This window comes from Hoskinsella mucinilytica (assembly GCF_045223415.1).
GTDB lineage: Bacteria > Bacillota_I > Bacilli_A > Erysipelotrichales > Erysipelotrichaceae > Hoskinsella > Hoskinsella mucinilytica.
In genome coordinates this window covers 1-57,671 of record NZ_JBEQZJ010000017.1, presented here as the reverse complement: position 1 = coordinate 57,671, position 57,671 = coordinate 1, and the positions used below count along the sequence as shown (strand labels likewise).

Genomic DNA, 57,671 nt, shown 5'->3' with positions numbered 1-57,671 from the left:
ACCGAACTTAGCGCACCATCAGGTTATGAAAAAGCGGAAAGCATCACCTTTACTGCAAAAGATGGAGTTAAGATCACCATGAAAGACAAGCATAAGCCTGTTATTGTAAAAACTGGAGACGAAACAAAGATTGAATTATATGCAATGATGTTTGCTGCTTCTATTGGTGCAATCATCATATTTATGTGTATCAAACGTAAAAAAGGACACAAGCATGATGAGTCATAATCGTTTGGCTATAGTTATCATGCTTTTTGCCTTGTTTTCAGCAGTCAAGGTATTGCAGAGAATGAGAAAAGTTCAGAATTGTTCTATTACGATTTCAGAGGAAAGCACACCGCTTTCCTCTTTTCAAGCAAAGGAGGAAAAAAATCATGGATGAGCATATGTCAGATATATTAGATCGAATGGAAAAACATTGGAATGATATACGATTCAAAACCGAAAATCATCTTAGCGATGTATATGAGTACTTGATGGCGAATGATGAAGAAAGCATGTATGTTGATTATATCCTTGATAAACAACAGGAGGATGGAATCGTCCAAGTAAAAGCATTGGCACACAATGAACTGGATTCATCCCATATCTGTGAGATCTATTTAGATAATCGAGGAAATGGTGAATACGGTATTGTGCCAGATTGGGATTATAATGTGGATTCTTATCTCCTTGCAGATCTTGAAGATGGCTTTGAAATAAAATATATGCCACTTGAGGATCATGCCGGGCACTGGTTTTGTATCAATGAATTACGTGGTGAAATCAATGCAGAAAAAGGCTTACAGTTGTATTTGGCATACTGTCAAAAAAATGGCATTTCACATGAATTGCTTTCAACTGTCAGAGATCATGTACCCAATATTCATAATCTATATAAAGAAGAGAATCAAAATTATGAAATTATTGCTGAGGCAACCTGTGGCCACAGTGCGGTTGTGCTGGCATTTAACAAAAGAGCGCCACAGCGTTATGTGACATGGGAAACCACACGTAATCGTAAACGAGGATATGACCAAGGACATTACTATGATGATTATAAACGAGCTTTTAAAGATTTTAAGATGAGAAGTCACGATATGATGGAGAAACAAATTGATCGTCAAAAAATACGGAACAAATCAAGGGAGCGTCATCATGGAGAGCGATAAAAAAATAGTTGTGTTTGATGAGATAGCTTACGAAGTTTTGAAAGAAGATGCCATAGGAGGAAAGAATTATTATATGGCAGGTCCGGGACATGATGGAAATTATATAACTGGTACTGTTGATATGACTTTTGCTGCTATAGGTAGAGCGATTTATACTCTAGATGGAAAGAGTTCAGAATATTTACAAGTTGCAGAATATTATTATGGTACTTTAATGAGAGAATTACAGCAGATAAGAGAACGAGAACCGAAAGAATCACTAATATCTGAAAAAGATTGCAATTCGATATTTGATTATCCTACTTTAATTGGAAAACTTGTCGTATTGAAACCAGATGTTCTTTATCCTGAATTTCAAAATTCAACACATCAGCTATATCTTGCCGAAGGTGGTTTTGGTTGTAACCCTAAAAGCAGAGGAAATGCAATCTTTGCAGAAAATATTTATACCGGAAAGCGTAGCCGCATTGAACGCTATGAGTTGATAGGTGTTATAAAGAAAGAAAGCTTACCGCAGTGGGCAAAGGTTAAACTTCAGGAAAAGGAGAAAGATTCAGTGAAAGGAGAAGAACGATAATGCTAAAAGCTGATATACATTATCAGGATAAACATGTCCAGATAGATTTTACAGATTCGTGGGAAACCATTGGAAAAGCCTGCGTAGAAATGGTCGATGCCCCATTTGATAGATTAACAGCCAAGAATGTAGAGTTTCTTGCATACTCTGGGAGAAACTATGGCAAATTGCAGAAAGTGGTAAGCGAGGATGATACACTAAGAGACATCTTCCTTGCCTATAAAAAACTGCAATATGGCAGTAAGGAGTTTTCTCAACAGTTCGCAAATAACTATCGTAACTTTCATAGTGCATATGAGGTAAACGATGCTTATATCAAGTACCGACAGGAGGAATACGAAGCATTGACATCCGATGCCCTTGATAAGTACCATGCTGATCCGAATAACAGTTATTATGAGCTGATGAAAATTTTTGATATTCCTGTTATATTCACTCCGGCTAGAATACCGATGAGTCATGTTCCTAAAGGATTGTATCGCTATGAGGTAAGACATGATGATGATTGTCAAGGCATCATGTGTCAGCTTGCAAAAGGTATCATGATCAATCACTGGGGAACTATCTTATCCAATAAACCTATCCAACTGGATGTGGATGGGTTCCGTGACATTGATGAAGAAAAAGACATCGTTTATATAGATGCACCAGATATGACGATCAAAGAATATCAAAATGAATATAAATCAAAGCATAAGGAAAAAGAACGATAGGAGGATAGCAAATGGCAAGAACCTATAAGGAAGTCCATGAAATCTGGAAGGAGCAGTCATTTAAGATTACCTCTTCTCCGGCAAATTGGATTTCCTTTTTAAATACTGCCTCATGGCATTATAAATATAGCTTTGAGGATCAAATACTGATCTATGCTCAAAGACCAGATGCAACCGCCTGTGCAGCGTTTGATGATTGGAATGATAAGATGTATCGGTATATTCGTAGAGGCTCTAAAGGCATTGCATTGCTGGCTGATAACGGTTATTCTCTACGCTATGTATTTGATATTGCAGATACTGGTAGCCCACTCCATCGTCCTTTAAAACTTTGGAACATCCAAGAGCAGGATCATGCTGAAATCATTGAAATGCTCAATGATAAGTTTGAAACCAATGAAAGCGATGATTTAGGTGATGTATTAAAAGAACTTGCTACGATGATAGCTGAGGATAATTATCAAGATTACGCAAAACCACTTATAAAATATTCTCAGGGAAGCGCTCTATCAGAACTGGATGCCTTTGAAATCAATCATGAATTCAAGACATTGGTTGAATATTCTTTAGCTTACATGTTGATGAATCGCTGTGGTATTGATCCAATGAAATACCTTGCCTCAGATGACTTTTCATCGATTGCTTTGTTTGATACTTTAGATGTGATCGGTCAACTTGGTGTCACAAATTGTGATCTAAGCCGTGAAGCATTTAAGGACATATCCAACAAAGCACGGGAAATCATGATTCGCACATTTGCAGAAAATAAGAATATAGAGCAGAATAGAGAAAAAGAAGGGAGCGATTTAAATGCAAGAGATCACATACAGTCAGATAGACGATTACCAGATGCCGAATATCAAAGAAGCGAAACCAGTCCTGAACAGCCGATACGCAAGGTTGAGGCTGGAATACCTGAAAGCCAATCAGCCGGGACACCTGTTCTCACTGAGAGCAAACAACGAACTGCAGAACCACTTGAAGGAGATTTCAGATCAGGCATATCAGAGAATGGAAGTCCTGATGAGTCAGCTGTTGGAGGAAACACCCGCTCCGGACAAAGAACAGGATATGATAGCTTGGGTGGGCTTCATGAACAATCTGAAAGCGAGCGCAGAGGAAATCGTTCTCAAGGAGATCGTTTACAGCTAGATTTGGATTTAGGCGATGTTGAGGTTGAAAAGGAACCAACTACACCGCCTTTTTCTATGGAAGATCTGTCTATCGTTTTACGTGGCGCAGATAAGCTGAAGCATTCTAAAGAAGATATTATTGCTTATTTCAAAAGTCATACGGATGATGTGGATAGAACAAATTATATAAAAGAGGCATACGATGATACATTGATCATGATGTATCGTAAACCTGAAGACTATGATTATTCCTATGTAGGTTACAAAAAAATCAATGGTAGATTAGATGTCTGGTCAGGGAACTGGCAAAAGCCAGAGACGAAGTCCTCATTATCTTTTGATGATGTCCAACAGGAAATTGCGAAACTGATTGAAAAAGAAGAATATCTGCAATCTCCATGGGAAAAAATGACAAATATTCAAAGAGCATATGCAGAAAAAAAGATCAATCAGATTATCGAAAAGCAGATACTCTCCTACAAAACCGAATTAGATGCTACGGCCGGAGAAATCATCAGTTTTTTTAAGCAGGAAGAAAACAAAGACAAACGAATCGAATATGTGAAATCTATATATCCTGATAAATACTACGAATTTGAAGAAGATGGAGTACGCATGGGCTTTGAAAAACATGATGATCATCTTCTTTTATATTTAGGAGCATATGAAAATAAAGTAGTATCTTCTGAATTTGCATGGTGGCGAGTAGCGCAGGAAATAGATGCAATGATCTTGTCCAGATACTATGCAACGGATATTCAAATTCCAACAGCAGAAGAACAATTGACTGCGGTTTATGAGAATGAGATGTCGCTTAAAAATGGCATCTATTTTTCACAGGAAGAAGTTGATCGTATCCTCACCAGAGGAAGTGGTATGGAAGAAGGTAAATATCGTATCTATCAGCAATTCTCAAAGCACGAGGATTCAAAGAAGAATATTGCATTTCTGAAAGAAGAATATGGTATCGGTGGTGCTTATCCAGCCGTAGGTTGGATAGATGAGTGGCACGACGCCAAGGGCATAAAAATTTCTCGAGGAATCATCGGCAGCGAAGAAATCAGCGTTTTACTGAAATGGAATCAAGTCAGCAAAAGAATTGGTGAACTGATAGCCGCAGAACGCTATCTCAGCCCTGCGGAAAAAGAACAATACCCGGTCTTTCTACAAAGACGGATGGAACGTCAATTAGAATATGAGCGTAAACAAAAGGAAAAAGAATTAGGTATTGTGGAAACATCTGATGAGGAACAACCAATAAATACGATCAAGGTTTATCAATGGTATGTTGGAGATACTGTACATGTTGGCGCAACCGATTATGTAATCATTGAGGATGGTGATCCTGTTGTATTGCAGGATAAGGAATTCCCTCTTTTTATCGAAAATTTCTCTAAGGAACAACTGCTACAGGTATTAAAGGAGAATCCGTTAAATGATAACCTACTTGTAGAAGTACCTTCTGAGAAAAACGATGATGTTCATGAAACGACGACTTTAGATACTGAAAAAGTATACCAAAAATATATGCCCGTTTTGGTAGACAAGATCAAAGATAGTGCGCTATATCCGGTTTTGCGTGATAGAGATACGTCTATCGAAGAAGCCGCACAAATGATCAGAGAGAGCCTATTTCCTATCATATCATCGATGAATAAGGATGATCCGGATCTCTACTCCCTTTATATGAGAGATGAAACATTCAAAAAGCTCATGATCGATGATATTCTTGACCGTACCTATCAGGATATTTCAAAAGGCTATGATAATTCATCACAGCTTAAGAAAGAAAAAACCGGTATAGTACGATCAAAGGAACTCCAAATAGAAGATGAAATCAGCACATTGAATAACATCACAAATCGATTAAAAATGGATGATATGTATGTTGTATGGGATGATGAAAAAGATATGATCCTCGTCCATGACGATGATGACAATGTATGGGCAGGTAAAGAACTTTATGATTTTATGCTGAATGAAGCAATCGTCTATGAACATGATGGAACGTCGACTGTTATATCTGATGATGTTTTAGACCATTTTAAAGAAATAGCCAAACGATATGGTGTTGAAATAACAAATAGTGAACCTCCAGTAGTAACACAAACTAAAATTGATTATCGAATTCACAATGATCAATTAGGTGCCGGAACACCTAAAGAGCGTTATAGAAATAATGTAGCAGCCATTCGACTGCTTTTTTCTTTGGAAAAAGAAAACCGATCAGCTACTGCAGAAGATCAAGAAATCCTTGCACGATATGTAGGATGGGGTGGCTTGTCAGAGGTATTTGATGAAAGCAAAAGCAACTGGTCTGATGAATATAAAGAATTAAAGTCTTTATTAAATGAGGATGAATATCGAAGTGCGAGAGAATCTACACTATCCGCTTTTTACACTTCTCCTATTGTGATCGAAAGTATGTATCAGGTACTGGATAACTTAGGATTTCGTAGAGGGAATATCTTGGAACCATCCTGTGGTATTGGAAACTTCTTGGGGATGTTGCCGGAAAGTATGAGCGAGTCAAAACTATATGGTGTTGAACTAGACTCAATTACTGGAAGGATCGCTAAACAGCTCTATCAGAAAGAAACTATCACAGTAGAAGGATATGAAAAAACAAAACTTCCTGATAGCTTTTTTGATGTTGCTATTGGAAATATTCCTTTTGGACAATTCAAAGTATCAGATAAACGCTACGATAAGCTGAACTATAACATTCACGATTATTTCTTTGCTAAGACATTAGATAAGGTTCGGCCGGGAGGAATCATTGCCTTTGTAACTTCCCGTTATACGATGGATAAACAAAATGGCAGCGTTCGTGAATATATCAATCAGCGTGCTGAATTGTTAGGTGCGATTCGATTACCCAATACTGCTTTTAAGGATAGCGCCAATACAAAGACGGTCAGCGATATTCTGTTCTTACAGAAGCGAGATACGCCTATCGTAAAAGACAGTGAATGGATATATACGGTTAAAGATGAGAATGGATTTATCATGAACAATTATTTTGTTCAACATCCGGAAATGGTCTTAGGTCATGTAGAGATGACCAAAGCCATGTATGGACGTGAGGATATGACGGTTGTGCCTTATGAAGATGTTCCATTAAAGGAATCGTTGCAGAATGCAATTCGCCATATACATGGACAGATTGATGAAAGAGCAATCGTACCTGAGGAACTAGACAGTGAACCAGAAGACATCGTGACGATACCGGCAGATCCCACTGTCCGTAATTTTAGTTATACGATGAAGGATGGTGATGTCTATTATCGAGAAAACAGTATCATGACGAAATTAGAGTTATCTAAAACCGCTATGAACCGTATTACTGGATTGATAGATATTAGAAATTGTATACGACAACTGATTGAATATGAAAAAGAAGATTACCCTGATGAAGTCATTCATAAGCAGCAGGATGAACTTAATAAGCTGTATGATGATTTCACAAAATCGTATGGTCTGATCAATAGCCGTGGAAATAGCATGGCTTTTCGTGATGATGATTCCTATTACCTTCTTTGTTCCTTAGAAAACTTGAATGAAGATGGAACGTTAAAAAGCAAGGCAGACATCTTTTATGAGCGGACGATTGGGAAAAAGGTTGTTATAGAAAAGACAGAAACATCCAATGAGGCGCTATTATTGTCTTTATCGGAAAAAGCCAAAGTTGACCTTGATTATATGGCATCGCTTACCGGCTTTGATAAAGAAAAGATACTGAGTGATCTACATGGAGTCATTTATAAAATACCGAATGCTACAGAGCCGGATCGTGAGGATGTTTATGTAACAACAGATGAATATTTGAGTGGAAATATCAGGAATAAGCTGCGTGTTGCAGAGTTGTCAGCAAAACTTGATCCGCAATATGAATACCATGTAGAAGCGTTAAAACAGGCTATGCCGACAGAATTAAGCGCATCAGAGATTGATGTACGTATTGGTGCAACATGGATACCCAGCACAGATTATGATGCATTCATGCATGAAACCTTGTCTATGTCATTTTATGCTAAGAATAACATTCATGTTTCCTACAATAAGATCGATAGCTCTTGGAGCATCTCAAATAAAACAAGAGATAGAAACAATATCAAGGCTGAAAAGACTTATGGAACACATCGAGCAAATGCTTATCGTCTGATTGAGGATTGTTTAAACTTGAAAAGCACAAAGATCTTTGATTATGAATATGACGAAGAAGGAAGAAAAAAGGCTGTACTGAATAAAAAAGAAACAATGATCGCCCAGCAGAAACAGGACAGTATCAAAGAGACATTTCAGAGCTGGATTTGGAAGGACTTTGATAGACGAGAACGTTTAACCAAGTTATATAATGAGAAGTTTAATTCTATAAGACCAAGATACTATAATGGAGATCATTTGGCCTTTCCCGGAATGAATACAGAAATAACATTGAGAAGTAATCAAAGAGATGCGGTAGCTCGAGGACTTTATGGTGGTAATTCTTTACTTGCCCACGTCGTAGGAGCCGGTAAAACGTTTGAAATGATTGCTATCTGTATGGAATTGAAACGTCTTGGTTTGGCACAAAAATCGCTCTTTGTGGTGCCGAATCATCTCGTGGAGCAATGGGGTTCTGATTTTTTAAGGCTTTATCCGGCGGCGAATATTCTTGTCGCAAGAAAGCAAGATTTTGAAAAGAATAAACGTAAAAAATTTTGTTCAAGGATCGCAACCGGCGATTATGATGCCATCATCATGGGGCATAGTACATTTGGGAAGATACCATTGTCTGCACAGCGTCAAAAGAAATCCTTGGAGAAACAGTTAGATACGATCATAGATGGTATACAACAGCTAAAAGATGAGGATGCACCAAGATTTACCGTAAAACAGTTGGAAAAAACGAAGAAGAATCTAGCAAAACGTTTGGAAAAATTGAATGATGATGAACGAAAAGACGATGTGATCACATTTGAAGAACTTGGAGTCGACCATCTGTTTGTTGATGAAAGTCATAACTTTAAGAATCTATTTTTGTATACAAAGATGCGCAATGTTGCTGGATTGTCACAGACCGATGCGCAAAAATCATCTGATCTATTTATGAAATGTCAGTATCTGGATGAGATCACAGGAGGAAAAGGTATTACCTTTGCGACTGGTACACCGATCAGCAATTCAATGACGGAAATGTATACGATACAGCGTTATCTGCAATATTCTTTATTAGAAGAACAAGGACTTGAGAATTTTGACGCATGGGCATCAACATTTGGAGAAACAGTATCCGCAATTGAACTGGCACCGGAGGGAACAGGATACCGTATGAAAACTAGATTTTCTCGTTTTTATAACTTGCCGGAACTTATCTCTGTATTCAAGGAAGTAGCGGACATTAAAACAGCGGATATGCTGAATTTGCCTACGCCTACAGCGCATTATGAAACGATAGCGGTAAAACCTAGTGAGATGCAGAAAAGCATCGTAGAATCACTTGCAAAGCGTGCTGAGAAAGTAAGAGGTGGAGAAGATCCACGCATTGACAACATGTTAAAAATTACGAACGACGGAAGAAAGTTGGCATTAGATCAACGTCTGATTGATGATAGACTGGAGGATTTTGAAACTAGTAAGGTCAATGTTTGTATTCAGAAAGTGTTGTCCATTTATAAAGAAACAGCGGATAAAAAATCTACACAATTGATCTTTTGTGACATGTCAACTCCACACAAGAAATCGTCCTATGTAAAAGAACAAATAGAAGCAGGTAATGAACTGTTATTTACGAATGTGTATGATGATATTGTTGAAAAACTGATACGAAGTGGTGTGCCAGCAGATGAGATTGCTTATATCCATGACGCAGAAACTGATGCAGCTAAAAAAGAATTATTTGCGAAGGTACGTACTGGAAGTATTCGTATCCTGCTGGGATCTACTCAAAAAATGGGAGCCGGAACAAATGTGCAGGATCTGTTGATTGCATCGCATGATCTTGATTGTCCGTGGCGTCCTTCGGATCTGGAACAACGAGGCGGTAGAATCGTTCGGCAAGGCAATACCAACAGTGATGTCTACATCTATCGCTATGTCACGGAGCAAACATTTGATGCTTATTTGTATGTGCGACCTGAAGTCGCTTAATTAATTGTTTAGCGAGCTATCTCGACTAAACCAGTCATTCCGTTGGCTGAGCCTAATATCAACTGCATAACTGGTAACGGTTTTGTGGTAAGCTGATATGAAAATGTAGCCCTTAAGGACAAACCGTGAGGAATGTCCGTTACTGCTAGCAACAAAGCGGTTAGGGAGCAGGTTAGATAGTATGGTTAATGAAAATGAATCACTGATAAACGTCGTTAAGGCGAACAGGCTAAAGTTGCTGATAAGCCTGAACCAAAAGGTGTGTAGTCGGATAACCCTTTGTATAGTGGGGTTACACGGACATGATGACTACCGGCGGAGAGGTGGAACCTAACCTATCATATTGTTAATTAAGTGGAACAGGGTAAGCCCATAATATCGCCCATTAGGGCAAGTAAACCGTAAGGAATACCGATGATATTGTGGGTAAAGGAAAATGGAAAAAGCGAATGCCATCATATAATGTGATGGATAAGAATTGAAACATCATTCTACACGAAAGTGGGCAGACTTCCATTAAGTTTTTATTCACAAGAAAATTTTTAGATTTACTGAAAGGAGAAATGCAAATGAACAGTAAAATGTGTGCGACTCCTGACGCAGATTTGCGTTGGAGCCAAATTGATTGGCAAAAAGCCAAATCTTACGTTAAGAAACTACAAATGCGTATTGTGAAGGCTCAAAATGAAGGTAGATATAACAAAGTAAAATCTTTGCAATATCTACTAACAAATTCTTTTTATGCTAAAGCATTAGCAGTTAAAAAAGTAACAGAAAACCAAGGTAAAAAGACACCTGGTGTAGACGGAGAACTCTGGCTTACACCAAAGTCCAAATTTGAAGCAATTTCAAAACTTCAAAAAAGAGGATACAATCCTCAGCCATTAAGACGTGTCTATATTCCAAAGAAAAATGGAAAGAAAAGACCATTGAGTATGCCAACCATGACGGATAGAGCAATGCAAACACTCTATAAGTTTGCACTTGAACCAATTGCTGAATGTACTGCAGACCCTAATTCATATGGATTTAGAGCAAAAAGATGCACACAAGATGCGATTGAGCAATGCTTTACAAGTTTAAATAAGAGAAAATCACCAAAATGGATATTGGAGGGAGATATTAAAGGTTGTTTTGATAATATCAGCCATAAATGGATATTGGAAAATATTCCAATGGACAAAACACTATTAAACAAATGGCTAAAATGTGGATTTATCGAAACAAATCAGCTATTTCCAACTAACAGCGGATGTCCTCAAGGCTCTGCAATTTCTCCAACAATTTGTAATATGGTGCTAGATGGTTTAGAAACAGCAATCAGAGAAAAATACCATAAAAAATATGTAAATGGTAAAGCCTACTTTCCAAAAGTTAACTTTATTCGCTATTGCGATGACTTCATAGTTACTGGTGAAAGCAAAGAAATTTTGGAAAACGGAGTTAAACCGATTATAGAGAAGTTTTTAGAAGAAAGAGGTTTAGAACTTTCTAAAGAAAAGACTTTGATTACACATATTGATGATGGATTTGATTTCTTAGGTTGTAATATACGAATGTATAAAAACAAACTATTGATAAAACCATCAAAAAGTAATTATAAAGCAATTATTAATAAAATTAGAGATATTATCAAACATAATCCGTCAATGAAACAAGAATATTTAATTAATAAACTTAATCCAGTTATTAGAGGTTGGGTAAATTATCATAAATATAATGTTTCTACTGAAATGTTTGAAAAGTTGGACTATGAAATTTGGAAAGCACTATGGAAATGGTGCAGAAGAAGACACCCAAATAAAGGGGCTAAATGGACAAAAGAAAGATATTTTAATGATGTAGGAAACCGAAAATGGACATTTAGTGTACCTATTAAAGGTTCAAAGGATGAATACATCCGATTAGTGTATGCAACTGATACTGATATTAGAAGGCATACAAAAGTAATATCAGAAGCCAACCCTTTTGATGAAAAATGGCAAGATTATTTTGTAGAACGTGAAGAACGTAGAATGAGAAATAATCTAAAAGGAAGAAAGAAATTGATAAAAATGTGGAATGAACAAAAAGGATGTTGTGCAGTTTGTCAAAATAGAATTACTATAAAAACTGATTTTAGAATTAGAAAAGTTGATAAAAATAGTTATTTAGTACACCCTTATTGTTTGAGAACACCTTGGAAGAATTGAGCCGGGTCTTTAAAAAAGATAAGACCTTATAAAAGCTTGAGCCGTATGAGGGGAAACTCTCACGTACGGTTCTTTGGGGAGGGAGCAACAGTAATGTTGCTTTCTTACCCGACCAGCTTGTTGAGGGCAAACAAAAGTTTATTTCACAGATTATGACATCAAAAAGTCCAGTACGATCTGCCGAGGATATTGATGATGCGACTCTTTCCTATGCAGAAATCAAAGCATTGGCCAGTGGCAATCCTAAGATAAAAGAGAAGATGGATCTGGATATACAGGTCAGTAAGCTGAAAATGGCGAAGGCTAATTACCTCTCAGAACGCTATGATTTAGAAGATAGAATCATGGAGTACTATCCTCAAAAAATATCTGTATTGGAAGAAAATATAAGCGCTCTTAAAAATGATATAGTCACACTTAAACCAGTTGAAGAATTTTCTGGGATGACAATTAACAGTATTCATTATGATGAAAAGGAGCAGGCAGGTAATGCTCTGTTATTGATGTGCAAAAAAATGGAGTCAACGGAACAGAGAATGATAGGAGAATATCGAGGATTCCAAATGCTTCTTTCCTATGATGCTTTCAATACGATTTTTATATTAACACTGAGGAAGCAAGCATCCTATGCCGTTGAATTAGGTAATGATGTTTATGGAAATCTGAAACGTATTGATAATCTTTTGAATTCCTATCCTGATAAGCTAAAAACAGAAGAAGCACTACTTGAAGATGTGAAAAAACAGTTAGGAAATGCAAAAGAGGAAATCGATCGTCCTTTTGAAAAAGAGGAGGAATTAAAAGAAAAAACGAAAAGACTATCAGAATTAAACAAGGAATTGGATATAGGGAATAAGAATGATCCTAGCACTGTCTTTGTTGATGATGAGCCGGATGACAGTATAGAAAAACGTAATGAAAGGATACGTTAATCAAAGTAAAATATTGAGGGCTTCATAGTATTGGAGTCCTTTTTGTTATGAAAAGAGGTGCTAATATGAGCAAGAAGATACCCGAAAGTGATATGAAAAGGATAAGAGAATTAGATTTACTGACTTACTTTAAAAACTATGAACCACAGGATCTAGTAAAAAATGGACATGTGGATTACACAACAAAGTCGCATACATCACTGCATATGTCGCATGGATTATGGATGCATTGGTCATCAGGGATTGGAGGGAAGACTGCACTTGATTTTTTGATTAAGATTGAAAATATGAGTTTTCGTGATGCGGCTATGCATATCAAAAGTCTAATAGATTTAAAAGAGCCTTTACAACATAATCAAAGAGAAAGACAAACCAAAAAATTTCGTTTGCCTTATCCTGCAGAGAATGATAATGATGCAATTGCTTATTTAACAAATGAACGTTGCATTGATAGAACCATCGTGGAATACTGCCATGGACAGCGATTGTTTTATCAGGAATCAAAAGAGCATTGCATTGTCTTTGTAGGATATGACGAGCATCATTATCCTCGCTTTGCTTGCAAAAGATCATTAACTGGTGATATGAAAAAAGATGTGTGGGGAAGTGATAAAAGCTATGGTTTCTCACTTGTAAATGAAAACAATGATTCCCTACACGTTTTTGAATCAGCAATAGACTTACTATCCTATATGACATTATTGAAGCAGGCACATAGGGATTACAAATCAGAAAACTATCTTGCAATTTCGGGAGCATCTACATTGTTAAAGGATAAAAACCTAGAAGAATCTATGATACCAATCGCATTAAAATCTTTCTTAAAAAGAAATCCTCAAATCAAAGAACTGCATCTTCATTTAGATAACGATAAGGCAGGTCACGATACAACAAAGAAAATTATGTATCACCTAAGTGAAAAATATGAGGTATTGGATGAAAGACCAAATACTGCAAAAGATGTTAATCTTTTGTTACAGAATAAAATAAAAAAAAGAATGAAGTACCAAGAGCGTTAACCAAAAAATAGAATTTAAACTTGAATTTTCTTTCAAAATAATGATATAATCACACGTGCAAAGAAAATTGTGCGTATAATGGATCAGCATGAAATCATATGATTTCATGCTGTTTTTTTGAAGGAGGAACTATTATGGAATTTTATATGAAATTACCACGCAACAAAAAGGAATTTGCCATTTTTATGGGAGTATTATCAATTATATCAGTAAATATTATTGCTCCTATTATTACCTGTTTTGAAGCAGGATTTCATCTCTATGTATGGGCGGATGTAATGAGCGTACTTCCTTTCATTTGGATGAGTGTTATTGTAATTGTCTTATTGACATATTTGCCAGCTGAAAAAATGACAACAATGATTGTATCAAAAGAAGATAGTTTTCGTTCGCAAATCATTATCAATATTTTGTGTACTGTTTTATTGATGTCCATTTTTTTGACAGTAATTGGGACATGGATAGGTACACGTTCAATAACATTAGAACCGATTACAATGTTTTTTTATAAATGGCCTAGGAACTTCGCCATATCCTTTTTTGTTGAACTTTGTATTGCACAGCCAATAGCTAGATTTATTATTTTAAAAATACATTTAGCAAAAGAGAAAACTGAAAAATAGATATATATTTCGGATTTTGAACTATGAGAATGAAGAAAATTTCAGTTGCAGTATACACAAAATAGTATTAGTCAAAGAGGAGTGATTTCTATGTGAATCGCTTCTTTTTTTATACAGATTAAGGAGGAATCATGCATTATGATTAAAAAAATAGAACGAGAAATGCAAAAATTAGAGCAACAAAAAGTTTTGAAAACTGAGAAAAGGAATGAATTGGATCACGAGATTACTCAGCTCAATGTGAAACTAAAAGATTTAAATAATTTAAGAGTTCAGTATGAAAAGCTGGAACAAAGTACAAAGGTTTTCTTTGAAAAGTTAGATAATTAAGGAGCAGGTTTATGAAAAAATATGAAGTTATATTTGAAGAATTGCGAGAACAAACTGTTCTGATAGAAGCAGGATCAAGAGATGAAGCCTATCATAAAGGGTGTCAGTTTTACAATGAAAATAAATTAGAATGGAATGAAAATCATATTGATCATGTTGATATTGAGATTGGAAAAACTGTATTAGAGCAAGGAAGTCCCTATGATGAATTACTGACGATCAAGGATTGTTTTACCTTTAGTATATGCGATATGGATCAAGATAATTTTTATGGAATTACTGATCCAAACAATGATAAATGCTTTCTTGTGTTAAGAAAAGAAAAGGATACCTTATGGGCAACCGAGGCACAAAAAACAAGTTATGATTACTCAAACAATCAGGGATTGAGATTGGATGAGATGGAAAATATCAATAATGATTATATTGTTTTGCGCTTTGACGACTGGATCTTTATGAAATTTAATACCTTTCGGCAGGCTTTACAGGATATAAAAAATGAGCACCAAGCAATTTACAATAAGAAAAGCACACAGAAATATTTCATTGTGGATTGTGATACACCATTTCAGGAAGTCACAGCCAAACAGCTTCATGACATTCATAAAGAAACCCTACACCATGAAAAGAAATCTTCAAAACAACTTGAGCATTGTTAAATCATGAAAGGTATCTTTATGTCTTGTACTGTAGCAAGCACTGAATTTGCCCGGACCCAAATTCGCTTGTTAGGGTGTCCCCTAATACCCCGCTTTTGAAAGGAGTGAGTCATGAGAACTCATAGAACACGAACACATAGAATTGAATTAGCTTTAAACGATGAAGAATATGAAAGGTTCCTCTCCTCTGTCCATTTATGTGGCATGACACAACAGGCATATCTATATAACCTTGTTCAAAATAGATTACCACGACCGAAGCCAACACAGGACTTTATTGAAATGATCAATCAATTACGAAAAATTGGTAACAACCTAAATCAGTTAGTTATGATTGCTAATAAGACCGGCAGTATAGATATTGTTCGTTATAAAAAGGATATTGAGAAATTGAATAAAAGTATACTTCAGATAAGAGAACAAATTTATTTACCAAAGGAGTGCAAAGATGGCAACGACTAGCATATGGGATGTCAACGATAATCTAAAACGAGTGCTTGACTACATTTCCAATCCGGAGAAAACAAATACTGTTAGTGAAAGTGATTATCATTACAATGGCTTGAATCAAGTTATCAGCTACACCACGCAGGATCTAAAAACAGAAAAGCAATTATACGTCAGTGGCATTAACTGCTCCATGGCTACTGCTCTACAGGATATGATGATTACAAAGAAAGCCTATCACAAAACTGATGGTATTCTCGCCTATCATGCCTATCAGTCTTTTGCTCCCGGAGAGGTTGACGCAGAAACTGCACATAAAATAGGCATTGAATTGGCACAGGCAATGTGGGGAGATCGTTTTGAAGTGCTGGTATCAACTCATCTTGATAAAGCACATTATCATAATCACTTTGTAATCAACTCCGTTTCGTTCAAGGATGGCTTGAAGTATTATGACAATAAGGAAAATTACAAGAAGATTCGCAAGCTGTCAGATGATTTGTGCCGCAAGTATCAATTGAGCGTTATAGAAAATCCCAAAAAGAAATCCATGCATTATGCGGAGTGGCAGGCTGAAAAACAACATCGTCCAACATGGAGAAGTGCTATAAGGGAAGATGTCGATTATGCTATCAACAAATCCATGACGATGAAACAGTTCTTCCAGAATCTTGAAGCACAGGGGTATGAAATCAAATACGGGAAGCATATAGCGGTAAGACCACCAACGAAGGAACGTTTTGTTAGATTAAGAAGTCTTAGCAATGATGAATATTATACTGAGGAGAATATCAAGGAACTGATATTAACAAATTCCATTATCAAGTGGGAGTCTGTTCAAAAAACTGAACCAAAAAAATATTATTACAAAGGCGATATTACAAAAGCACGGAAGCTGACAGGTTTCCGTGCTTTGTATTTCCATTATATGTACTGCATGGGGATACTACCCAAGAACGCACTGAATAAAAAAAGGGTGCATTATCTTTTAAAGGAGGATTTGCGTTATATGGATCAGATTACGCAGGAAACTACACTGCTCTGTAAGAACAAAATCGATACACTGGATGAACTGGAGCAGAAAGTAAGCAAAGTGACAACATGTCTTGATGGATTAGTCAAAGAAAGAAGATGTGTCTACAACAAGATCCGGCGCTGTTGTAATCCGGACAGCAAGGAGAAACTGCAACAGGATGTCGCATATCTGTCTGCGCAAATCAAATCGCTACGAAAGGAGGTGGTGCTTTATGAGGGTGTAAAGAATAGAAGTATTGTTATGAAAGACAAACTTCATAAGGTCAAAGAAAGCAATGAAACAAAAGAATCAAAAAAAGTAGAATTAAGTTTAAATGAGAAATGAAATATTGTATAATTTATATCTATGAGGAGGTAGTGAGATGATCTTATATGTTGATGAAACAGAAAATGAAAACTATTTCATTGTAACAGGACTACTTGTTGCCTCTAAACAGAATGTAGATATGTCTTATAAAAGGTTTAAGAAGAAAATTAATTCAATGAATTTAAATGCAAAGCATAAAGAAAAGATATATAACGAATTTAAGTCAGTTATCCTAGATCGTGAATTTCAAAGAATTAAGCGGTTAATGCTAAAAGAAATCATAAAATTAGAGAATCAAATCATATACTCTTGTTATGTAAAAAAAGAAGATGTTTTCAATCAGAACCTAAAAGAGGAACAATATATTAAATTATTAAATAATATTGTTCTATCTATTCCGTATGATATTGAAATAATATTTGATGCCTTTAATAAGAATGATTTTGAAAATAAGATAATTCATTCAATCCAATTAAATGAAAATGTTATTTCTATTCAGCCGAGAAATTCCTTTGACGAGGCCGGGATACAGTTCGTTGATAATTTATGCAGCGTCATAAGACGATCTTTTTCAGATGATAAAAATGAGTTTTATCTTCTTATAAAAAACAATGTTATACAAGTATAAATATTTGCATTTTAAAATTGAATATGGTATATTATGAATAGAAAGAGAGTATACTCTCTATGGATATAGGTTTCTGACCGCTTGAGGTTGGATGTGCAGATTGATGCGGGCCTATATCCTTTCTATATCTGAAATACAATATTTGAGGCACAATAACTAACATTATTGTGTCTTTTTTTCATTTAGATAGATTCAAAACAAAGGAGTGTGAATCAGATGAACGCAGGCGGAGAAACAGCCGATCAGGTGGTAAGGATGTCCTTACAGGGGATTGAAGTTGCAGCTAACATTGCCTTAAAGATTGGTGGTACTGCTACAAAGTCATTAGCCGCAACATTATATGCTATGCTGAATGACAAAAAGAAAGTAAAAGGAGCAACAAGATTAAATTCTATGCTGCAGTCAGGCAAGGAGTTGAAAGTATTTGCAATTCGTCATGAAGATCTAAAGACCTTCTGTCAGGAGGCGAAGCGATATGGTGTTTTATATTCTGTGCTGAAGGAAAAAAACAACACCGATGGAATTTGTGACATCATGGTGCGGGCAGAGGATGCTTCCAAGATTAGTCGAATCGTTGATAAGTTTGAACTTGCGACGATTGATACCAAGGCGATGCGAGAGTCCATCCTATCGGAAAGAGCAAGTCAGCCACTACAGGATGTGCCTGTCATGAGTGATAAAGAACATGATGACTTGATTGATTCTCTTATGACTTCAACGAAACAAGTTGAAAAAGAAAACCCCTCAATAGCTCGGACACAGAAAACGAGCGACGTTCCGTCCGAGCATATCTCAAGGAAAGCAAACGTCGCAGAGGATACTTCTGAACGATCATCCGTCAGAAAGGAATTGAAGGAGATCAAGTCGGAACGTGAACAACGAATCGCTGCCAATAAACAGCGAAGTAAAGCACGTAATCAAAAATTTAATAGTCATAAAAATGGAAAAGGAAAATCTAAGAAAAAGGAGAGAACACGATGAGCGAATTATATGATGTATTGAATGAGGAGCAACCTAAAAAAGAAAAGGCACCTCGCCTATCTAAAGAGGAGTATGCCGAGAAAATGAAGGAATGGAGAACTACTTTGTTCAGTATGGCAAATGAGCAGACCTTGAAAGCCGTGGGAAGCCCAGAAAGCTATAAGACATATCTTGACCTGCAGGCACGACTTGATTATCAGGTGACGAATGTGCTGCTAGTCATGGCGCAGAATCCAGATGTGAAATTGTTAAAAGATGATATTGGTTGGCGAAAAAATAATAAATATATTCGACCAACAGAAAAAGATAAGGGTATTCAAATTCTAGAACCGGGAAGGGATTATATACGTCGTGATGGAACGATCGGTGTCAATTATAATCCTAAGAATGTCTATGATATTTCACAGTTGAATGGAAAATCCATTATCGTTCCAGATCCAAAATACAGTGATAAAGAAATTATCGCTGCTTTGATGCATGGAACACTTATCAAACCTGAAATTGTCACGGTTGAATCCGATATACCAAGTCCAGTGTATTATGCAGATGATGTAAAGAAAATCTATGTAAAAGCTGGTCTTGAACCAAATGAGATGATAACCGGTCTGGTTAGAGAATACTGCACTGCTGAATGCGCAAAAATGGGCATCGATCGAGAAGATAGTGCATTCATGGTGGCTAGTGCATCCTATGTCATTTGTCAAAAGTATGGCATGAAAGGTTGTGATGAATCCTTTATGCAGCATACCGGTGAATACTTTGAAGGACTAGATCAACGTGAAGTCAAAGGAGAGTTAGAAGATATAAAAGGGTTATATAAAAGCGTATCAGATCGTATGGAACGTGGAATCTATACCAAACAGCAGGAACATACGGAAAAGCAGAATGAACATTCTGAATTTTCGAGATAGCAGCTTATGAAAGAACCCTGTTATAATATCACGGTTACTGACATGGAGCGAAGGATCATTCTAAATGCACTCTCTATGCTCAAGACACATCAGATTGAGGCAAAGAAGAATTACGACTGCATTGATGATCTGATCCTCAAAGCCTGTGATGCGCCATTATCAAAAGGAAAAAATAAACGGGATTATGAAACGAGATAATAAAGATGATTATATCTTTCTTGCTTTGTTGATTATTCCTGTTATTTGGGGAGCATTGCTGTTTGCTCCCTATATGTCAAAAGGATTATTTTTTGCATTGTCAAATTTGAATGATGCAATCAATGATCCTTTTCATATTGTCTGGATTTCTGATACGCCCCGGACGATATTGATTTTCCTGATGATGTATTTTATCGGAATTGGTATCTATGTTTCCAGTTTGAAAAACTATCGACGAAAAGAGGAATATGGATCCGCAAGATGGGGCAATAATTCAAAAATCAATAAGAAGTATGCAGATTCCAAAATTCTAGATAACAAACTTCTCACGCAGAATGTTCGTATCGGCTTGGATGGCAAGAAGCACCGACGAAACCTCAATACCATCGTGATTGGTGGTAGTGGTGCCGGCAAGACCAGATTTTATGCAAAGCCGAATATTCTGCAATGTAATACCTCTTTTGTAATCCTAGATCCAAAAGGTGAGATCCTTCGGGATACAGGCTATCTATTAGAAAAAGAAGGTTATGTAATCAAGGTGATAGATCTTATCAATATGAGTAAGAGTCATTGTTATAACCCGTTCGCTTACATCCAAGATGACAAAGATGTGCTAAAACTGATTACGAATCTGATTCGCAATACGACACCCAAAGGATCGCAAACCAACGACCCATTTTGGGAGAAAAGCGAAACAGCTTTACTGGAAGCATTATGTTTATATCTACTTCACGAAGCACCAGCGGAAGAACAAAATTTTACGATGGTCATGGAAATGATCGCTTCTGCAGATGTGAGAGAAGATGATGAGGAATACCAATCACCCTTGGATGAATTATTTGAACGGTTGGAAATGCGAAAACCTGACAGTCTGGCACTCAAGCAGTATAAGATTTACAAACAAGCTGCTGGAAAGACCGCAAAATCTATTCTGATTTCTGTCGGTGTCCGTCTGGCTGCATTCAATCTGGACAGCATTGCAGGAATCACATCCTGTGATGAGCTAGAACTGGATCAGGTAGGAGAAAGGAAAACTGCTATATTCTGCGTTATCCCGGATAATGACAGCACGTTCAACTTTTTGATCGGTATGCTGTACACCCAGTTATTTCAGATGTTGTATTTTCAGGCTGATATTGTCCATGATGGAGAATTGCCTATCCCGGTACATTTTCTAATGGATGAGTTTGCGAATGTTGCGTTGCCAGATGATTTCGACAAGCTATTATCTACAATGCGTTCACGACAAATCTTTGTATCCATCATTATCCAAAATCTGGCACAGATTAAGACTTTGTTTGAGAAACAGTGGGAATCTATTATTGGAAATTGCGACACACTTCTTTATCTCGGGGGAAATGAACAATCGACGCATAAATTTATGTCAGAGTATCTTGGAAAAGAAACACTGGATACGAATACGTTTGGGAAAAGCAGTGGTCATAACGGCAACTATTCTACCAACTATCAACAAGCTGGGCGTGAACTTTTAACTGCCGATGAAGTGCGTCTGTTGGATAATGATTACTGTCTATTATTCCTACGTGGAGAGCGCCCTGTTTTTGACAAAAAATATGATTTATTGAAACATCCAAACATCAAAGGCACAAAGGATGGTGGAGCAAAGCTCTATCCGCATGGGATTATCCATCATGCTATTGAGGACTGGCAAAACATTCCGCTAAGCAATCGAGAATATGAACTGCTCAGTGAAGAAGATTTACAAGAGTATTTCAGTGCACTTGAAACTGAACAATCTGAAAATGATTGAGTTTTGACTGTAAAGGGAGTGTAGTGAAATACTATTGTATTTCATTATGCCCCATGCCCCCCAATTTTAAGGAGAAAAAATAATATGAAACTACTAAAAATGAACAAGAAAACAAAATTTGCTTTTATTGCTTACTGCATCTTTGTGATTATGCTTTTCTGTGGAACACCTGTTCATGCTGAAGGTGATCCTATTCAAGTTGTAAATAATTTATCAAATTTTATCTTTGGACTGATCCGTGCAATCGGTATGATTCTACTAGGTTTTGGTATTGTACAGATTGGTCTTTCTTTGAAAAGTCATGATCCAAGTCAGAGAGCAAATGGTATTATGACGGTTGCCGGTGGGATCGTCATCACATTCGCAAAAGAAATCTTGAATATCATTGTCGGTGGATAATATGACAGTGAATTTAAGAACATATCAAGTCGTTTATAAGCCTTGGTGTGATATTCAAAATGGATTGGAAGTGATGTAAAGATGGATGGCATCATTGATAATCTAACAAATGCAATCAATACGTGGAATGAAAAGCTGGCTGAGATCTGGTTACTGTTAACACAATCTCCTGAAGAATTCAAAGGTGGCAGTATCTGGCGAATCATCGAAAAAGTTCATGGAGCACTGCTTGCGATAGGGATAGCATTACTGGTTTTATTCTTTGTCGTCGCAGTTGTTAAGACATGTACATCATTTCAGGATATTAAGCGACCGGAACATGCGGTAAAGCTTTTCATCCGATTTGTGATTGCCCGAGGATTGGTCGTTTACGGCATGGAATTGATGAAAGCTGTCTTTACGATTGTTCAAGGCATCACATCAACGATTATGACAACAGTCGGTGTAGGAACAGCTACCAATACGGTATTACCACAAGAAATCATTGACGCTGTTGATGACTGCGGTTTTCTGGAATCCATCCCTCTATGGGCAGTTACTTTACTTGGTGGGATATTTATTACTGTTCTATCATTCGTCATGATCCTAACTGTGTATGGGCGCTTTTTCAAAGTCTATATGTATACAGCGATTGCCCCTGTCCCATTATCTACTTCTGCTGGAGAAACGACACAACACATTGCGATGACTTTCATTAAATCATATGCAGGCGTTTGTTTGGAAGGTTCGATCATTGTATTAGCCTGCATCATATTTTCTGCCTTCGCTACATCACCACCTGTGATTGATCCCAATGCCAGTGCGGTAAGCATGGTATGGAGTTATGTGGGAGAGTTAATTTTTAACATGCTGATTCTTGTCGGTACAGTCAAGATGTCAGACCGCATCGTCAAGGAAATGATGGGCTTATAGAAAGGAGTGATGATATGAAAGAAAGGCTGAATAGTGGTGGTGATGAAATGCAAACAGATTTATTAAAGGAAGCGGAAACGATAGATAGTGCATTTCATGAGATTTTTATGAATAAGTTACAAGACGGATTTCGTATCGATCATATGGAAATGCAGGCACACATCATGTTGTGGAATATCCTGCCTAAATATTATCCTAAATCAAATGATGAGATCAGAATATATCCTCAGCCATTGTAAAGTGGAGGGTATTACAGCAGAGAAACTACGAGAAGCTTCTCAAATAAAGGTTCCGGATGTTATGAAGTTTTATAGCAAACCAAAAGTTAAATCACAGGAAAGGTAAAAAATATGGAAGTAAAAATCAATAAGGAAATCAGAGAATACACGGAAAGTATCTTCTTTGGTCTGTCTATGCGGCAATGTTTCTTTTCAGCCATTGCCTGTATCGTAGCAGTCATTTTATACTTTGCCTTTATAGACAAGTTGGGAATGGAAATGACCAGTTGGCTGTGTATGATAGGCGCAGCACCATTTGCCATGCTGGGATTCGTGAAATATCAGGGGATGAATGCGGAGCAGATTGTTATTACAGCAGTCCGCTCTTTCCTTTTAAAACAGAGACGTTTAGTGTTTCAACCAGTGAATATCTATTATGAATGTCTAAAAGGAAGCATAGAACACCATTTAAAGGAGGAATTAAAGAAAGATGATAAAGGGTTACGAAAGATTAAGAAAGCAAAACAAAAATAAGTTGAGAATTCCCAAAAAAGCACAGGATATTGTTGAAGCGGATACCATCTACAAAGATGGTATTTTTAAATTAGGCAATCGCTACAGTATGACGTTTCGATTTCAAGATGTCAATTATTCCATTGCTTCGAAAGATGAAAAGGTCAGTATCTTCTTGGATTATTCAGAACTGCTGAATTCACTGGACAGTTCAACAATGTCTAAAATCACGATCAATAATAGAAAGATCAATATCAAAGACTTTAAATCAGAGATACTGATACCATATCAGAATGATGGATTGAATGAATATCGTGAAGAATACAACCGGATGCTCTTAGACAAGGTATCGGGTTCAGAAGATATTCTGCAAGAGAAGTATTTGACAGTTACCATATTTCGCAACAGTTATGAAGAAGCAAGAAGTTTTTTCAATCGTACTGCTATAGAACTATCCTCTCATTTTGGAAAGCTGGGTTCTACTTGTGAAAACATGGATGCCATTGAAAGATTAAAGGTTCTCCATGATTTCTACAGAAATGGTGAGGAAGAATCTTTTAACTTCGATATGCCGGATTCTATCAAAAAAGGACATGACTTCAAAGATGCCATATGTCCGAAAGCACCTATCTTTGAGCATAAGTATTTTAGGATCGGTGATAAGTATGGACGTGTTTTATTTTTGAGTGATTATGCACGCTATATCAAGGACAGCTTTGTATCAGAAATCTGTTCACTTAATAAAAATCTGATGTTTTCTATAGATATAGTGACCGTGCAAACAGATGAAGCCGTCAAGGAAGTAGAAAATCGTTTACTTGGTGTAGAGACAAATATAACGAATTGGCAGAGGAAGCAAAACTCTAACAATAATTTTTCAGCAGTGATACCTTACGATATGGAACAGCAGCGCCATGAGGCAAAGGAGTTTTTGGATGATTTGACAGTACGGGATCAACGTATGATGTTTGGTACGATCACACTTGCCCATCTTGCGGACAGCTTAGAGGAGCTTGATGCAGATACAGAAGCACTGAAGGCAATCGCAAGAAAGTATATGTGTGAATTATCAACCCTCGCTTTTGCGAGCCGTCAACTAGATGGCTTGAACACGGTGCTGCCATTAGGTATCAATAAGCTGAATATTGTAAGAACTCTTTTAACAGAGAGTGCTGCAGTCTTTATTCCATTTAGAGCGCAGGATATTATGGACAAAAAAGGGATCTGGTTTGGACAACATGCCATCACCAATAATCTGATTCTCTGTAATAAGGAAAACTTGCTGAATCCAAACTCTTTTATTCTTGGTGTACCCGGATCAGGAAAATCATTTATCACCAAAGAGCAAATTGTATTTTTAGCGTTAGCTACTGATGATGACATCCTGATTTGTGACCCTGAGTCCGAGTATACAGCGCTTGTTGAAATGTTAAATGGTGAAGTCATTCATATTTCTGCGGGCAGTAAAGATCATATCAATGCCATGGATATGGTGGAGGGATACGGAGATACCGGTAATCCGGTTGGAGATAAATCACAATTCATCATGTCAATATTTGAGCAGTTAGATCGTGATGGAATCAAACCGGTAGACCGTAGTATCATTGACCGTTGTGTTGCATTGGTCTATTCAGATTATAAACGACATGGGGCAGTCCCTACACTAAACGTGTTAAGAAAGAAATTACTGGAACAGCCGGAATTAGAGGCACGCAGTCTTGCGTTGAAACTGGAATTGTTCACAGATGGAAGTTTGGATGCCTTCTCCCATGAAACCAATGTCGATGTAGAAAACCGTATTATTTCCTATGATATTTTCAATTTAGGCAAACAATTAAAGACGATGGGATTATTGGTCATTACAGATGCAATGATTAACAGGGTTAATTGTAACTGGCGCAAAGGAAAGAGAACACATATTTTTCTGGACGAGTTCCATGTAGTATTTGAAAACGAAGAAAGTGCGTCCTTTTTTAATTCAGCTTGGCGACAATTCCGTAAACGTGATGCCTTTCCTACAGGTATCACACAAAATGTAGAGTACCTCTTGGATAGTGTGCAGGCAAGTACGATGATCAGTAACAGCGAATTTGTCGTTATGTTGAATCAGTCTTATCAGGATCGAGAGAAGCTGGCAAAATTACTGAATATTTCAGAAGAACAATTATCCTATATCACAAATGCACAATCAGGATCAGGGCTTATTAAGTATGGTGGTTCCCTTGTTCCTTTTATCAATAAGTTTCCACGAGATACAAAACTATATCAACTTATGACCACAAAACCAAAAGACAGAGAGGAAGCGTGATAACATATGGAAAAACAATTACCTGCAATTTCAATGAAAGATGAACCAGTGATTCAAGAATATCTGGCAGCACTCATGAAGAGTGGTAAGCACAAAGATGTGAAAGACACCAAAGAACTTTTAGAATATTTAGACACAATGGAACAGAAATTTACAGAACTGATTCAGGAAGTCACAAGTTTAAAGGAAACAATCCAGACTTTACAGAATCCGGAAACAAAATCTCGTCTCACTGTGATTACAGATAAGCTGGAACTTGCAGTCAATCATACAAAAGGATTGTTAGAGAAAACAAAGAATTCATTTCGAACTGCTGTTAAGAAGTCTGTAGATGAATTCAAAAGTAAAGGTAAACACGCTGTTATCCAGACAGTAGAGACATTGCATTTCAAACAGGCGTTACAAAACATTGGGCGTTCTCTCGCATTTACGAATGGAGCGATAGGTTCATTTAATGGGAAAGTAGCTGAAATAACAGCACAATCCAGAAATATTAAACACAATTTTAAGAATATCGGCCGCATCATGACTGGAAAAGATGTTGTTCCTTATCAAGGCGATCAGCAAAAGTTAAACATGTTGCAACAAGTTGGTGCAGGTCTGAATCAGAAAATTGAGATATTGTATCACAAAACACAATCAGCTTATAAAAAACTGGATGGATTAGATAAAACATCCGTAAAAAGAGACTTAAAGCAGATTAACGATAGTAAAGTGAATGATGCAGCTTTTCTTGATAAGGCGTTACCAAAAGATAAGGATAGATAAAAAACTCCTGATGTGATGATCCATCAGGAGCTTTCTTCTTTTATACGATGTAGCACGGACATGAGTTGATCGACTGTCATTTCAGATTGTTTCTTTTGCGCTATCTCTATACCAAGCTGGATACCGGTCAGGAAATAGTATTTGAAATCTTCGTATTGATACAGTGCCAAAAGAGAAAACATTGCATCATTGAAATCATTAAGCAATCCAAGTGCTTCACTGGATGGTAACACTTCGACCAAATAAGTATGTATTTGCCTTAATAGCTGTTCATGAAGGTCAGAGCGCTTTTTATATTCAGCAGTCTGAGCAATGTTGTTGTTTTCTCTATTTGCAAAATGTTCATCGTAGAATGATTCTAAAAATTTATCCATGTAGATTCCACCTTTCGCACTCATTATAGGAGCTTTTAATCCTATATACCAATGTGCGATTTTTTAAATTGCAAGTTTGACAACTATGAAAGGAAGTGTTTTAAATGCAAATACGATTTATAGATTCTCAACATGAGAAGTTTTTCCTAGAATGTATGAAACATTCTAAAAGAGATGATAGTTATCATAGAGCGCTGTTCTATACACTAGGAATCAATCCTGATACAAGGGCTAATATTCAGGCGATATTTGATTTCAAAAAAGACCAAATCAAACCTAAAACATTGGAAGGTAGCTGGCAAACGAGCGGTTCCATTAAGACAACTCTTTTTGCTTTCAATATGTGGAATGGATATGCTGATGAAAAGCTACCATCTACACCTTATGATCTGTTTTGTTGTGAATCAGCGCCATACTTTTTTGAGGCGATAAAACTGAAATATCCTGAATACTGTCATTCCATAAGTCAGAAGAAGAATGATCTAGTACGATAGACAGCTTATGAAAGATATTAAAGTTAAAGAATCAAATGTAAGTATTAGTACACTTGACAAAAAAGAAACACTACATCATTACACCAAACAAAATGATGTCAAGAAGAATCCTGAAAGCCAATCACAGAATCATGATGAAACAAGTGATCCTGCAAAACGTGCTACAGCGTCAGTTGTTGGCAGAGAAAAGAAAACAGCAGTAGAAAGTGCCTATATGGCAAAACGATATGCAAAAAAGATTCAGAAGAAAAGGCAGTCAAGAATAAAAGATGATGAGAATGGTGGTGCTACCGGAAAAGAACCTTATATTAAGGAAAAGCAAGCAGATATAAAGGATAAAAGCAAAGATGTTCCTGAACGTGTCAAAATCAAAGATAAAGAGAGTTGTCCTAATCAAGCAAAAAGAATCAATACGAATGATAATAAGCCAACCTCTTTGAAAACAGTGCAACATAGGGAAAATAAAATAAAAACAAAATCCGTAAAAAAGACGTCTCACTCTGTTAGTTTTAGGAATGTGAACAAACATGATTATCAAAAACAGATGCATTTCTTTCATATCCGGAAACACAAACAAAAAGTCAAAGAGACGAAAGAAACGGCAGGAAAGATCAAACAAGGTGTTCAACATCTAGGAAATAGTATAAAGACGACATTTAAAGTTGCTAAAGTTGCAGTGACAAGTATTCAGAACATTATCAGTATTGGAGGAGCTTTTATCTTGTTGGTTGTGATAGCTCTTTTCTTAGGGGTATTTAGCGCACTATCTGATGATAGTAGTGTCAATACTGCCATACAGCCAGTCAGCGCAGAAGTTCTTGCTTATTCAGATACGGTTGCTAAATATGCGAAAGAGTATGATATTGAGGACTATATAGGGCTGATCAACGCCGTGATGATGCAGGAAAGTGCAGGGAAAGGAAATGATCCTATGCAGGCATCAGAATGCAGTTTTAATCTTAAATATCCAAACAAACCTAATGGTATTACAGATCCTGAATATTCTATACAAGTTGGTATTCAAAATCTTGCGGACTGTATGCAGAAATCAAAAGTCAAGAATACAACGGATATTAAACATATCTCATTAGCACTGCAGGCATATAACTTTGGACAAGCGTATATTGAGTGGGCGGTCACTAATTTTGATGGATATACACGAGCCAATGCCAAGGTATATAGTGATCAGAAAAAGGCAGAATTGAAAACCAATATCTATGGTGATCCACAGTATGTACCTCATGTATTACAGTATTATCATATCGGTAACGGCAGTCTTGTACAGATTGCGCAGTCACAAATCGGTAATATTGGGGGCAGACCCTATTGGAGCTGGTATGGTTTTCATAGTCGTGTAGAATGGTGTGCCTGTTTTGTCTCATGGTGTGCAAATGAAGCAGGCTTGATTGATAAAGGTATCGTACCAAAGTTTGCCTATTGTCCAACTGGTATCCAATGGTTTAAGGATCATGGTCAATGGCAAAGCAGAATGTTTACACCAGCTCCCGGAGACATCATCTTTTTCGATTGGCAAAACGATGGTGTGAGCGATCATGTCGGAATCGTAGAAAAAGTAGGAAATGGCATTGTCTATACGATAGAAGGCAATAGCACGAATGATGGATGTCGTCAGAATAAATATCATATTGGAAGTATCTATATCTATGGATATGGAACAATCAAAAATGAGTGAAACTCAAGTTTTCACTCATTATCTACATAAGGTTCACTTTGGATACAAACCTCGGACTTTCGAGGTTTCCAATTAAATTAAAGATGATAAATTAAATAATAAATGAAATTAAAATTAGATAATCAATGTTTTATATTATAAATTGCTTTTCATTCATCATCAAAAGTAGATTCATTCATTTCTGGAAAATTTAATAATTCAGATACAGTCATGTTCAAACCTATCGCAAGTTTGTGAAGTGTTTTCAACTTTGGATTCTTCGTCTTACCTTTCATCAGATTTTCTATTTTTGATTGTGATTTTTCTATTATCACATAACTCAGTTAATCTTTTTATAATAGTTTCTGAATATGTCATATGTGTTCTCCTAGTATAATAGTATTAGTAAGTTGATTATATTTATTCTCAAGTAAAATATTAACGGTATACCATTAATTGAAGGTGAGAAATTATGCATGAAATTAGTGATGTGTTGAAAAGAAGTAAATTTTGCAATATTCTCATCTTTATGCATTCCATGTTTTATGATGAGTTTTTAGGATATTGAATTTGCAAGTATGTTATGCGCAAAAAAGGTTAGTTATGTAGAAATTATGGACATTAATATAAAGAGTGTTAAACTGAAATTAATTATAAGTGACCACAATCACGAGGAGGAAAAGAGAATGAAAAAATTATTATGTATTATGTGCTGTGGGATTTTAACAACATCTTTAGGAATTATCAAAGTTTCTGCTAATGAAGGAGAGGTAGAAACAATACCTGATGGTTTTGATTCAGCAGAACAGTATGAACAGGTTCCAGATTATTATGATGCGGAACGTATAGAGGCAAGAAATGAGAAGTATGCAAAAGCAAATCAAATTTTAAAACAGAGAAAAAATGTTTACAGCATTAGTTTACCATTAAGAGCTCAACAAGATAGATATTGGTGTGCAGCAGCGGTAGGAGAGATGATTATTGATTATCAATTAGGATCCGATAATATATGGACACAAGCTAAAATTGCTAAACAAATGAAAACAGATGCTACAGGAGCTTATGTTGACGATCAGGCTACTGCATTAAGACAAATTACTGGTTTAAATTTTGAAGTGACGAGACTTAGTGATTATTCTTTTGCAAATGCCTTAAGGGCTGATATAAATTCTTATGTAGGATTATCATTGCCTGTTAATTTATATTATATTTATTCAAGTTCAGGCACAGCTTATCATTCACTAGCAGCAAAAGGTTATAGCGATGCGAATACTGTTATTTTCTTAGATCCATGGGTATATGATAGTAGTAGATATGGTCAGCATGAGATTTCTATCTCACAAATGACGACTGCAATTGATAAAGCATTTGGTATCTATATCTGGTAATTATGAAAAAACGTAAGAAATTTATTTATATATTATCATCTGTGTGCGTATTATTTCTAATTGGATATTTGTTATGTTTTATGAACGAGAAACAAGAAGAGAAAGATTTGGCTAATCATGTGCCAAATCTTTCTCAAAATTTTGAATATGATTTTGAAAAAATAAATGTTTTAAATAGCATTCCATTGGAAAATAGAAAAATGCCAACTAAAATGAGTTTTTCCCAAAATAACTTTTATTTTGAAAATTTTGAGCAAACTAATGATTTAATGTATGTATCGAAAAAGATTTTTAAATATGATTTTGAGCAAAATCAAGTAAACAAGGTCTTAGAAATAGATGAAAAAATTAAGATGATTGGATCAATTGAAATAAACAATCAGTTATTAGTTAGTTATATTGACCTAAGAAATTGGGAAAAAGGTATGCCTTATAAATATGTTGTTTCTACATATGTAGATGGGAAGGAAGTTGTTTTATTGACAACTAAATTCGGGAGTGATCTACTTAACCCTAACTTTACAAAATCAAACAATAAAGTATACTTTTTTTCATCATCAATTGATTCAAAAGAAAATGAGGATTATTCTAATAGCGATATATCTGTGATATTATATTCGTTTGATGGAAGAAATTTAGAAAAAGTATTTCAATCTAAATCATATTTAACAGATTACACTCTAAATCCTGAAATACCTTTTATATTTGATACGAAAATTCATTATAATGCGAATAATGAAATTGTTTTTCAAGAATTATCAAACAAACAAGGAATTTTACATATCTTGAAAGACAACGAAATAAAAAATATAGACATTGATTCTAAATTTAGTTTATTAGAAATAATGGCAAACTATGCTTTACTCTACAATATCGATAATAAAACGTTTACATTTTATGATTTTGAAAAAAATGATTATCATGACATTGAAGAGACTGACAATATGTATGAAGCTATAAATATTAATGACCAATATATATGTGTATTGAAAGGGGATGGCAAACATTATTTGTTATCACCATATAATACGAAAGCGAAGATTGTTAAAACACCTGTTGAAGATTATGATAAGCAAAGAGAATTTATTTATTCAGATGGGAGAAATGTTCTTCTACAAATCAGTGATTATGAAACAGACGAAGCTATTTTCTATAAAATGTGTTTTAATCAATAAAATTATGTAAATTAGGAAGTAATATTATGGATCGATATTTTTATTGATGAATAAGTAACCAGCACAATATGATTTTCAAATTAATTAATATGTTATATCATTTTTATGTATGTTATTCGATATAACTATACTTTATTTTGAACTATTCCGGATGTTGAAATAAGTTGATAAATAAGGTACTTTGCAGATGACTTAAAATACGAATCATACCAATGATTTTATGAAATAATTGTCATTTCTATAGAAATAATCTAAAATCAACTGTTTTAGCGAATTAACAACCGCAATGATTCACTTTAGAATATAGCATAATATATTTGATTATAAGAAATAAGGTAGATGAAGATATTGAAAAATCTATTTAGAACAGTTTATAACTTATAACGAATATCAAAATAAATTAAGTTGTTAATAAGTTGGAGGTGTTAATAATGATTATAGAAAATCATATTAATGTTACAGATTTCAAAGATATATCAAAATCCGTAAATTTTATGTGGAAAAAGAATTTTAGAATTATTATGTGGTTAGCACCACTCATGATTCCAGTAAGTTTTTTATTACATATTTTCTTGAATGTTTATGATTTTAGTTTAATATTTATTTTCATTAGTATTCTTACTTACGGAGAAAAATTTATACTAGAATCAGTTTATAGCAAAAAGCAAAGTAGGCTTTTGGTATCTAATTTCAAAACAGATAATTTACATTATACAGTAACATTCACTGAAAAAGAAATTATCGTTAACTATCATCAAAACATCCAAGGACAATCTGAAGGCACAATCTCATATGATTCTATTAAAAGAGTTATAGAAAGTAAAAATTATTATAATATTATTGGAGAAAAAGCATATTTGCTTCCAATTGAAAAGAGAAATATCTCAAATAATTTAAAAAGAGAATTATTAACCTTATTAAAATCAAAAAACATACAAATATACCAAAACAGGAGGGTATAAATATATGGAAAAAGAAGCAAGAGATTCAAATATTGTAACATTTCAGAATTGGTTGAATACTATTTTTGGTAACAGTTCAGGTTGGGTTCATATTACGCCAAATGGTAATACAGGAACTACTTTAATGCAAGCAACTGTAAGAGCTTTTCAAATTGAACATGCAATAACTCCAACAGGTGAATTAGGTCCTGTAACATTGGCTTGTATGAAAAACATGAATCCTATTGTTAAAATGGAACCTGATGATGAGCCAAGTGTAGATGTATGCTTAATTCAAGGGGCTTTATTTGCAAAAGGGTATAATGCTGGGGGTATCACTGGAATTTATTACACAACTGGGGTCAATGCAGTTAAATCTATGCAACAGGATGCTGGTATAGAAGTAGATGGTATTATTAACTGGAAAGTGTGGTCAGGGTTGTTGTCATTGTTTTGGTTCAAATTAGTTGATAATGGAGATTACAGAATTCAAAAACTACAAAAACAGCTTAATATTGATTGGGCAAATCAATTAGGTATAGGGCCATGTGATGGTGTGATTTCGAGAAGAACGGCATTATCTCTTATAGGGGCTTTACAAGCAGCAGAAGGACTAACTGTTGTAGATGACTTAACACAGATCAATTTCGGACCTTCTACATTCAGTAAATGTCCTACTTTATCAGTAAATTCATCTAGCAGTTATGCTAAATATATTAAAATACTACAATATGCTCTTTATGTAAATGGGTATGAAACAAGTAATTTTAATGGAACATATGATGAATCCACAAAAAAACAAGTTTCTCAAATGCAAACAGACTATGCTCTTGTATCAGTTGGAGCTGTATCTTTAGGAGTGGCAAATCCAACGACCATAAAAGCATTAATGACAAGCACTGGTGATCAAGATAGAAAAGCATATGCTTGCGATTGCTCTACTGTTCTAAATAGACAACAAGCGTTAGATATAAAAAAAGCTGGATATACACATGTTGGAAGGTATTTAACAGGAAGTGTTGGGAATGATTTTATACCAAAATATTTAACTAAAGATGAAATTAAATATATTAGTGACGCTGGGTTAAATGTATTTTTGATTTATCAAGATGGTGGTTACTATTCTAAATATTTTCAAAATCGAATGCAGGGCTCTGAAGATGCTAGAATAGCAATAGAAGCTGCGAGGAAAATAGGTGCTCCATCTGGGTCCATAATATACTTTGCCGTAGATTTTGATTGCTATGGAGATGAAGTTATAGAAAACATCATTCCATATTTTTGGTCAATAAAACAGGTGTTCTTTTCTGGGGATAATCCAAAAGGATATAGGGTTGGTATTTATGCTCCAAGGCAAGTGTGTACTATAATATCAAATAAAGAATATGCTGATGCGAGTTTTATTTGTGGAATGTCTTGGGGTTTTGCTGGTAATCTAGGATTCCCGTTACCAAAGAATTGGGTGTTTGATCAATTTTTTGAATATGAATTGAATTCATCCCCAAGTTTCCCCCTTGATAAAGTTTCATATTCTGGAAAGATAGATGGAGGAATTTCTGTATTTGATGTAGTAAGTGACGATACTGTGAGTGAAATTGATAAGAAGAGAGTAGAGCAACAAAAGAATTCTTTACGTAATGATTTTGTATATAGAGTAGCTGATGCAATGAATTTTTCATCACAATTATTAGATTTTACCTTCTCATACAATGCTGCACCAATACACTTAGCAACTGTTACAGATGGAACATTTGTAATGAATATTGACATGCGAGTTTATAGTGATTGGGAGACAAGTACCGATTCCTCTATAATACCAATTGATTTAGATAGTGATGGAAATGTTTCAGCAGGTTTTAAAGACAAAATTAGTAAAATTACGACAGTTATAGAAGATGCTAATTTAAAAACTCAGGTTGAGGATTATGTTAGAAATATTGCGATTAGTGCTACTGCTGGTTATATAGAATTATCTTATGATTTTGCAATAACTGGAATAAAATTCATTATTAAGGTTTTCTCAGATGAATTAACTTTAAAAGGAACAAATGTTACAGCAAAAGCAGGTATTTCCTTTGAATTCACGCTGAATCAATTACCACTTAAACCTGATGATAACTCTAGTTTTGATGTAAAAAAAGCATTTGAATATGCGTTTGCTGTTGTATTAGTAGGTGTGACAATTTATACAGGTGTCGGAGCAGCATTGGCAGGTTTAGAGGCTTTTGGAGCATGGCTTACTTCAGTTGGTATATTTGCAAAGCAATTAGTTACAAATAAATAGGAATTAGTAAATGATCGCTTGGTATTATAAGTTAATTGGTATATAAACACGCATTCCTTAGTAGAATAGCATATCAGAAATTTTATGATCGTTATATAAAAATGATTATTATGGCAATGAAGAGACTGGTAATATGTATGAAACTAAACATAAATGACCAATATATTCATGTTTGAAAGGGATGGCAAACATTACTCATTATCACAATATAATGCAAAAACTAAGACTATTAAAACACCTATAGAAGATTATGATAAGCAAAGAAAATTTATTTACTCAATAGTGAAAAATGTTCTTTTATAAATTAGTGATTATGAAACAGACAAAGTTGTTTTTTATAAAATGTGTTTTGACCAATGAAAATAGGATAATAAGGAGGTAATATTATGGATCCATATGTTGTAAATACTCAAAACTGGCTTAAGAGTACTTATAAAGGTAATAAATTAATCGACAATCTTAAAGCAAATGGTGCAACAGGACAGAGTACTATTGATGCGTTAATAGTTGCTTTGCAAATTGAGTTAGGATTAACTAATCCAAATGGTGTTTTTGGACCAGCTACTGCAGCAGCAGTGGAATCATTAGGTATCATAAAGGCGGTAGACGTTAATGATACTTCAAAAAAACCAAGTAATATCGTAAAGGTCATTCAAGGGGCATGTTATTGCAAAGGCTACGATGCAGGAAGAGGTCAACTTACAGGTATTCATACTATAACAGGTAGTGGATTAGCTATAGCTTTTATGAAAAATGATATGGGGTTAACTAATAATAATGGAGATGTCAATATACATATCTGGAAAGTTCTTCTATCTATGAAACAATTTAAAGTTTTGGGAGATTATGGTGGTAAGGGAGAAATACAATCAATTCAAAAAGAGCTTAATCATAATTATTTTGATTATATTGGGGAATATGTAGCTTGCGATGGGGTTTGTCAAAGAGATACTATCACTGGAATAATCTTTGCTATACAGAAGGAAGAAGGGTTAGATGCAAGTGCCGCAAATGGTGTATTTGGGCCAACAACTTCACGGCTATTTCCAACATTGAAAACTGGTTCATCCAGCATCTTCGTAAAATTCCTGCAGTGGAGTCTATTTATAAATGGTTATGAACAATTTGATACATTTTCTACAAATTTTGATTCAATTACCTTAAATTCTATCAAAAGATTTGAAGCTTTTATGTCACTACCAATTACTGGTATTGCAAATGCGAGCTTAATGAAATATTTATTACTTAGTAGTGGAGATGTAAATCGTGACGTTAATGGATGCGATTGCGCTACTCCATTAACACAAGCACGAATTAATGTATTAAAAGGCTATGGGTATACTTATGTAGGCAGATATATAACACATGGAATTATCAATGGGATGGATAAAAGGTTAACAGCGACTGAGATAAATCTTATTTTAAATAATGATATGCATATTTTTCCAATTTACCAAACATGGGCAAATTCAATAGAATATTTTAATAGTGCTCAAGGTAGAGAAGATTCAATCAGTGCAATATCTTCAGCAAAAGAATTTGGATTTCCACGAGGAACTGTTATATATTTTGCAGTTGATGTAGATATAATGGAAGGTGATTTATACTATAGTGTTGTTCCATATTTTAAATCAATATCTGAAACTTTAAGATCTGATGGAAACTATAGAGCAGGTATCTATAGTGCAAGAAATACTTGTACTATTATTTCAGATTATGGTTATGTCACATATAGTTTCGTAAGTGGTATGTCTACTGGTTTTAGTGGGAATTTAGGATTTAAAATGCCCAAAAACTGGTCATTCAATCAAATAATTTCGGTTAATGTCAGCGACTTTGAAATAGACAATGATGCAGTATCAGGCTTGGATCAAGGTATTACAAGTGTTAATACAACAGATTCAGTTATTGATGAAGCTAATGTAAAATTTGTTGAACAAGTTCAAGATGTATATAATGCAGCATATACTTATAAAGGTAATGTTGCTGAGGCCAATCTATTAACTATTCAGGTATATCGTTATGGTACATATAATTCAAAAATATGGACATTAACAGCAGGTTCGATGGATTTAGATTTTTATGAAATAGCGAAAAAAATAATGAATTATAAGACACCATTAGAGATATATGATCCGTTAACAGGTTATGGAATAGGATCTGAACATTTAATGGCAGTTATGAATGCACTTTTATATAAAACTGCGGAAAATGATGTGCTATACGATGCATTTGCCGGCTGGGCTGGAGATTTAGTAACAATGGCTGAAGATGTTACAGGAAATACAGTTTCAGAAAGATTAAATAGTGCTCGATCCCTTATGGGATCATATGATGCAGCAAATACAAATTTTTCTTATCAGGACATATTAGCTGATATGGATGCTGTTAATATTATTCAAAATTTAAAAGAATCTTCCTCATCTGTCATTCATGGCGTTATATTGAATTATTATTACGGGCCAGATAAAGAATATGAACACAGGTTTTCTCAATTTATGATTAATGCATTTAACGGGAGTTTTGATAACTTAAAAACCGCAATAGATGTATATACATCTGATGATTTAATCATATCGACAATACGTGGGATGATCAGTTCTGCGGATCATGACCAATTAGAAGCTGCTGGCCAAGCTTTTGTAGAATTCATCAAAGACAGAATAAATATTTAAAAATTTATTTGAATAAGAAAAAATTTAAAATCGCTAAGAATGGTGCTTAATTTAGTTATAAATCTGATTTGATCGAGCCAAATAGTTTTCGAGAGTCTATTACTCAAGACAATTTGGCTCGATATTTTTATATTTAAAATAGCGATAAAGTCTCTATTCTTAGGTGTCTAAAAAACTCCAAGCATTAATTCATATTATGACTAAACTTATTATAATTGAATTTGAATTATGTAATTGGTTACTATTGAATCCTCTAACTGATTTTTAAGGATTTTCTTAATTCATTTTCTAGGAAACTTTTTATTTGTTATATCAATCAAATATAGAATAAGTGTTATGGAAATAGTAAAAAGAATATTGAAAATAAACAAAGATTTATTCCATATAGAGAAGACTAGTTGAGTCCAATCATCATAAAAGAAAGAATATATAGGGATAATTATACATATAGAATAATTCAATATAAAAACGATTCCCAAATGAAGTATTAAGTTTAATATATTTTTCCTGGAATTCCTGAAAATTAGATATAAAAAAATTGTCGTAACTAGTGAAAATAGGATAAAAAAAATCAAATTGGGAATATAGTTATTTGAATTAAGATTTTTGATATTAGCATAACCTTCTCCTTTATATGTGTGTAATTGATAACAATAACTAAAAAAATAATAGCATATATTAGTTAAGATGTATGACGTTACAGTAATAAAAGAATAAAGTGTTTTTCTCATGCTAAAGTGTCCTTTCATAAATTTGAAAAAAGATGATTTCAGTATAACATGTAAGTATGATTATTTAAATGTAAGTTATGTAATATTTAAGTCAGTTATGATTTTCTCTTGATTTATTAAATATAAGGATTTAAGATAAGTCTGGATATATTTATGTGAGGTGTTTTATTCAATGTCTAAATTTAAAGAAATCATAAAAATGCTTGGAAATGAATATTATGGTAGTATCATAAATAGATTATTAGAGATAAATGGTATAGATAGCGTATATAACAAAGTAAACAATAAATATCCTGATAATTGTCTATATGAACAAAATATTTTAGACATAGAAGCAATCATAGATAAATATGATAAGAAAATATTGGGGTGAGAATATGTATAAATTTGCTATATGTGATGATGATATTGAAGATCTAAAAATTATATATACTTTATTTAAGGAATTTCTTCATGATTTTAAGATATATGACTATGTAATTGATGTTTATAAATCTGGTTATAAGTTATTAGAAAGTGTTTCTAAATATGACTTAATATTGTTAGATATTCAATTAGTTGATATTGATGGAATATCAATAGCTAGAAAATTTATTGATAATAATGAAGAGCAAAATATTATTTTTATATCTAGCTCAAATGCATACCTTAAAGAGGGATATAGAGTAAGAGCACTACGATATATAACTAAACCAATTGATAAAGAAGAATTGTTTTATGATTTAAAGAATGTTTTAAAAAAAATAATAGAAGATGATTTGTTTGTTTTTGATGAATTACAAACGGGATTAAAACTATATTATAGAAATATAGAATACATAGAAGTTGTTGGAAGAAGTACATATATATATTATAAAGGTAGCAAAAGAAGTTCTAAGAAACAATTGAAAAAATGGGAGGAATTATTAAGTCAAAATCATTTTGTGCGTTCTCATAATTCATTTTTAGTAAATTTAAAGCATGTTTATTATATAAAAAATAATCAAGTCATATTAAAAAGTGGTGGTACAATACCTCTATCTCGAACTTATAAAGATAAATTTAAGAGTTTATTATTTGACTATTTGGGAGATATTGAATGAATATGAATTCACTACTTTTGATTTTATCAAATATTATTGATGTTTCTATTGTATTTAAATTCTTAGAGAATAAGGATAGTAGCAATACAAATACAGTTAAATTAAAAAACTTGATTATATTACCAATCATTTTAATTATGACGATGATAAACATGCTAGAAATCAAAACATTAAATTTTGTAGTATTTTTCTTTATGATTATGTTAATATCTAATTTTATTTTTGGGATAAATATAAAAACATCAATTGTTTTTTCAGTTCTTTATAATGTAATAGCATCAATATCTGAAATTATGTCTTTCTTCTTTTTAAATAATTTTTATTATGAATTATTAAATACGATTATAGGGACTTTTTTATTTATTATATTTAATAGTGTTTTAAAAATGTTGCTGGTTTTTACCTATTTCCCATTGAAGAGCTTATTATCAAATACAATTTATTTCAAATCGTTAATTCCTGTCATGATAATGCCAATATCTTATATTATACTAATTTATGGTATTATAGAAGATTTTAATCCAATAAATATTTATGTTAGAATAAGCATAATTATGTTATTTTTCTCAAATTTTATTGTTTTATATATAATGTATAAAGTAAATGAATCAGAAAGATTAAATATTGAATTAAATGAAACTAAAACAAAAGACAAATTAAATGAATTATATTATAAATTAATTGATCAAAGGTATAGTGATAATAAGAGATACATTCATGATTTCAATAAACACATTAATATATTGAATACTTTATTATTAAATAATGATTATGAGCAAATGAAGCAATATCTGCAAAGTATGTTTGAGGCATCAATCAAATTATCTAACCAAAACTGTAGTGGTAATAAAATTTTAGATTTGGTTCTTTGTAATATAAATGAGAAGCTTGATACAAGTAAAATTAAATTTATTTATGATGAAATACAGGATTTAGATTTATGTTACATACATTTATATGATTTAATAACTATTCTATACAATATATTGGAAAATGCTGTTGAAAGCTGTTGTATAGGTGGTGGATCAATTTATATCACTTTTAAACAGAATGAAACAAATTATATCATTATAAGAATAGTAAACACGGCAAATATAAATAGACAAGATTTTCTTGAATCTAATAAACGAGATAAAGAAATTCATGGAATAGGAATCAAAAATATAAAGCAAGCAGTTCATTTATTACATGGTCAAGTCAAGTTTCAATATTTAGATTCTGAAAAGAAATTTGTGACGACTGTTATTCTTCCTTATCACGAATTAGGAAATAACAGTATGTAGAGTTGCAACTTATGTCAAAATCAAGTTAGTTATGCTTTATATGTATCGATTAAGTAAAATTTAAGATATACTTTTATATGAGGAGGGTGTATTATGAAAAAAAATATGATAAAAAAATTAACAGCTTTATCATTAGTAACTGTAGCAAAAAAAACTGTTAATAGTTCAGGATGTTGTGTGTGGTATCAACCTGTGGAACCAAAAATTTTAGAGAAATATAAATGCAAGAAAGAAAAGTAAAATCATTCATCTTAAATAGTTTAATAGAATCAAATGTTATCAGTAATGATGAATTAGATATTTATGAGTATGGTCTTGAAATTTTAAAGTTATATACTTGTACTTTCATTATAATATTTGTGATTAGCTATTTTACAGATTCTTTTATAGAAGCAATTTTATTTTTTTTAAACTTTTTGATTATTCGTATTTATTCAGGAGGATTACATTTAAATAATAAATATCTATGTTTAACAGTTAGCATTATTGTTTTTGTGGCTTTTCCTTTAGTTTTTAAAGCCTATATTCTTAATCCAATCCTTATTTTGCCAAGTATCTTGCTTTTATGCATCATAATTGCTCGATACTGTCCTATTCAGTCCCAAAACAAATCAATAAATAATGATCAATATATATTTTTTAAGAAAATGAATTATAAAGCGTTATTTATTATAGCTATTGAATTAATTATATTCGCTTATCTAAAGCAGTATACTTATAACAATATTGTTTTAGGGAGTTTACTTTTGAACTCTATAAACATTTTGTTTGGTTATTATATAAATTAAAATGATATATATGATTTTAGGTATATTCCATTAGCAAATTCTTCCTTATATTGAGAAGTTTATGCCAATGGATTTTTTATTATATAAACGACAAAACGAGGATATATCGATTAGAAAGATAATATTAAAAAAGATAGTTGGAATTAATATAAACAATGGTATATTAGCATTTTTTTATACTTTGAACAAGCAGAGCCACATTAAATATTCATATCTGCTTGTTTTTTTTTGTCTTAAAACTTTACCAAGATCACCTCCATTCTTCTTCAGGATTTATCGGAAGAAGAAAGGAGAAATACATGAAAAATGATTATAATAGATACGATTTTTGGATTCAAAGAAATAATGATAAAATTTCTTATTACATCTGTATACATAAAATAAAGATCAAAGTAAGTAGAGAAATTTATGCAGTTTGTAGAAATAGTTATAGAAAAAAACTTAGAGATATGAAAAGAGATAAGCATATTTATTTTTGTGGGAATATGGATATTTCCTTTTCATGTTTAAATAATAAATTTAATAACGATATAGTATTACAAATACATAAAAAGTTTTTAAAACATAAATTATATTATGCATTAAATCAGTTATCATTTGAAGATAGGATGATTGTGATTGAAATTTATTTTTATGAGAAAACAGAGAGAGAACTAGCAAACCTTTTACATATTCCTTTTTCTACATTACATTATCGGAAAATGAAAATTTTAAAAAAACTGCGTGTTTTTTTTGAGCAGGAAGAACTTTGATTGTCCTTACTTGTTTGAAGAGGAAATCTTCACAAGGAGGAACGTCTTATGGAACGTTATTTATGTATTTGGATTCATAGTAAAGTTTCTAATGAATCAGAAAGAATCTTGCTAGAGTATCAAAAAGACAAGATTCTGAATCATCTTGAAGGGATGTATTACTCAGTATTTGGGAGAAGAAAGGAAGTTAGTACTGGGGAAGATCCACATTCAAGCGCTGTAAATTCAATTAGAACTCATGTTAACCGAGGAGATATTGGTGTTGTTATCGTAGCAGATAAAACTAGATTACTTGTTGATGATAGTCAATATCAAGAGTTAAAACTATTCTGCGAAATGCTGGATGTAAAAGTTGTTGAACTTCACGAGATAGACGGTCTATTTTATATTGATCGGTAGTTTAGATCCTCGACACTGTTATTATCAAATACGTGCACCGCCACCTTCTTCATTAGTTGAAAAACGAAATGAAGGAGGATATATCATGAGTTATAATAAATCGTTAGAATTAAAAAAATGGAAAGAATGGAAACAACGAGAAGAACAACTCTTAAGAGAATTAGGAGTAGAAGAAAATATCATATATCAGTTACGAGATTATGATTATAAACAGTTTTTATCTGACAGAAGGATCAGAAGCAGACAAACTGCAACTCTAGACACATTTTTCTTGAATTTGCCTTATCAAGATAAAAAGGAAATTAGATCTGTTGAAGATTTATTAAATAATATCGAAAATGAGTCTTTATTTGCTTATTTATCAAAAACAGATCCTGAAACCTTATCTATTTTGTTATTAAGGGTAATGGGCTATTCTGTATTAGAAATTTCACAGATTATTGGCAAAAGTGAAGGAACGATTTATGTTAGAATTCATCGTTTAAAGAAAAAATTAAAGAATTTTCAATAAGGTGTAAGAAAATAGGTGTTTTCCTGGGCTATATAGTGAAGGGGTTAAATAAGACAATCCCTAATAGCTCTTTGATAACTGAATACTAATCGTTTGATAACATTAACAGTGTTTTAAGCCCATCAGATGATACGCCATGACCATGCAGAACAGAAAATGTGAACATGTGAGCGAATAACCTATCTGTCTGAAAAATAGTTTGCAACTATAGGCGATGATAAATGCTGGGATAATGCTACTTCTGTAGTCGGCGCTAGAGCGGTTTTATTCCGTCGCAAGCAATGACAGGCAGCTGGGTGAGAACCACGCAGGAGATAGAATGGACGCCATTTTAAAGAACATCACCATCTCATGGAGCTGTTATGCAAAAACAGCCTATCAACGATTGCAGTTTCGGCGGTCAGGGACGAATAGAAACAAGAAATATAAATAACCAATAACCGTATTCAATTATGATGAAAATTTTATATTTTTCAAAAAGTCAATTGAATACGGTTTTACATACCTATTTAGGATGTGGAGAGGAGGTAGCTATGTGTTTAATCAGGTTTATAGAGGACAAATATACTATGCTGATTTAGAACCAAGTTTTGGATCAGAGCAAGGTGGTATTCGTCCTGTGCTTATTATTCAGAATGATATGGGCAATAAGTATAGTCCTACAACAATTATTGCCGCTATCACCGCAAAAATTTACACTAAGCATAATATACCTACACACCATATGATTTCTTCAGCTATTGGCTTAAAAACAGATTCTATAGTTTTATTAGAGCAAATAAGGACTATTGATAAGGCTCGATTAAGAGGATATGTTGGTATAGTTGATCGATTAGATATGAAACAAATTGAAAGTAAACTTGTAATCAGTCTTGGTATCAATATGTACAATGTTTAACAATGCTACATTATTACTGTCATTTTGATGGAATCGCACATTTGTGTATATTATTCATAACCATTAAGATTTAGTGAAAGGAGGGCGGAAATGAATGAAGAAACCAATTATTTGCGAGAAAAGAACTTATACCGTTCAAGAGATTATGAAGATTTTAGATATTGGAAAGAATGCTGCCTATCAGCTTGTGAATGAAAATAAGTTCAAATCAGTAAGAATTGGGTCAAGCATTCGTATTTCGAAGGAATCCTTTGATAAATGGCTAAGTGAAAGCTTATAGGAGGAAATCAAAATGGCAGTAATAACTAAAAGAAGAAAAGCCTTTTCTGTAATTTATCATGTAATAGATAAAAATGGAATGGATAAAGCAGTATGGGAAACATTTTATGATTTTAAGGAAGCAGTCAAAAGAAAAACCGAGATAGAGAATGAAGAACAGTGCTCAATGCAGTTTACATGTCAAACTAAAATTCTTGATTTTTTAAATACGTATATATCTAGGATAGGGTTATCCATATGGAGCGAATCTCGCTATGAATCAAATATCGGAATCGTCAACAATTATCTAAGAAAGGTTTTAGGAGATAATACAATAGCAGATATAAATATTGAGTTTGCAGAATCATTACTTAGTGAACTAGAAAAGCTCCCTGCTATCGGAAAAAGAAATCAAAAGAAAAGTGAGTATATGCCGTATTCTATGTTATACAGTTGCTATACTATGTTGAAGGGTACGTTTGATTATCTTGTTAATGAAAAATTGATAAAAGACAATCCGTTTCATACAGTTACTATCCCTAAATGTAAACCAACGAATAAAATAGAAAATAACTGGAATCTTGAGTATGTTAAACTTATGTTTGAATATTGTGATGATCAACGGTTATTCATAGCATTACACTTGTTGTTTGGTTGTGGATTGAATATCAGTGAATTATTTGGATTGTGTTGGAAGGATATACATCTTTGTGGAAAAAATAGTTATATTGTTTCGAATAAGATTGCAAAAAGGTATAACTTAAATACGATTCAAGCTATGGATCAAACAAGAATCATTAAACAATTTAAAAATGAAGCCTTCACAGATACCAATACAGCGTTTACACTTCTTTATAAGGAAACACCAAGGAAAATCATGATACCACAGTTATTAGTGCCCGTTATTGAGTTATGGAAGGATACACAGGCTAAAATGTTTAGCTTAAATTCTATGGAACATGAATTTGTAATTGATACAGAAACAGGAATACCTTATGGAGAAAGATCATTTAGTAAATTGTTCTGTTTAGTGAAAGAAAAAATGAAGCATAAAGAATTGACATTAGTAAAATTAAAAAATTATGGTGTTCAGAAAGACGAAAATGGTGTATCAAATGCTGTTAAGTTTTATACAGAGAACCCACAATGTTTGTTGTTTACTAGCGTGAAGCCTAAAACACATGACAAAAATGGCAGTCAAAAAATTAACAATGCAGGAATCAAAAGGAAATTTGACGCATATCTGCCTAAAGATACTTCTGATCTAGAAGCATTGCTGGAGCAAATAGAAAATGATCCAAAATTAAAAATGAAATTGATACATAAATTACAGGAGGAGTTGTTATAGCTCCTTTTTGTTTATTCAAATCGCACATTCGATTTTATTTTTAATTACGGATATGATTGAGATATTGAAAGGAGTAATGTATATGGCATCTATACAAAAAAGGAAAAATTCATTTGTAGTTATTTATCGGTATACAAATGATAATGGAGAATCTAAACAAAAGTGGGAGGCTTTTGATACCTTAAAGAAAGCCAGAGCAAGAAAAGCGGAAATTGAAAATAAAATTGAAATAGGTACCTTTATTGCGCCTAGTGTTCAGAATGTTCGTGAATTTTTAGAATCATTTATTGAGCTTTATGGATTGAAAGAATGGTCTTTGTCTACTTATGCTCGAAACAAACGATTAATAAATAACTATATCAATCCTATTCTTGGTGATTTGAAAATTCAGGAAGTAAATGCATTGACGATAGAAAAGTATTATCATCAATTATTACGTACACCTAGTACCGGTAATAAAATATTCAAGGAAAGCAAGAATATATCTGCTGGAACAGTAAATCAAATTCATAGATTATTGAAATGTGCATTCGGAGTAGCAGAAACATGGGATTTAGTTGGTGTAAATGTTATCAAAAAAGTTAAGCCTCCTAAACATGTATATGCAAAAAGAGATATTTGGAATTCAAATATGATCATTGAGGCTTTAGATGCGTGTGAGGATCCTAAGTTGGCAGTTGCAATTCATCTCGCATTTGCTTGTTCATTACGTTTAGGTGAGGTTCTAGGATTGCAATGGAAGAATGTCCATATCACAGATGAAGAAATTGCTAATGAAGATGCACATATCAACGTGGAATGTCAATTAGAATCAGTTTCTGCTGAAGCGTTAGAAGCATTAGGAGAAAAAGGTGTCATTGAAGTGCTGCCGTCGAGAAGCACAAGAGGGAATAAATTAAAGTGGGTATTAAAAAAACCAAAAACGGAAACAAGCATAAGAAAGATATGGTTACCAAATACCTTAGCCTATCTGTTGCGAGAATGGAAAGAGGAACAGAAAAAATATCAGGAATTTTTTCAGGACGAATACTATGATTTTGGATTGGTGGTCTGTTATGAAGATGGATGGTATTGTTCTCATAACGTTATACGACATGGATTAAACCATCTTATTGAAAAGACAGGGTTACCTCCTATTGTATTTCATTCACTAAGGCATACAAGCACCACATATAAATTAAAACTGAATCATGGCGATATTAAAGCAACACAAGGTGATACAGGACATGCACAGGCTGATATGGTAACAGAGGTCTACAGCCATATTTTGGATGAAGATAGAAAGTTAAATGCTAAGAAGTTTGACGAAACCTTTTATACGCAATCAGGTAATGGTATGAAAGATCAGGAGAATAAAACAGTTGAAGTAGATGTTGATAAACTGGTATCTACTTTACAGAAAAATCCGGAACTGATGAATCAATTAGTAGAAGCATTAAAGAAATAAGGGGTATCTCTTATTTTCTTTTTGGGAATGTGGAAAACAGGAACAAAAATTCTTGTTAGCAAACAGGCAATTTTGTTAGCAAGAATTCAAGGTATGGTTCGAGTTCTACCAAAATTACTAAGCTAAAATTTCACAAACTTTTTATGCAAAAGTTATATTCATAAACAAAAAAAGACACCTTACAATTTCATGTAAAGTGTCAAAAAAGCCTTTAAAATGGCGCCCACGGAGGAATTTGAATCCCCGACCTTACGCTTAGGAGGCGCACGCTCTATCCAACTGAGCTACGTGGGCAGTTGTGAAATATTAAGGCTTTTGCTCAGATTTGCTAACAAATTGGTACCTCCTATGCGGGTGCTTAGGAGGAATTCGTAATATCCATTTTACTATGAGGGTAGTTGTGATTTTGAGGAAACAGTCAGTTTAATAAGACGGCATACCTTTAGTCGCAGTTAATATTATACCATAACTATTTCGATTTTAAAGACCTTAATTGAAAAATGTAAGCCTTTATCACGTAAGAACAGTATACCCATACAAGCGTTCTTTATACTAGAAGAAAAGACATATTCTTCATCTTTTCAAGAGGATAAGGTATAATAGTTAAGACAGGAGGCTGATCATATGGCACAAGAAACAATGGCAGAATTAAAAGCACGATTGAATTCTTCTAGCATGTATCTACAAAGTAATGATATGCATGTAAGCGAGGTAAAGGAAGGATATGCGAAAGTGGAAATGATCATAGATGAACAGATTTTGAATGTTCATGGTTTTGTACATGGCGGAGCGCTTTATTCACTTGCGGATACAGCCGCAGGTGCCGCAAGCTTTGCGACAGGTAGAGATAGTGTGACGTTGTCTGGAACCATCAATTATATAAAACCGGGAAAAGGTGGAAAGCTGATTGGCATTGCGCAAGAGATATCAGCCGGTAGAACAACAGGCGTTTATGAAGTGTTTATATTTAACGATGAAGATGTATTGTTATCTAGAGCGACCTTCACCATGTTTTTTCTGGATGGTGAAAGATACAAAAAAAAGTCTAAATAATTTTTCCTAATTTCTCTTTTTCTCAAATGCATGATGTATAATGGGCAAGAAGGGAATGATCATATGAGCACAAGAAACTATAACGTAAAGGATTTGCTTGTTTTAACAGAGCTATCTGATCAAAGCTTCTTGTGCTTTTCTAATGATGAAAACTGGGAACTGATTTGGCATAGTGATGCATTGATCAAGGAAATCGATCATCAAGACTTGAATCTAGATACATTACGAAAACAATGTAAACGTATCTATGTAAATCATGAAGCTTTCATTGTTTTATACGATCAAAAAAATCATGAATTTAGATATCGCACATCTTATGAGATCATCCTCTTTGAGGGTCAATCTTGTATCTTGTTTAAATTTACATGGATCAATGATGCACTTATGGATGATGAAATCGTGAAAATAAATCGCTTAAGAACCAACAGTGTACCATGTGGTATCCTATGTGTTCGTATAGAACAGGAAACCCTGCATTGTGTCTATCATAATACATATATTTATAAGATGCTGGGCTATCAAGAAACTGAATTAAAACAAGATGATATATTATCCACACGTATCATATATGCTGAAGATTTTTCGAATTTTAAAACAGAGTTGTTAACGCATATCAAAGATCATGATAGTGTTTTTGATCTAGAATATCGGGTGAGGAAAAAGGATGGAACGCTTCGTTGGATGGTAGCTAGGGTCGTTTCGGATGTTCTCAAGAATCACTATCTTGCGATCGTTTTAGATAATACCACACGCAAGGAAATGATGAACCAATTACGAATCAGTGAAGAAGAAAAAAGAATAGCATTGCATCAAGGAAGCTTAAGTATCCTTCGTTATGATGTGAAATCTAAGATATTGTCAATTACGGATGATGGCGCAGAAACGAAAGAAAACGGTAGAAGAGTAGAAAATATGCCTGATATTGCCATTGAAAAGAACATTATCAGTGAAGACACCATAAATGAATTTTTGAATTTTTATCAAGATATGAAATTAGGAAAAGCAAGCGGAGAAGCAATATTCAGACAAATGATCCTTCCTTTGAAGGAAATGCGATGGATCAAAGCACGTTATACCATGCTGTATGATGAGCAATCACTTCCTGAAACAGCAATCATCTCTTATGAGGATTATACGGATATCCATGAAAAAGAAATGGCATTTGAAAATTGGAAAGTAGAATTTGACCAAAAGAAAAATGAAACAATTGCATATTATGAATATGATCTTACTCGTGACCGTTTTGATTCCGTAGAGGGTAGGGTGGCGGATGTATTACCACAAGCAGTAAGAAAATCCTTTACGTATATCGCACATTATTCTGCGGATCATTTTGTTTCATTGAAAGATCGTAAGAAGTATCTAAAGATTTTTTCTCAAGATTTTCTGCTTGCACAATATGAAAAAGGGAAACGTGTGATTACATTAAAACATCGAAGATATGATGAACATGGGAAAGAGTATTGGGCATTGGGAGAGATCAGATTGATTTTAGATCCATATACCAATGATGTAAAGGCAAGTGTTTTGATATATGATATCGATAAGGAAATGAATAGAACGATTGAATTAAGAAAACTGTCTCAAACAGATGCTTTGACGGGATTGTATAATCGTAGTGCTTTGTTTCATAAGATGGAAAATACCTTAAAACATAGTGGTCTACAAGTGATGCATGTGATGATCTTGATTGATTTGGATGATTTTAAAATATTAAATGATACATATGGTCATCAATGTGGAGATACTTGTTTGATCAAGGTTGCGAAAGCAATACAGAATGTATGCAGAACAGATGATATTTGTTCCAGAATCGGTGGAGATGAGTTTGTGATATTTATCCGTAATATGTCACTACATGCGGATATCGATACCAAATTAGATGATATTTTGCGTGCAATTCAAGGGTTGGATGCTTTTGGAAAACCATTAAGCGCAAGTATCGGGGCCGCAAGATATCCAATGGATGGTCAAGAAGTTTCTACCTTATATCATTGTGCTGATGAAGCGATGTATCAGGCAAAACGCTTGAATGGAAATCAATATCGTATATTTTGTAAAAAAATGGGTGAACTTGTTGACGAGCAAAGTGAAAAATGATAAAGTGTAATCAGTTATACGACTGACGGAAGTGGAATTGACCACATGAAGTATAATGTTACAGAGCCGACCGTCTGGGCATAGAGTCTGGATTGGTGTAGGCTCTTTTCTTATGCATCCAACGCTTATGTGAATTAGAAGTGGTTAACATTGCGAGGTGCTCAATATTTCTGTATAATAAAAAGGTAAACGGAGGTAAAAGAAAATGACGAATGAACGCAAAGAATGGGAAGGTTTCAGCGGACGTATCTGGAAAGAAGAAGTAAATGTCCGAGATTTTATCCAAAACAACTACAAGCCATATGATGGAGATGAATCTTTCTTGGCTGATCCTACAGAAGCTACTGACAAATTATGGGGAGAACTGCAGAAATTGCAGAAAGAAGAACGTGCAAAAAACGGTGTCCTTGATATGGAAACAGAAATCGTTTCTTCTCTTACCAGCTATGGCCCAGGTTATATCAAAGAAGAATTGAAAGATTTGGAAAAAATCGTCGGTCTTCAAACAGATAAACCTTTGAAACGTGCTTTTATGCCTTATGGTGGCATTAAAATGAGTGAAGAGGCATGTACGACTTATGGGTATGAACCTAGTGAAAAATTACATGAAATTTTCCATGAATATCACAAAACACATAACGATGCGGTATTTGAATGTTATACGCCGGAAATGCGTCTGGCACGTCGTAATAAAATCGTAACAGGACTTCCTGATACTTATGGTCGTGGACGTATTGTCGGTGACTATCGTCGTGTTGCTTTATATGGTATTGATTATTTGATCGAAATGAAGGAACATGACAAAGCCAATTGTGGTTGTGGAACAATGATGGATGATATCATTCGTCAGCGTGAAGAGCTTGCGGAACAGATCAAAGCATTAAAGGGTATGAAAGCAATGGCACAAAGCTATGGCTATGATATTTCAGGACCTGCGAAGAATGCCAAAGAAGCAGTACAGTGGTTATACTTTGGATATCTTGCGGCGATCAAGACACAGAATGGCGCAGCAATGTCTGTGGGACGTGTTTCTACATTCCTTGATATTTATATCGAACGTGATTTAGAACAAGGCATTCTAACTGAAAGTGAAGCACAAGAATTGATCGATCATATGACCATGAAATTCCGTATGGTAAAATTTGCTCGTATTCCTTCTTATAATCAGTTATTCTCAGGAGATCCTGTATGGGCTACCTTAGATCTTGCAGGTCTTGGTATGGATGGTCGTCACATGGTAACGAAATCTGATTTCCGTTTCCTTCACACATTGGAGAATATGGGACCAGCTCCAGAACCAAACCTAACTGTGTTATATTCTAAAAACTTACCTGAAAAATTCAAAGATTATTCTGCTCGCATCTCTATTGATACAAGTTCTGTACAATATGAAAATGATGATGTTATGCGTCCTGTTTGGGGAGATGACTATGCAGTATGTTGCTGTGTAAGTGCTACACAAACAGGTAAGGAAATGCAGTTCTTCGGAGCACGTGCAAACCTTGCGAAATGTTTATTATATGCTATCAATGGTGGTGTTGATGAAAAGACAAAAACACAGGTAGGACCTGAATATCGTCCGATTACATCAGAGTATTTGGATTATGATGAAGTTATGCATAAATATGATATCATGATGGAATGGTTGGCAGACCTATATGTCAATATCTTGAACTTGATTCAATATATGCATGATAAATATTACTATGAAGCAAGCCAGATGGCTTTGATCGATACTGATGTACGTAGAACATTCGCTACCGGTATCGCAGGATTCTCTCATGTTGTAGATTCTTTGAGTGCAATCAAATATGCGAAAGTAAAAACCGTGCGTGATGAAAATGGATTGGTTATCGATTATGAAATCGAAGGCGATTTCCCTCGTTATGGAAATGATGATGATCGTGCAGATGATATCGCTGTATGGTTGTTGAAGGAATTCATGGGTAAAATTGAAAAACGTCATACTTATCGTAATTCTGAACCTACGACTTCTATCTTGACCATTACAAGTAATGTTGTATATGGAAAAGCAACCGGTGCATTGCCTGATGGACGTAAAGCAGGAGAGCCTTTATCTCCTGGAGCAAATCCAGCTTATGGTGCTGAAAAGAATGGCTTGTTAGCATCTTTGAATTCTGTTGCGAAGTTACCTTATGAATATGCATTAGATGGTATTTCTAATACACAGACCATCAATCCAAGTGCGCTTGGTCATGATGAAGAAGAACGTGTGAATAACCTTGTTAGAGTATTAGATGGCTATTTTGAACAAGGAGCACATCACTTGAATGTTAATGTGTTTGGAATTGAAAAGTTAAAGGACGCAATGGAACATCCTGAAAAGGAAGAGTATGCAAACTTTACCATTCGTGTTTCCGGATACGCAGTGAAATTCATCGATTTGACTCGTGAACAGCAATTAGATGTTATCGCAAGAACCTGCCACGAAAGTTTGTAGGAATGTGATTTAGGTCTGCCTTGCGCAGACCTTTTGTATATGATAAAACTAGGAGGAAGCATCATGGAACCGATGAAATGTGCACTTCATTCCATAGAGACCTTTGGCTCAGTGGATGGACCCGGCGTACGCTTTGTGATATTTTTGAAGGGTTGTCAAATGCGTTGTCAGTATTGTCATAATCCCGATACATGGCAAAAAGGTGAAGCAGATACGACAAGTGAAGAGTTGTTGAAAAAAGCATTACGATATCGTACTTATTGGGGAAAGCAAGGGGGCATCACAGTGAGTGGTGGAGAACCGTTACTACAGATTGATTTTTTGATTGATTTATTTACACGTGCTAAAAAGATGGGCATTCATACTGTGATCGATACATGTGGTAATCCATTTACGAGGGAAGAACCGTTTTTTTCAAAGTTTCAAGCACTGATGGAGGTAACGGATCTGCTTTTGGTGGATATCAAACACATAGATGAGACACAACATCTTAAGTTGACAGGGCAACCCAATGCGAATATTTTGGATATGATTCGATATCTGGATGAAATTCATAAGCCGATTTGGATACGTCATGTATTGGTACCAGGAATCAATGATCAATTAGAATACTTACAAGCACTTTCCGATTTCTTAGCTTCACTACATTGTGTGAAGCGAGTAGAGATATTACCTTATCATACGCTTGGGGTATATAAATGGAAGGAACTTGGAATACCTTATGCATTAGAGGATACCAAAGTACCAGATCAAACGGAAGTGGAGAGAGCCAAATCAATTTTAAAATGTGATAGCTATCAAGGGTATTTGGATGAAGCATAAATGGGTAGCTAGATAGTGAAAAAATAAAAACTGTGGTATACTAAAAGGAATCAAAGGAGTTGAATGGTGTGAAAATATCTACGAAGGGACGTTATGCATTGCGTCTAATGATCGATCTTGCACAAAATGGACAGGAAAAGCATGTATCGCTACATGATATCAGTAAACGACAGGAAATTTCAACGAAATATCTCGAACAAATCGTTTCTTCCTTGACGAAGGCAGGGTTGATTCGTAGTATTCGTGGTGCACAAGGTGGTTATTCCTTGATCAAGGATCCCAAACAGTATACTGCAGGTGAAATTCTTCGTGCAGTGGAAGGAAATCTTAGCTGTGTAGCTTGTTTGGAAACACAATATAATCTATGTGAAAGAAAAGAAAGTTGCCAAACCTTAGCCTTTTATGAAGGATTAAATAAGGTGATCAATGATTATGTAGACAGTGTTACCTTACAAGATTTTGTCGATCGTTTCTTGGATCATGGAACTTATGTTATTTAGAAGGCATCTTATGATGTCTTTTTCTTTGAAGCATATCAGTAATGAAAGTGGCCTTCTTGGTGTATACTGTGGATAGATGTGATGAAAAGGAGTGTCATTTATGAGATTAAAAGATAAAGTAGTTTTGGTTACCGCATCGACTCGTGGTATCGGATATGCAATCGTAGAGGCATGTGCCAAAGAAGGAGCAAAGGTCTATATGGCCGCAAGAAATCTTGAGCGTGCTGAAGAAAAAGCAGCGGCTTTACGAAAGATAGGATGTTTCGTTTATCCGGTATATCAGGATGCGACAAAGAAAGAAACTTATGGGTCCATGATAGAAGAGGTCATAGAAAAAGAAGGAAGAATTGATGTGTTGGTGAATAATTTCGGTACTTCTGATCCAAGAACTGATTTAGATATCGAACATACAACGTATTCTGACTTTATGAATACCATGGATCAAAATCTGGCTAGTGTATTCTTATCTACTCAGGCGATCTTACCCTATATGAAAAAGCAAGGTGGAGGTAGCATCGTTAATATCAGTTCTATCGGAGGGCAGATTCCCGATATTGCAAGAATCGGTTATGCGGTTAGTAAGGATGCGATCATTTATTTATCCAAGAATATTGCGTTACAGGTTGCAAGAGATCAAATCCGTGTGAATGTAGTTTGTCCGGGTCAAACCGCAACGGATGCTGTGATGGATCATATGTCAAAGGAATTTCAAGAATTCTTTTTACGCCATACACCGATCAAACGTATGGGAAAGCCGGAAGAGATCGCTGAGGCGGTGGTGTATTTCGCATCTGATGGGGCAGCCTATACAACAGGACAGGTATTAAGTGTATCCGGTGGCTTTGGTTTAGGAACACCGTTGTTTGCGGATATGATAGACCTTTCAGCTGATCAAAAGCATTAAAGTTGTCGTTTAGAGAGATTATGCTTGACATACGCTCTCTTTTCTTCTATATTTATATCATACTAATTCTATATGAATTTAGTGAATTGAAAAGAAACGGAGGAATCAACAGATGACAGAAGTAAAAAAAGATTATTTTGAATTGATTGGAAATACCCCGATCGTGGAGTTATCTTCCATGTGTCGAAAGTATGAAACAAAAGCAATGGTATATGCGAAGCTGGAATCTTATAACCCAAGTGGCTCCGTAAAAGATAGAATCGCAAAAAGTATGATCGAGGATGCTTTGGCATCTAAGAAAATCAGTGAAGGAACAACTTTGATAGAGCCAACAAGTGGCAATACCGGAATCGGAATTGCGGCAAGTGCAGCGGCAAAGGGAATGAAGGCAATCATCGTCATGCCGGAAACAATGAGCATTGAACGTAGAAACTTGATACAAGCATATGGTGCACAGGTCGTTTTAACACCCGGTAAGGATGGAATGAAGGGTGCCATCGCTAAGGCACAAGAACTTGTACAAGAATTAGGTAATGCTTATATATTAGGCCAATTTGAAAATAAGGCGAATCCCAAAGCTCATTATCTAACAACAGGACCGGAAATTGAGCGACAGATGGATGGACAGATAGATGTGCTTGTAGCAGGAATCGGGACCGGAGGAACGATTTCCGGTGTTGGTGCTTATTTAAAACAACAACACCCACATCTTCACATTGTGGCAGTGGAACCAAAAGATTCTCCGATGTTATCTGAAGGAACATCGGGACCTCATAAGATCCAAGGGATTGGTGCAGGATTTGTACCTGATACTTTAAATACAAATATATATGATGAGATCATTACGATAAGTAATGAAGATGCCTTTGCATATGGAAAAGCGTTGGCAAAAACGCAAGGGATACTAGCAGGAATATCATCCGGTGCAGCACTTGCGGCTGCAATGGAAATCGCAAAAAGAGATCGCTTTGCGCAAAAACGCATTGTTGTGATCTTACCGGATGGAGGAGATCGTTATTTTTCTACACCACTCATAAGTGAGTAACCATAGGAGGAAAATTGTATGAAGAACAATCAACAAAGGGAATGGAATTTTGAAACGAAACAGTTACATGTCGGACAGGAACAAGCAGATCGTGCTACAGGATCTCGTGCCGTACCGATTTATCAGACAACGAGTTATGTATTTGACAGTTGTGAACAGGCGGCAGCTCGTTTTGCGTTGAGTGATGAGGGCAATATTTATGGTCGTTTGACCAATAGCACTCAAGAGGTATTTGAAAAGCGTATGGCAGCTTTAGAGGGAGGAATTGCAGCATTGGCAGTAGCAAGTGGTGCCGCTGCGATCACCTACGCCATTTTGTCATTAACAAAGGCAGGGGATCATGTCGTTGCTGCGAAACAGATTTATGGTGGTTCTTATAATCTATTGGCGCATACCTTATCAGATTATGGGATAACCACAACCTTTGTGGATGGGGATGACCCGATGAATTTCAAAGAGGCTTTACAAGACAATACCAAGTTGGTATTTATCGAAACCCTGGGTAATCCCAATAGCTCCTTGATCGATATAGAAGCACTGAGTGACATTGCTCATGAACATAAGATCCCATTGATCGTGGATAACACCTTTGCGACACCTTTTCTATTTCGGCCAATTGAACATGGCGCAGATATCGTTGTTCATTCCGCAACAAAATTTATCGGTGGACATGGTACCAGTTTAGGTGGTGTCATTATTGATGGAGGACGTTTTGATTGGGTAGGGAGTGGAAAGTTTCCGCAATTAACGGAAAGTGATCCTTCTTATCATGGCGCAGTATTTTCAAACATGACACCGGCAGCCTATGTGACCCGTATTCGTGCAGTGTATTTAAGAGATACCGGTGCAGCAATTTCACCATTTAATGCATTCTTGTTACTACAAGGATTAGAAACCTTATCTTTACGAGTAGAGCGTCATGTGGAAAATGCATTAAAAGTGGTATCTTATCTACAACATCATCCACAGGTAGAAGCGCTAGAGCATCCTTCGCTTTTGGATAGTCGTTATCATGCTTTATATGAGCGATATTTTCCAAATGGCGCAGGATCCATCTTTACGTTTCGAATCAAAGGGAACGCAAAAGATGCAATGAAGTTTATCGATGCGCTGGAAATCTTCTCCTTATTGGCGAATGTTGCGGATGTAAAATCGTTGGTCATTCATCCGGCTACGACCACCCATGCACAGCTTACAGAAGCAGAATTAAAGGAACAAGGTATTTATCCGAATACGATTCGTTTATCTATTGGTTGTGAGTATATCGATGATCTTTTATATGATTTTGAACAGGCATTTTCTACTCTGTAAAAAAAATATGGAAAAAAACTCCTTAATCAGAATTTATATGCTATGATAATGGCATTATAAAAAGGAGTGTTTGATATGGCCGCAAAAATAGCAGATTATGTGAAAGCCATACAGGCCG

53 protein-coding genes, 1 tRNA gene and 1 riboswitch (1 of these 55 running past the window's edge) are annotated in these 57,671 nt (G+C 34.6%); of the genes, 51 read left to right on the top strand and 3 right to left on the bottom strand.

Annotated features, from left to right (window positions below):
• The 24 genes from UGRO018_RS07785 to UGRO018_RS07665 form a co-directional block, all read left to right on the top strand.
• Positions 1-228 carry the final stretch of a SpaA isopeptide-forming pilin-related protein gene (locus UGRO018_RS07785; RefSeq protein WP_416325911.1) on the top strand. Its footprint begins 4,926 nt before the window's first position, so the window shows 228 of its 5,154 coding nt (coding positions 4,927-5,154); the start codon falls outside the window, past its left edge; the stop codon is at positions 226-228.
• Positions 229-374: 146 nt separating this feature from the next.
• Entirely contained in the window at positions 375-1,151 is a 777-nt protein-coding gene (locus UGRO018_RS07780) for a hypothetical protein (RefSeq protein WP_416325910.1), read from the top strand.
• Positions 1,138-1,728 carry a hypothetical protein gene (locus UGRO018_RS07775; protein WP_416325909.1) on the top strand — a complete coding sequence of 197 codons (591 nt, stop codon included), beginning with the start codon at positions 1,138-1,140 and terminating at the stop codon, positions 1,726-1,728. Before UGRO018_RS07780 ends, UGRO018_RS07775 begins: the two co-directional genes overlap by 14 nt.
• Positions 1,728-2,441 carry an LPD28 domain-containing protein gene (locus tag UGRO018_RS07770; protein ID WP_416325908.1) on the top strand — a complete coding sequence of 238 codons (714 nt, stop codon included), beginning with the start codon at positions 1,728-1,730 and terminating at the stop codon, positions 2,439-2,441. Before UGRO018_RS07775 ends, UGRO018_RS07770 begins: the two co-directional genes overlap by 1 nt.
• An 11-nt stretch (positions 2,442-2,452) precedes the next feature.
• Complete coding sequence (locus tag UGRO018_RS17940) at positions 2,453-9,706, top strand: SNF2-related protein (RefSeq protein ID WP_463667553.1); 7,254 nt, start codon at positions 2,453-2,455, stop codon at positions 9,704-9,706.
• 569 nt (positions 9,707-10,275) lie between these two features.
• Positions 10,276-11,898 (top strand): group II intron reverse transcriptase/maturase, encoded by a 1,623-nt coding sequence (gene ltrA, locus UGRO018_RS07755; RefSeq protein WP_416325906.1) that lies wholly within the window; start codon positions 10,276-10,278, stop codon positions 11,896-11,898.
• Positions 11,899-12,050: 152 nt separating this feature from the next.
• The gene (locus UGRO018_RS07750; RefSeq protein WP_416325905.1) at positions 12,051-12,830 is read left to right on the top strand and encodes a hypothetical protein; all 780 of its coding nucleotides are present in this window, start codon (positions 12,051-12,053) and stop codon (positions 12,828-12,830) included.
• A gap of 65 nt (positions 12,831-12,895) precedes the next feature.
• A complete protein-coding gene (locus UGRO018_RS07745; RefSeq protein ID WP_416325904.1) occupies positions 12,896-13,849 on the top strand; it encodes a DUF3991 domain-containing protein in 954 nt (317 codons plus the stop codon).
• A gap of 134 nt (positions 13,850-13,983) precedes the next feature.
• Positions 13,984-14,472 (top strand): hypothetical protein, encoded by a 489-nt coding sequence (locus UGRO018_RS07740; protein WP_416325903.1) that lies wholly within the window; start codon positions 13,984-13,986, stop codon positions 14,470-14,472.
• 138 nt (positions 14,473-14,610) lie between these two features.
• Entirely contained in the window at positions 14,611-14,802 is a 192-nt protein-coding gene (locus UGRO018_RS07735; protein ID WP_416325902.1) for a hypothetical protein, read from the top strand.
• An 11-nt stretch (positions 14,803-14,813) separates the two neighbouring features.
• Entirely contained in the window at positions 14,814-15,461 is a 648-nt protein-coding gene (locus UGRO018_RS07730; RefSeq protein WP_416325901.1) for a hypothetical protein, read from the top strand.
• 111 nt (positions 15,462-15,572) lie between these two features.
• Positions 15,573-15,923: a plasmid mobilization protein gene (locus tag UGRO018_RS07725; RefSeq protein ID WP_416325900.1), complete on the top strand. Its 351-nt coding sequence runs from the start codon at positions 15,573-15,575 to the stop codon at positions 15,921-15,923.
• Entirely contained in the window at positions 15,910-17,268 is a 1,359-nt protein-coding gene (locus UGRO018_RS07720; protein WP_416325899.1) for a relaxase/mobilization nuclease domain-containing protein, read from the top strand. The genes UGRO018_RS07725 and UGRO018_RS07720 overlap by 14 nt, the downstream gene beginning before the upstream one ends.
• 37 nt (positions 17,269-17,305) lie before the next feature.
• Complete coding sequence (locus UGRO018_RS07715) at positions 17,306-17,878, top strand: DUF3800 domain-containing protein (RefSeq protein WP_416325898.1); 573 nt, start codon at positions 17,306-17,308, stop codon at positions 17,876-17,878.
• A gap of 216 nt (positions 17,879-18,094) precedes the next feature.
• Positions 18,095-18,859 carry a PcfB family protein gene (locus UGRO018_RS07710; RefSeq protein WP_416325897.1) on the top strand — a complete coding sequence of 255 codons (765 nt, stop codon included), beginning with the start codon at positions 18,095-18,097 and terminating at the stop codon, positions 18,857-18,859.
• The gene (locus tag UGRO018_RS07705; protein WP_416325896.1) at positions 18,856-19,770 is read left to right on the top strand and encodes a hypothetical protein; all 915 of its coding nucleotides are present in this window, start codon (positions 18,856-18,858) and stop codon (positions 19,768-19,770) included. The genes UGRO018_RS07710 and UGRO018_RS07705 overlap by 4 nt, the downstream gene beginning before the upstream one ends.
• 6 nt (positions 19,771-19,776) lie before the next feature.
• A complete protein-coding gene (locus UGRO018_RS07700; RefSeq protein ID WP_416325895.1) occupies positions 19,777-19,968 on the top strand; it encodes a hypothetical protein in 192 nt (63 codons plus the stop codon).
• Positions 19,955-21,739 carry a VirD4-like conjugal transfer protein, CD1115 family gene (locus UGRO018_RS07695; RefSeq protein ID WP_416325894.1) on the top strand — a complete coding sequence of 595 codons (1,785 nt, stop codon included), beginning with the start codon at positions 19,955-19,957 and terminating at the stop codon, positions 21,737-21,739. The genes UGRO018_RS07700 and UGRO018_RS07695 overlap by 14 nt, the downstream gene beginning before the upstream one ends.
• 84 nt (positions 21,740-21,823) lie before the next feature.
• A complete protein-coding gene (locus UGRO018_RS07690) occupies positions 21,824-22,138 on the top strand; it encodes a TrbC/VirB2 family protein (RefSeq protein WP_416325893.1) in 315 nt (104 codons plus the stop codon).
• 81 nt (positions 22,139-22,219) lie between these two features.
• Positions 22,220-23,050 (top strand): hypothetical protein, encoded by an 831-nt coding sequence (locus UGRO018_RS07685; protein ID WP_416325892.1) that lies wholly within the window; start codon positions 22,220-22,222, stop codon positions 23,048-23,050.
• Positions 23,051-23,064: 14 nt separating this feature from the next.
• Positions 23,065-23,289 carry a hypothetical protein gene (locus UGRO018_RS07680; RefSeq protein WP_416325891.1) on the top strand — a complete coding sequence of 75 codons (225 nt, stop codon included), beginning with the start codon at positions 23,065-23,067 and terminating at the stop codon, positions 23,287-23,289.
• A 111-nt stretch (positions 23,290-23,400) separates the two neighbouring features.
• Positions 23,401-23,802 carry a PrgI family protein gene (locus UGRO018_RS07675; protein ID WP_416325890.1) on the top strand — a complete coding sequence of 134 codons (402 nt, stop codon included), beginning with the start codon at positions 23,401-23,403 and terminating at the stop codon, positions 23,800-23,802.
• On the top strand, positions 23,759-26,089 hold the full coding sequence (locus tag UGRO018_RS07670) for a VirB4-like conjugal transfer ATPase, CD1110 family (RefSeq protein WP_416325889.1): 2,331 nt from the start codon (positions 23,759-23,761) through the stop codon (positions 26,087-26,089). Before UGRO018_RS07675 ends, UGRO018_RS07670 begins: the two co-directional genes overlap by 44 nt.
• 6 nt (positions 26,090-26,095) lie before the next feature.
• Positions 26,096-26,857, top strand: coding sequence for a DUF6674 family protein (locus UGRO018_RS07665; protein WP_416325888.1), 762 nt, complete (start codon positions 26,096-26,098; stop codon positions 26,855-26,857).
• A gap of 23 nt (positions 26,858-26,880) precedes the next feature.
• On the opposite strand, the gene UGRO018_RS07660 is transcribed toward UGRO018_RS07665, so the two are convergent.
• A complete protein-coding gene (locus tag UGRO018_RS07660; RefSeq protein ID WP_416325887.1) occupies positions 26,881-27,231 on the bottom strand; it encodes a hypothetical protein in 351 nt (116 codons plus the stop codon).
• A 104-nt stretch (positions 27,232-27,335) separates the two neighbouring features.
• Between UGRO018_RS07660 and UGRO018_RS07655 the strand changes: the two genes are divergently transcribed.
• A complete protein-coding gene (locus UGRO018_RS07655; RefSeq protein WP_416325886.1) occupies positions 27,336-27,725 on the top strand; it encodes a DUF6075 family protein in 390 nt (129 codons plus the stop codon).
• Positions 27,726-27,732: 7 nt separating this feature from the next.
• The gene (locus UGRO018_RS07650; RefSeq protein WP_416325885.1) at positions 27,733-29,418 is read left to right on the top strand and encodes a lysozyme family protein; all 1,686 of its coding nucleotides are present in this window, start codon (positions 27,733-27,735) and stop codon (positions 29,416-29,418) included.
• A 149-nt stretch (positions 29,419-29,567) separates the two neighbouring features.
• Here UGRO018_RS07650 and UGRO018_RS07645 read toward each other — a convergent pair whose 3' ends face one another.
• Entirely contained in the window at positions 29,568-29,732 is a 165-nt protein-coding gene (locus tag UGRO018_RS07645) for a helix-turn-helix domain-containing protein (RefSeq protein ID WP_416325884.1), read from the bottom strand.
• 351 nt (positions 29,733-30,083) lie between these two features.
• Between UGRO018_RS07645 and UGRO018_RS07640 the strand changes: the two genes are divergently transcribed.
• From UGRO018_RS07640 to UGRO018_RS07560, 17 genes are all read left to right on the top strand, one after another.
• Positions 30,084-30,785 carry a C39 family peptidase gene (locus UGRO018_RS07640; protein WP_416325883.1) on the top strand — a complete coding sequence of 234 codons (702 nt, stop codon included), beginning with the start codon at positions 30,084-30,086 and terminating at the stop codon, positions 30,783-30,785.
• Between the two features lie 80 nt (positions 30,786-30,865).
• On the top strand, positions 30,866-31,960 hold the full coding sequence (locus UGRO018_RS07635) for a hypothetical protein (RefSeq protein ID WP_416325882.1): 1,095 nt from the start codon (positions 30,866-30,868) through the stop codon (positions 31,958-31,960).
• Between the two features lie 431 nt (positions 31,961-32,391).
• Complete coding sequence (locus UGRO018_RS07630) at positions 32,392-32,922, top strand: YcxB family protein (RefSeq protein ID WP_416325881.1); 531 nt, start codon at positions 32,392-32,394, stop codon at positions 32,920-32,922.
• Positions 32,923-32,926: 4 nt separating this feature from the next.
• Complete coding sequence (locus UGRO018_RS07625; RefSeq protein ID WP_416325880.1) at positions 32,927-35,185, top strand: glycoside hydrolase domain-containing protein; 2,259 nt, start codon at positions 32,927-32,929, stop codon at positions 35,183-35,185.
• A gap of 386 nt (positions 35,186-35,571) precedes the next feature.
• Positions 35,572-37,860, top strand: coding sequence for a glycoside hydrolase domain-containing protein (locus UGRO018_RS07620; RefSeq protein WP_416325879.1), 2,289 nt, complete (start codon positions 35,572-35,574; stop codon positions 37,858-37,860).
• Between the two features lie 903 nt (positions 37,861-38,763).
• Complete coding sequence (locus tag UGRO018_RS07615) at positions 38,764-38,964, top strand: hypothetical protein (protein WP_416325878.1); 201 nt, start codon at positions 38,764-38,766, stop codon at positions 38,962-38,964.
• Between the two features lie 4 nt (positions 38,965-38,968).
• Entirely contained in the window at positions 38,969-39,673 is a 705-nt protein-coding gene (locus UGRO018_RS07610; protein ID WP_416325877.1) for a LytR/AlgR family response regulator transcription factor, read from the top strand.
• Positions 39,670-40,956: a GHKL domain-containing protein gene (locus tag UGRO018_RS07605; protein ID WP_416325876.1), complete on the top strand. Its 1,287-nt coding sequence runs from the start codon at positions 39,670-39,672 to the stop codon at positions 40,954-40,956. The genes UGRO018_RS07610 and UGRO018_RS07605 overlap by 4 nt, the downstream gene beginning before the upstream one ends.
• Positions 40,957-41,049: 93 nt before the next feature.
• Entirely contained in the window at positions 41,050-41,196 is a 147-nt protein-coding gene (locus tag UGRO018_RS07600) for an AgrD family cyclic lactone autoinducer peptide (RefSeq protein WP_416325875.1), read from the top strand.
• Positions 41,178-41,744: an accessory gene regulator B family protein gene (locus tag UGRO018_RS07595; RefSeq protein WP_416325874.1), complete on the top strand. Its 567-nt coding sequence runs from the start codon at positions 41,178-41,180 to the stop codon at positions 41,742-41,744. Before UGRO018_RS07600 ends, UGRO018_RS07595 begins: the two co-directional genes overlap by 19 nt.
• Positions 41,745-42,043: 299 nt before the next feature.
• Positions 42,044-42,496: a sigma-70 RNA polymerase sigma factor region 4 domain-containing protein gene (locus UGRO018_RS07590; RefSeq protein WP_416325873.1), complete on the top strand. Its 453-nt coding sequence runs from the start codon at positions 42,044-42,046 to the stop codon at positions 42,494-42,496.
• 48 nt (positions 42,497-42,544) lie between these two features.
• Complete coding sequence (locus tag UGRO018_RS07585) at positions 42,545-42,895, top strand: hypothetical protein (protein ID WP_416325872.1); 351 nt, start codon at positions 42,545-42,547, stop codon at positions 42,893-42,895.
• A gap of 85 nt (positions 42,896-42,980) precedes the next feature.
• The gene (locus UGRO018_RS07580) at positions 42,981-43,406 is read left to right on the top strand and encodes an RNA polymerase sigma factor (protein ID WP_416325871.1); all 426 of its coding nucleotides are present in this window, start codon (positions 42,981-42,983) and stop codon (positions 43,404-43,406) included.
• A gap of 535 nt (positions 43,407-43,941) precedes the next feature.
• Positions 43,942-44,304, top strand: coding sequence for a type II toxin-antitoxin system PemK/MazF family toxin (locus UGRO018_RS07575; protein WP_416325870.1), 363 nt, complete (start codon positions 43,942-43,944; stop codon positions 44,302-44,304).
• Between the two features lie 94 nt (positions 44,305-44,398).
• Positions 44,399-44,584: a helix-turn-helix domain-containing protein gene (locus UGRO018_RS07570; protein WP_416325869.1), complete on the top strand. Its 186-nt coding sequence runs from the start codon at positions 44,399-44,401 to the stop codon at positions 44,582-44,584.
• Positions 44,585-44,596: 12 nt separating this feature from the next.
• Positions 44,597-45,910 (top strand): tyrosine-type recombinase/integrase, encoded by a 1,314-nt coding sequence (locus UGRO018_RS07565; protein ID WP_416325868.1) that lies wholly within the window; start codon positions 44,597-44,599, stop codon positions 45,908-45,910.
• 82 nt (positions 45,911-45,992) lie between these two features.
• On the top strand, positions 45,993-47,357 hold the full coding sequence (locus tag UGRO018_RS07560) for a site-specific integrase (RefSeq protein WP_416325867.1): 1,365 nt from the start codon (positions 45,993-45,995) through the stop codon (positions 47,355-47,357).
• 217 nt (positions 47,358-47,574) lie between these two features.
• On the opposite strand, the gene UGRO018_RS07555 is transcribed toward UGRO018_RS07560, so the two are convergent.
• Positions 47,575-47,651 (bottom strand) — tRNA-Arg (locus tag UGRO018_RS07555).
• A 330-nt stretch (positions 47,652-47,981) separates the two neighbouring features.
• Between UGRO018_RS07555 and UGRO018_RS07550 the strand changes: the two genes are divergently transcribed.
• From UGRO018_RS07550 to UGRO018_RS07515, 8 genes are all read left to right on the top strand, one after another.
• Positions 47,982-48,410 (top strand): PaaI family thioesterase, encoded by a 429-nt coding sequence (locus tag UGRO018_RS07550; protein ID WP_416325866.1) that lies wholly within the window; start codon positions 47,982-47,984, stop codon positions 48,408-48,410.
• Positions 48,411-48,473: 63 nt separating this feature from the next.
• Complete coding sequence (locus UGRO018_RS07545) at positions 48,474-50,510, top strand: GGDEF domain-containing protein (protein WP_416325865.1); 2,037 nt, start codon at positions 48,474-48,476, stop codon at positions 50,508-50,510.
• A gap of 8 nt (positions 50,511-50,518) precedes the next feature.
• A riboswitch (ZMP/ZTP riboswitch) is annotated at positions 50,519-50,597 on the top strand.
• Positions 50,598-50,715: 118 nt separating this feature from the next.
• Complete coding sequence (pflB, locus tag UGRO018_RS07540) at positions 50,716-52,971, top strand: formate C-acetyltransferase (protein ID WP_416325864.1); 2,256 nt, start codon at positions 50,716-50,718, stop codon at positions 52,969-52,971.
• Positions 52,972-53,034: 63 nt separating this feature from the next.
• Positions 53,035-53,793, top strand: a complete 759-nt coding sequence (gene pflA / locus UGRO018_RS07535; RefSeq protein ID WP_416325863.1) for a pyruvate formate-lyase-activating protein — start codon at positions 53,035-53,037, stop codon at positions 53,791-53,793.
• Between the two features lie 68 nt (positions 53,794-53,861).
• The gene (locus UGRO018_RS07530) at positions 53,862-54,293 is read left to right on the top strand and encodes an RrF2 family transcriptional regulator (RefSeq protein WP_416325862.1); all 432 of its coding nucleotides are present in this window, start codon (positions 53,862-53,864) and stop codon (positions 54,291-54,293) included.
• Between the two features lie 100 nt (positions 54,294-54,393).
• A complete protein-coding gene (hdhA, locus tag UGRO018_RS07525) occupies positions 54,394-55,197 on the top strand; it encodes a 7alpha-hydroxysteroid dehydrogenase (RefSeq protein WP_416325861.1) in 804 nt (267 codons plus the stop codon).
• Between the two features lie 112 nt (positions 55,198-55,309).
• Entirely contained in the window at positions 55,310-56,242 is a 933-nt protein-coding gene (cysK, locus tag UGRO018_RS07520) for a cysteine synthase A (protein WP_416325860.1), read from the top strand.
• A gap of 18 nt (positions 56,243-56,260) precedes the next feature.
• Positions 56,261-57,553, top strand: coding sequence for an O-acetylhomoserine aminocarboxypropyltransferase/cysteine synthase family protein (locus UGRO018_RS07515; RefSeq protein ID WP_416325859.1), 1,293 nt, complete (start codon positions 56,261-56,263; stop codon positions 57,551-57,553).
• Positions 57,554-57,671 lie beyond the last annotated feature (118 nt).

What these genes read in the sequence shown, in the direction of transcription:
- UGRO018_RS07780 (WP_416325910.1), top strand. Translation starts at nt 375, where the DNA reads ATGGATGAGCATATGTCAGATATATTAGATCGAATGGAAAAACATTGG.
- UGRO018_RS07775 (WP_416325909.1), top strand. Translation starts at nt 1,138, where the DNA reads ATGGAGAGCGATAAAAAAATAGTTGTGTTTGATGAGATAGCTTACGAA.
- UGRO018_RS07770 (WP_416325908.1), top strand. Translation starts at nt 1,728, where the DNA reads ATGCTAAAAGCTGATATACATTATCAGGATAAACATGTCCAGATAGAT.
- UGRO018_RS17940 (WP_463667553.1), top strand. Translation starts at nt 2,453, where the DNA reads ATGGCAAGAACCTATAAGGAAGTCCATGAAATCTGGAAGGAGCAGTCA.
- ltrA (WP_416325906.1), top strand. Translation starts at nt 10,276, where the DNA reads ATGAACAGTAAAATGTGTGCGACTCCTGACGCAGATTTGCGTTGGAGC.
- UGRO018_RS07750 (WP_416325905.1), top strand. Translation starts at nt 12,051, where the DNA reads ATGACATCAAAAAGTCCAGTACGATCTGCCGAGGATATTGATGATGCG.
- UGRO018_RS07745 (WP_416325904.1), top strand. Translation starts at nt 12,896, where the DNA reads ATGAGCAAGAAGATACCCGAAAGTGATATGAAAAGGATAAGAGAATTA.
- UGRO018_RS07740 (WP_416325903.1), top strand. Translation starts at nt 13,984, where the DNA reads ATGGAATTTTATATGAAATTACCACGCAACAAAAAGGAATTTGCCATT.
- UGRO018_RS07735 (WP_416325902.1), top strand. Translation starts at nt 14,611, where the DNA reads ATGATTAAAAAAATAGAACGAGAAATGCAAAAATTAGAGCAACAAAAA.
- UGRO018_RS07730 (WP_416325901.1), top strand. Translation starts at nt 14,814, where the DNA reads ATGAAAAAATATGAAGTTATATTTGAAGAATTGCGAGAACAAACTGTT.
- UGRO018_RS07725 (WP_416325900.1), top strand. Translation starts at nt 15,573, where the DNA reads ATGAGAACTCATAGAACACGAACACATAGAATTGAATTAGCTTTAAAC.
- UGRO018_RS07720 (WP_416325899.1), top strand. Translation starts at nt 15,910, where the DNA reads ATGGCAACGACTAGCATATGGGATGTCAACGATAATCTAAAACGAGTG.
- UGRO018_RS07715 (WP_416325898.1), top strand. Translation starts at nt 17,306, where the DNA reads ATGATCTTATATGTTGATGAAACAGAAAATGAAAACTATTTCATTGTA.
- UGRO018_RS07710 (WP_416325897.1), top strand. Translation starts at nt 18,095, where the DNA reads ATGAACGCAGGCGGAGAAACAGCCGATCAGGTGGTAAGGATGTCCTTA.
- UGRO018_RS07705 (WP_416325896.1), top strand. Translation starts at nt 18,856, where the DNA reads ATGAGCGAATTATATGATGTATTGAATGAGGAGCAACCTAAAAAAGAA.
- UGRO018_RS07700 (WP_416325895.1), top strand. Translation starts at nt 19,777, where the DNA reads ATGAAAGAACCCTGTTATAATATCACGGTTACTGACATGGAGCGAAGG.
- UGRO018_RS07695 (WP_416325894.1), top strand. Translation starts at nt 19,955, where the DNA reads ATGAAACGAGATAATAAAGATGATTATATCTTTCTTGCTTTGTTGATT.
- UGRO018_RS07690 (WP_416325893.1), top strand. Translation starts at nt 21,824, where the DNA reads ATGAAACTACTAAAAATGAACAAGAAAACAAAATTTGCTTTTATTGCT.
- UGRO018_RS07685 (WP_416325892.1), top strand. Translation starts at nt 22,220, where the DNA reads ATGGATGGCATCATTGATAATCTAACAAATGCAATCAATACGTGGAAT.
- UGRO018_RS07680 (WP_416325891.1), top strand. Translation starts at nt 23,065, where the DNA reads ATGAAAGAAAGGCTGAATAGTGGTGGTGATGAAATGCAAACAGATTTA.
- UGRO018_RS07675 (WP_416325890.1), top strand. Translation starts at nt 23,401, where the DNA reads ATGGAAGTAAAAATCAATAAGGAAATCAGAGAATACACGGAAAGTATC.
- UGRO018_RS07670 (WP_416325889.1), top strand. Translation starts at nt 23,759, where the DNA reads ATGATAAAGGGTTACGAAAGATTAAGAAAGCAAAACAAAAATAAGTTG.
- UGRO018_RS07665 (WP_416325888.1), top strand. Translation starts at nt 26,096, where the DNA reads ATGGAAAAACAATTACCTGCAATTTCAATGAAAGATGAACCAGTGATT.
- UGRO018_RS07660 (WP_416325887.1), bottom strand. Translation starts at nt 27,231, where the DNA reads ATGGATAAATTTTTAGAATCATTCTACGATGAACATTTTGCAAATAGA.
- UGRO018_RS07655 (WP_416325886.1), top strand. Translation starts at nt 27,336, where the DNA reads ATGCAAATACGATTTATAGATTCTCAACATGAGAAGTTTTTCCTAGAA.
- UGRO018_RS07650 (WP_416325885.1), top strand. Translation starts at nt 27,733, where the DNA reads ATGAAAGATATTAAAGTTAAAGAATCAAATGTAAGTATTAGTACACTT.
- UGRO018_RS07640 (WP_416325883.1), top strand. Translation starts at nt 30,084, where the DNA reads ATGAAAAAATTATTATGTATTATGTGCTGTGGGATTTTAACAACATCT.
- UGRO018_RS07635 (WP_416325882.1), top strand. Translation starts at nt 30,866, where the DNA reads ATGAACGAGAAACAAGAAGAGAAAGATTTGGCTAATCATGTGCCAAAT.
- UGRO018_RS07630 (WP_416325881.1), top strand. Translation starts at nt 32,392, where the DNA reads ATGATTATAGAAAATCATATTAATGTTACAGATTTCAAAGATATATCA.
- UGRO018_RS07625 (WP_416325880.1), top strand. Translation starts at nt 32,927, where the DNA reads ATGGAAAAAGAAGCAAGAGATTCAAATATTGTAACATTTCAGAATTGG.
- UGRO018_RS07620 (WP_416325879.1), top strand. Translation starts at nt 35,572, where the DNA reads ATGGATCCATATGTTGTAAATACTCAAAACTGGCTTAAGAGTACTTAT.
- UGRO018_RS07615 (WP_416325878.1), top strand. Translation starts at nt 38,764, where the DNA reads ATGTCTAAATTTAAAGAAATCATAAAAATGCTTGGAAATGAATATTAT.
- UGRO018_RS07610 (WP_416325877.1), top strand. Translation starts at nt 38,969, where the DNA reads ATGTATAAATTTGCTATATGTGATGATGATATTGAAGATCTAAAAATT.
- UGRO018_RS07605 (WP_416325876.1), top strand. Translation starts at nt 39,670, where the DNA reads ATGAATATGAATTCACTACTTTTGATTTTATCAAATATTATTGATGTT.
- UGRO018_RS07600 (WP_416325875.1), top strand. Translation starts at nt 41,050, where the DNA reads ATGAAAAAAAATATGATAAAAAAATTAACAGCTTTATCATTAGTAACT.
- UGRO018_RS07595 (WP_416325874.1), top strand. Translation starts at nt 41,178, where the DNA reads ATGCAAGAAAGAAAAGTAAAATCATTCATCTTAAATAGTTTAATAGAA.
- UGRO018_RS07590 (WP_416325873.1), top strand. Translation starts at nt 42,044, where the DNA reads ATGAAAAATGATTATAATAGATACGATTTTTGGATTCAAAGAAATAAT.
- UGRO018_RS07585 (WP_416325872.1), top strand. Translation starts at nt 42,545, where the DNA reads ATGGAACGTTATTTATGTATTTGGATTCATAGTAAAGTTTCTAATGAA.
- UGRO018_RS07580 (WP_416325871.1), top strand. Translation starts at nt 42,981, where the DNA reads ATGAGTTATAATAAATCGTTAGAATTAAAAAAATGGAAAGAATGGAAA.
- UGRO018_RS07570 (WP_416325869.1), top strand. Translation starts at nt 44,399, where the DNA reads ATGAAGAAACCAATTATTTGCGAGAAAAGAACTTATACCGTTCAAGAG.
- UGRO018_RS07565 (WP_416325868.1), top strand. Translation starts at nt 44,597, where the DNA reads ATGGCAGTAATAACTAAAAGAAGAAAAGCCTTTTCTGTAATTTATCAT.
- UGRO018_RS07560 (WP_416325867.1), top strand. Translation starts at nt 45,993, where the DNA reads ATGGCATCTATACAAAAAAGGAAAAATTCATTTGTAGTTATTTATCGG.
- UGRO018_RS07550 (WP_416325866.1), top strand. Translation starts at nt 47,982, where the DNA reads ATGGCACAAGAAACAATGGCAGAATTAAAAGCACGATTGAATTCTTCT.
- UGRO018_RS07545 (WP_416325865.1), top strand. Translation starts at nt 48,474, where the DNA reads ATGAGCACAAGAAACTATAACGTAAAGGATTTGCTTGTTTTAACAGAG.
- pflB (WP_416325864.1), top strand. Translation starts at nt 50,716, where the DNA reads ATGACGAATGAACGCAAAGAATGGGAAGGTTTCAGCGGACGTATCTGG.
- pflA (WP_416325863.1), top strand. Translation starts at nt 53,035, where the DNA reads ATGGAACCGATGAAATGTGCACTTCATTCCATAGAGACCTTTGGCTCA.
- hdhA (WP_416325861.1), top strand. Translation starts at nt 54,394, where the DNA reads ATGAGATTAAAAGATAAAGTAGTTTTGGTTACCGCATCGACTCGTGGT.
- cysK (WP_416325860.1), top strand. Translation starts at nt 55,310, where the DNA reads ATGACAGAAGTAAAAAAAGATTATTTTGAATTGATTGGAAATACCCCG.
- UGRO018_RS07515 (WP_416325859.1), top strand. Translation starts at nt 56,261, where the DNA reads ATGAAGAACAATCAACAAAGGGAATGGAATTTTGAAACGAAACAGTTA.